General features: G+C 44.4%; 53 protein-coding genes, 1 tRNA gene and 1 pseudogene (1 of these 55 running past the window's edge). 53 read left to right on the forward strand and 2 right to left on the reverse strand.

Features of this window, described 5'->3' with window-relative positions; translation table 11 throughout:
* Positions 1-150 precede the first annotated feature (150 nt).
* From F9K33_09745 to F9K33_09760, 4 genes are all read left to right on the forward strand, one after another.
* Entirely contained in the window at positions 151-732 is a 582-nt protein-coding gene (locus F9K33_09745; GenBank protein KAB2879244.1) for a hypothetical protein, read from the forward strand.
* Between the two features lie 27 nt (positions 733-759).
* Positions 760-1,392, forward strand: a complete 633-nt coding sequence (locus tag F9K33_09750) for a hypothetical protein (GenBank protein KAB2879245.1) — start codon at positions 760-762, stop codon at positions 1,390-1,392.
* Between the two features lie 27 nt (positions 1,393-1,419).
* A complete protein-coding gene (locus tag F9K33_09755) occupies positions 1,420-1,830 on the forward strand; it encodes a hypothetical protein (GenBank protein ID KAB2879246.1) in 411 nt (136 codons plus the stop codon).
* 61 nt (positions 1,831-1,891) lie between these two features.
* The gene (locus F9K33_09760; protein ID KAB2879247.1) at positions 1,892-5,998 is read left to right on the forward strand and encodes a hypothetical protein; all 4,107 of its coding nucleotides are present in this window, start codon (positions 1,892-1,894) and stop codon (positions 5,996-5,998) included.
* Positions 5,999-6,587: 589 nt separating this feature from the next.
* On the opposite strand, the gene F9K33_09765 is transcribed toward F9K33_09760, so the two are convergent.
* Complete coding sequence (locus F9K33_09765) at positions 6,588-7,292, reverse strand: SOS response-associated peptidase (protein KAB2879248.1); 705 nt, start codon at positions 7,290-7,292, stop codon at positions 6,588-6,590.
* Between the two features lie 140 nt (positions 7,293-7,432).
* Between F9K33_09765 and lexA the strand changes: the two genes are divergently transcribed.
* From lexA to F9K33_09790, 5 genes are all read left to right on the forward strand, one after another.
* Entirely contained in the window at positions 7,433-7,999 is a 567-nt protein-coding gene (gene lexA, locus F9K33_09770) for a repressor LexA (GenBank protein ID KAB2879249.1), read from the forward strand.
* Positions 8,000-8,009: 10 nt separating this feature from the next.
* Positions 8,010-8,408, forward strand: coding sequence for a hypothetical protein (locus F9K33_09775; GenBank protein KAB2879250.1), 399 nt, complete (start codon positions 8,010-8,012; stop codon positions 8,406-8,408).
* Positions 8,408-9,562, forward strand: coding sequence for a DNA polymerase IV (gene dinB / locus F9K33_09780; protein ID KAB2879251.1), 1,155 nt, complete (start codon positions 8,408-8,410; stop codon positions 9,560-9,562). Before F9K33_09775 ends, dinB begins: the two co-directional genes overlap by 1 nt.
* 87 nt (positions 9,563-9,649) lie before the next feature.
* Positions 9,650-12,871, forward strand: a complete 3,222-nt coding sequence (locus F9K33_09785) for a DNA polymerase III subunit alpha (GenBank protein ID KAB2879252.1) — start codon at positions 9,650-9,652, stop codon at positions 12,869-12,871.
* 99 nt (positions 12,872-12,970) lie between these two features.
* Positions 12,971-13,195 carry a hypothetical protein gene (locus tag F9K33_09790; GenBank protein ID KAB2879253.1) on the forward strand — a complete coding sequence of 75 codons (225 nt, stop codon included), beginning with the start codon at positions 12,971-12,973 and terminating at the stop codon, positions 13,193-13,195.
* A gap of 174 nt (positions 13,196-13,369) precedes the next feature.
* Here F9K33_09790 and F9K33_09795 read toward each other — a convergent pair whose 3' ends face one another.
* On the reverse strand, positions 13,370-14,179 hold the full coding sequence (locus F9K33_09795) for a dienelactone hydrolase family protein (protein KAB2879254.1): 810 nt from the start codon (positions 14,177-14,179) through the stop codon (positions 13,370-13,372).
* A gap of 278 nt (positions 14,180-14,457) precedes the next feature.
* On the opposite strand from F9K33_09795, the gene F9K33_09800 reads away from it, so the two are divergent.
* The 44 genes and pseudogenes from F9K33_09800 to F9K33_10015 form a co-directional block, all read left to right on the forward strand.
* Positions 14,458-14,916 (forward strand): DoxX family protein, encoded by a 459-nt coding sequence (locus F9K33_09800; GenBank protein KAB2879255.1) that lies wholly within the window; start codon positions 14,458-14,460, stop codon positions 14,914-14,916.
* Positions 14,917-14,963: 47 nt separating this feature from the next.
* Entirely contained in the window at positions 14,964-15,458 is a 495-nt protein-coding gene (locus F9K33_09805; protein ID KAB2879256.1) for a hypothetical protein, read from the forward strand.
* Positions 15,459-16,019: 561 nt separating this feature from the next.
* Complete coding sequence (locus F9K33_09810) at positions 16,020-17,237, forward strand: hypothetical protein (protein ID KAB2879257.1); 1,218 nt, start codon at positions 16,020-16,022, stop codon at positions 17,235-17,237.
* Positions 17,234-18,592, forward strand: a complete 1,359-nt coding sequence (locus tag F9K33_09815) for a saccharopine dehydrogenase (GenBank protein KAB2879258.1) — start codon at positions 17,234-17,236, stop codon at positions 18,590-18,592. Before F9K33_09810 ends, F9K33_09815 begins: the two co-directional genes overlap by 4 nt.
* 45 nt (positions 18,593-18,637) lie before the next feature.
* Positions 18,638-19,051 carry a hypothetical protein gene (locus F9K33_09820; GenBank protein KAB2879259.1) on the forward strand — a complete coding sequence of 138 codons (414 nt, stop codon included), beginning with the start codon at positions 18,638-18,640 and terminating at the stop codon, positions 19,049-19,051.
* 63 nt (positions 19,052-19,114) lie between these two features.
* A complete protein-coding gene (locus tag F9K33_09825; GenBank protein ID KAB2879260.1) occupies positions 19,115-19,705 on the forward strand; it encodes a hypothetical protein in 591 nt (196 codons plus the stop codon).
* Between the two features lie 69 nt (positions 19,706-19,774).
* Complete coding sequence (locus F9K33_09830) at positions 19,775-20,677, forward strand: pirin family protein (GenBank protein ID KAB2879261.1); 903 nt, start codon at positions 19,775-19,777, stop codon at positions 20,675-20,677.
* Positions 20,678-20,924: 247 nt separating this feature from the next.
* Complete coding sequence (locus F9K33_09835) at positions 20,925-22,187, forward strand: glutamyl-tRNA reductase (GenBank protein ID KAB2879262.1); 1,263 nt, start codon at positions 20,925-20,927, stop codon at positions 22,185-22,187.
* Positions 22,188-22,190: 3 nt separating this feature from the next.
* The gene (gene hemC / locus F9K33_09840; protein KAB2879263.1) at positions 22,191-23,153 is read left to right on the forward strand and encodes a hydroxymethylbilane synthase; all 963 of its coding nucleotides are present in this window, start codon (positions 22,191-22,193) and stop codon (positions 23,151-23,153) included.
* Complete coding sequence (locus F9K33_09845; protein KAB2879264.1) at positions 23,131-23,928, forward strand: uroporphyrinogen-III synthase; 798 nt, start codon at positions 23,131-23,133, stop codon at positions 23,926-23,928. The genes hemC and F9K33_09845 overlap by 23 nt, the downstream gene beginning before the upstream one ends.
* Positions 23,915-24,985 (forward strand): uroporphyrinogen decarboxylase, encoded by a 1,071-nt coding sequence (locus F9K33_09850; GenBank protein KAB2879265.1) that lies wholly within the window; start codon positions 23,915-23,917, stop codon positions 24,983-24,985. Before F9K33_09845 ends, F9K33_09850 begins: the two co-directional genes overlap by 14 nt.
* A gap of 41 nt (positions 24,986-25,026) precedes the next feature.
* Positions 25,027-26,415, forward strand: coding sequence for an oxygen-independent coproporphyrinogen III oxidase (gene hemN, locus F9K33_09855; GenBank protein KAB2879266.1), 1,389 nt, complete (start codon positions 25,027-25,029; stop codon positions 26,413-26,415).
* 3 nt (positions 26,416-26,418) lie between these two features.
* A complete protein-coding gene (gene hemH / locus F9K33_09860) occupies positions 26,419-27,411 on the forward strand; it encodes a ferrochelatase (protein ID KAB2879267.1) in 993 nt (330 codons plus the stop codon).
* On the forward strand, positions 27,408-28,796 hold the full coding sequence (hemG, locus tag F9K33_09865) for a protoporphyrinogen oxidase (protein ID KAB2879268.1): 1,389 nt from the start codon (positions 27,408-27,410) through the stop codon (positions 28,794-28,796). Before hemH ends, hemG begins: the two co-directional genes overlap by 4 nt.
* A gap of 12 nt (positions 28,797-28,808) precedes the next feature.
* Entirely contained in the window at positions 28,809-29,786 is a 978-nt protein-coding gene (gene hemB / locus F9K33_09870; GenBank protein KAB2879269.1) for a porphobilinogen synthase, read from the forward strand.
* Between the two features lie 17 nt (positions 29,787-29,803).
* Complete coding sequence (gene hemL, locus F9K33_09875; protein ID KAB2879270.1) at positions 29,804-31,102, forward strand: glutamate-1-semialdehyde 2,1-aminomutase; 1,299 nt, start codon at positions 29,804-29,806, stop codon at positions 31,100-31,102.
* A 23-nt stretch (positions 31,103-31,125) separates the two neighbouring features.
* Positions 31,126-31,201, forward strand: a tRNA-Glu gene (locus F9K33_09880).
* Between the two features lie 169 nt (positions 31,202-31,370).
* On the forward strand, positions 31,371-32,087 hold the full coding sequence (locus F9K33_09885) for a Crp/Fnr family transcriptional regulator (protein KAB2879271.1): 717 nt from the start codon (positions 31,371-31,373) through the stop codon (positions 32,085-32,087).
* Positions 32,088-32,314: 227 nt separating this feature from the next.
* Positions 32,315-33,166 (forward strand): universal stress protein, encoded by an 852-nt coding sequence (locus F9K33_09890; protein KAB2879272.1) that lies wholly within the window; start codon positions 32,315-32,317, stop codon positions 33,164-33,166.
* Between the two features lie 32 nt (positions 33,167-33,198).
* Complete coding sequence (locus tag F9K33_09895) at positions 33,199-35,667, forward strand: HAD-IC family P-type ATPase (GenBank protein KAB2879273.1); 2,469 nt, start codon at positions 33,199-33,201, stop codon at positions 35,665-35,667.
* Positions 35,667-35,843 carry a cbb3-type cytochrome oxidase assembly protein CcoS gene (gene ccoS, locus F9K33_09900; GenBank protein ID KAB2879274.1) on the forward strand — a complete coding sequence of 59 codons (177 nt, stop codon included), beginning with the start codon at positions 35,667-35,669 and terminating at the stop codon, positions 35,841-35,843. Before F9K33_09895 ends, ccoS begins: the two co-directional genes overlap by 1 nt.
* Positions 35,844-35,877: 34 nt before the next feature.
* On the forward strand, positions 35,878-38,028 hold the full coding sequence (gene ccoN / locus F9K33_09905; GenBank protein KAB2879275.1) for a cytochrome-c oxidase, cbb3-type subunit I: 2,151 nt from the start codon (positions 35,878-35,880) through the stop codon (positions 38,026-38,028).
* Positions 38,029-38,041: 13 nt separating this feature from the next.
* A complete protein-coding gene (locus F9K33_09910; GenBank protein KAB2879276.1) occupies positions 38,042-38,239 on the forward strand; it encodes a cytochrome C oxidase Cbb3 in 198 nt (65 codons plus the stop codon).
* Positions 38,217-38,372: pseudogene (locus F9K33_09915) on the forward strand (cytochrome C oxidase subunit III). Before F9K33_09910 ends, F9K33_09915 begins: the two are co-directional and overlap by 23 nt.
* A 559-nt stretch (positions 38,373-38,931) precedes the next feature.
* Positions 38,932-40,368, forward strand: a complete 1,437-nt coding sequence (gene ccoG / locus F9K33_09920; protein ID KAB2879277.1) for a cytochrome c oxidase accessory protein CcoG — start codon at positions 38,932-38,934, stop codon at positions 40,366-40,368.
* Positions 40,365-40,808: a hypothetical protein gene (locus F9K33_09925; protein KAB2879278.1), complete on the forward strand. Its 444-nt coding sequence runs from the start codon at positions 40,365-40,367 to the stop codon at positions 40,806-40,808. Before ccoG ends, F9K33_09925 begins: the two co-directional genes overlap by 4 nt.
* A gap of 8 nt (positions 40,809-40,816) precedes the next feature.
* Positions 40,817-41,524: a sulfite exporter TauE/SafE family protein gene (locus F9K33_09930; protein ID KAB2879279.1), complete on the forward strand. Its 708-nt coding sequence runs from the start codon at positions 40,817-40,819 to the stop codon at positions 41,522-41,524.
* 29 nt (positions 41,525-41,553) lie between these two features.
* The gene (locus tag F9K33_09935; protein KAB2879280.1) at positions 41,554-42,273 is read left to right on the forward strand and encodes a Crp/Fnr family transcriptional regulator; all 720 of its coding nucleotides are present in this window, start codon (positions 41,554-41,556) and stop codon (positions 42,271-42,273) included.
* 16 nt (positions 42,274-42,289) lie between these two features.
* Positions 42,290-43,414: a 2-iminoacetate synthase ThiH gene (thiH, locus tag F9K33_09940; GenBank protein ID KAB2879281.1), complete on the forward strand. Its 1,125-nt coding sequence runs from the start codon at positions 42,290-42,292 to the stop codon at positions 43,412-43,414.
* 259 nt (positions 43,415-43,673) lie between these two features.
* On the forward strand, positions 43,674-44,966 hold the full coding sequence (locus F9K33_09945) for a DUF3421 domain-containing protein (protein ID KAB2879282.1): 1,293 nt from the start codon (positions 43,674-43,676) through the stop codon (positions 44,964-44,966).
* A gap of 218 nt (positions 44,967-45,184) precedes the next feature.
* Entirely contained in the window at positions 45,185-45,682 is a 498-nt protein-coding gene (locus F9K33_09950) for an Rrf2 family transcriptional regulator (protein ID KAB2879283.1), read from the forward strand.
* A gap of 65 nt (positions 45,683-45,747) precedes the next feature.
* The gene (gene ric / locus F9K33_09955) at positions 45,748-46,485 is read left to right on the forward strand and encodes an iron-sulfur cluster repair di-iron protein (protein KAB2879284.1); all 738 of its coding nucleotides are present in this window, start codon (positions 45,748-45,750) and stop codon (positions 46,483-46,485) included.
* Positions 46,486-46,508: 23 nt separating this feature from the next.
* Positions 46,509-47,003 carry a c-type cytochrome gene (locus tag F9K33_09960; protein KAB2879285.1) on the forward strand — a complete coding sequence of 165 codons (495 nt, stop codon included), beginning with the start codon at positions 46,509-46,511 and terminating at the stop codon, positions 47,001-47,003.
* Between the two features lie 73 nt (positions 47,004-47,076).
* On the forward strand, positions 47,077-47,643 hold the full coding sequence (locus tag F9K33_09965; protein ID KAB2879286.1) for a fasciclin domain-containing protein: 567 nt from the start codon (positions 47,077-47,079) through the stop codon (positions 47,641-47,643).
* Positions 47,644-47,741: 98 nt separating this feature from the next.
* Positions 47,742-49,703, forward strand: coding sequence for a Sec-dependent nitrous-oxide reductase (gene nosZ / locus F9K33_09970; GenBank protein KAB2879287.1), 1,962 nt, complete (start codon positions 47,742-47,744; stop codon positions 49,701-49,703).
* Between the two features lie 66 nt (positions 49,704-49,769).
* Complete coding sequence (locus F9K33_09975) at positions 49,770-50,378, forward strand: hypothetical protein (protein ID KAB2879288.1); 609 nt, start codon at positions 49,770-49,772, stop codon at positions 50,376-50,378.
* Positions 50,362-50,808, forward strand: coding sequence for a nitrous oxide reductase (locus F9K33_09980; protein ID KAB2879289.1), 447 nt, complete (start codon positions 50,362-50,364; stop codon positions 50,806-50,808). Before F9K33_09975 ends, F9K33_09980 begins: the two co-directional genes overlap by 17 nt.
* Positions 50,809-50,903: 95 nt before the next feature.
* Positions 50,904-52,001, forward strand: a complete 1,098-nt coding sequence (locus F9K33_09985; protein KAB2879290.1) for a heme A synthase — start codon at positions 50,904-50,906, stop codon at positions 51,999-52,001.
* Complete coding sequence (locus F9K33_09990) at positions 51,988-52,764, forward strand: YwiC-like family protein (GenBank protein ID KAB2879291.1); 777 nt, start codon at positions 51,988-51,990, stop codon at positions 52,762-52,764. Before F9K33_09985 ends, F9K33_09990 begins: the two co-directional genes overlap by 14 nt.
* Positions 52,765-52,809: 45 nt before the next feature.
* Positions 52,810-54,189 (forward strand): tryptophanase, encoded by a 1,380-nt coding sequence (locus F9K33_09995; GenBank protein KAB2879292.1) that lies wholly within the window; start codon positions 52,810-52,812, stop codon positions 54,187-54,189.
* Positions 54,186-55,430 carry a nitrous oxide reductase family maturation protein NosD gene (gene nosD, locus F9K33_10000; GenBank protein ID KAB2879293.1) on the forward strand — a complete coding sequence of 415 codons (1,245 nt, stop codon included), beginning with the start codon at positions 54,186-54,188 and terminating at the stop codon, positions 55,428-55,430. Before F9K33_09995 ends, nosD begins: the two co-directional genes overlap by 4 nt.
* Positions 55,427-56,158, forward strand: a complete 732-nt coding sequence (locus tag F9K33_10005; protein KAB2879294.1) for an ABC transporter ATP-binding protein — start codon at positions 55,427-55,429, stop codon at positions 56,156-56,158. The genes nosD and F9K33_10005 overlap by 4 nt, the downstream gene beginning before the upstream one ends.
* Before the next feature lie 35 nt (positions 56,159-56,193).
* On the forward strand, positions 56,194-56,925 hold the full coding sequence (locus F9K33_10010; protein KAB2879305.1) for an ABC transporter permease subunit: 732 nt from the start codon (positions 56,194-56,196) through the stop codon (positions 56,923-56,925).
* A gap of 492 nt (positions 56,926-57,417) precedes the next feature.
* Positions 57,418-57,671 carry the 5' end (the start) of a FixH family protein gene (locus F9K33_10015; GenBank protein ID KAB2879295.1) on the forward strand. 556 nt of this gene lie beyond the right edge of the window, so the window shows 254 of its 810 coding nt (coding positions 1-254); it begins with the start codon at positions 57,418-57,420; its stop codon lies beyond the right edge, outside the window.

Here is a 57,671-nt window from a genome sequence, read left to right on the forward strand (position 1 = left end):
AATACAAATTAGAGTGGAATCAACCCAATCCTGAGCTTACACCTATGGGGAGTCAGTTTCTAAAATTTATAGAAGAGCCTGTTGAAAATTTGAGTGGCACTGAAAAATAATAGGGCAATAGATTACCATTAGACTGATTCAGAGGTAAATATGAGGCAGATAGATGGTGTTTATTTTTCACCGACGATAAGATTCGGTAGTATAGATTTTGAAGAGAGATCGTCTCTTATTCCTGCGGTTCGAGATAGAATCTATGGATACTATTTAGACCCTGTAAAGGTCTTGATAGAACGGGAAATGGGGTTTGCTGCGGGTGTTTTACTCATAAGTGCGATAGATGGGATAGCTGAAATGATGTTAAACGACTCGAAGAGTGCAGATCGTCTGATACCGTGGCTAAGCAAATATGTCAACGAGTTCAGCCAAGCAGACACTGACAGGCCTGGGAGGAAATATGCCAATACTTTTAACGATTTTTTTCGACATAAGTTGATTCATAATTCTAGGATAGCAGAAGGTGGACAATTTTCGTTACTTATTGATGACATAATGACAATTAAGGACAAAACGATGATCGTGAATCCTTTTCTGTTATTAGCTAAAACTTGCCAGATATTTGATTCCTTTTGTGAGGAGCTACGTAACACTTCAACCAAGAAGTTTGAACTTCTTTCTAAACGCTGTTTGAAGAATTTCAAAAAGGAAATCGAATTGGACATGAGCTGGCAATGACTGTTGGCCGAAAGGAGCAAAGTAAATATGATAGTGCCCGATGAAACGATTTTTGGAGCCAATGATATAGGGGAAGGTATTACTTACGGTCAGGTAAGACGTATACTTGACGATAAGGAACGGATTCATTTTCTAAGATTGCGACTCAATACATTTTTCATTAATCAAACTCAGCCACTTCAAATATCAAAGTCAGCGTTTCCATTGACCCTAATGACCTGTGTGGGAATTGAAACGTTAGGTGAAATATTCATACAGGAGGACAAACACGATACGTCGTTTCAGTTTGTGGAAATAATCAAGAAAGTGCATCAAAAATTTGGGAGACCAATGTCTAAGGACTTTGATAAGAAATTAACTGAAATCTGGAAACAAAAAGACCTATCCAATATAGACTGCTACGGAAAAGTTCTGTATAGATTTTTTCGCAATACTATGATTCATGGCTATCAAGCAAAAGGTGTCTTCTTATCTTACGAGGATTTGAATGAAATCAATATTGACAAATCCAGCGGATTTATCATAATGAATCCCGATTGGTTTTGGAATCAATTTAAAATTGCCTACGACAGTCTCTTTTTAGAAGTTGAAAATGCGCAGCCAAACAACCCGCTGAGGATAAATTGTCTGAAATATATTAGTGAATTTTTGTTGGAGTAAGTCCAGTTCCAAAGAAACCCAAAGACTATTGTAACCCAAAGGACGCCTGAAGAAGGAACGGAGATTAGGTCAACAAAACTTCCGCAGGATATTGCGAAGATTTGCATGGAAAAATGGTTATTTAAAGAAATTGAGTTACTGAATCCGAAAGTGATTATTTCATTCGGAGAAGAATTGTACCAACTTCTCAAGGGTTATGTTGTTGAGCCGCTTCTGGCACCAGACAAACTTTCTGAGACAAAGGATAAGTCAAAGATCGACGCTGAACTTAAATGTGCAGAGGATGGCCCATTCAAGATAAAGTTAGGCTCCAATGTTATGGATTATTATCCATTACGGCATCCCGGCAGTTCAAAGAGTTTGTCGGCTTCTGACCAGAGGCAGAAAGCGTATCAGAAGTCGAGGGCGAGGGTGATTGATGAAATGAGGTACTTTTGATTGACTGCGCATTCGTATGCCGAAAACCAAAATGTTTCCAAAATCTTCTAGGAGTAAAATCGTGAAGCACATTTATCCATGGAAACGACTCTTTTATAGAAGGGAAGATGATTTCAATTTAAGTGATGACGGGTTTCTTGCCGACCATGAATATTTTCAACCTTATGGCACGACCTTCGACGAAATTGCTAAAGGACGGAATTGCCTCGTGGTGTTGGGAGAATCTGGAATTGGAAAAACATATGTGTTTGAAGAGGAGTTCTCAAAGCTGAAAAAGGAATCGAGTCTTCGATTTGATTTGGGGCAATACGGAGACGAGAGTCGATTCGTCAATGAAATATTCAACAATGAAACCATAAGATCTTGGCGAACTAACAAAGAAGACTTGTACTTGTTCTTTGATAGCCTAGATGAAGCTCCAATGGGGGTTGAACGAATATCAAAGCTGTTAGAATCACAACTAAGAATCCTTTCGGCACACTTCAATCGATTGTATGTGAGGATAAGTTGTCGCCCGTCTGTTTGGCCGCACTTTCTGGAAACCAATTTGTCGAATATGTGGATACAATCTCAAACTGTATACAAATTAGCGCCACTGACGAAATCAAATATTAAGACGGCGGCTGATTTGTGCGGCTGTGATGCCGAGTTATTCTTGAAAGAAATTGAAGAGAAAGAACTTGCTCCATTCGCAATCAAGCCTCTTACCCTTAATTTAATGCTAAAACTCTTTCATAGGGATCATTTACTTCCTGCAAAGGCAAGACTATTCTACGAAGGCTGCTTAGAACTTTGTACGGAACGGCAGGATCGATCACAAAGGCCTGTCCTCTCACCAGAACAAAAACTAAGAATTGCCGAAAGAATTGCATGTTTAAGTTTATTCTGTAATAAGGCTATAATTTCAAAAGAGAGATCAATTATTGGAGGCGAGGTGATGGCCATTGCAGATTTGTCTGGAAGTACTGAGACGGTGAAAGAGAATACACTTAATGTTACTGAGGCCGATATTATTGAGACGTTGAGTACAGGCTTATTCTCAACTCGTTCAGAGAATAGTATTTGCTGGGCTCATCGAGCGTATTCAGAATATCTTGCTGCTTCGTATCTGATTGAGTATAAACTGGAGACCAATCAAATTATAGGCTTAGTCTCACACTCGCTTGACCAGTCCATAAGAATTGTCCCGCAACTTTATGAAGTAGTGGCGTGGCTTGCCGGTTACGATAGTGGAGTATTTGATTGGATTCTCACGACAAAGCCCGACTTATTGCTTGATTGTGATTCTGCTGCGATTCCTGAGGAAAAGAAAAAAGAACTTGTTGATCGGATCTTATTATTGCGGGAGTCGCAGAAAAAGTATCAATTCGAAAAAACCAGATACAAAAAGTTGGCTAACAAGTTCCTGACTGAGTCATTATCCAATTTCATAGATAACATTAATTGTAGTGATTCATCCAGATTGACCGCGCTTGACATTGCTGGTGAATGCTACGAACAGGGTATTCAGAAGAACGTATTGCAACTAGCACTAAATAAAGAAGAAGGCCACCATATACGGGTCAGTGCACTGTACTGTCTGGCCAAAATTGCAAATAATGAAACAAGAGCGGCGCTTGCGACTCTGTTGGATGACGAAGACCCAACTGACTCCGATGATCAAATAAAAGGCTGTTTACTAAAGATCTTATGGCCAACTGTCATTTCGACGGAAAAACTATTTAACAAACTGACACCGCCAAAAATTCAATCGTTTCTTGGGTCGTATCAATATTTTATGAACTACGAATTGCCATCAAAGCTAAGCAAAAAGGACATCGAAGTTGCACTAAACTGGTTAGGACGTCAATTACAACAGAAGGAATTGTCAATGGATTTTCATTTTGAACGTCTAATTGATGAAATTGTTAAAGTGGCATGGAATAATTTAACCTCAGATACTGTAGATCCTCTAGTAGATGTTTTGGTTACTGGGTGGCAGAACCATTACAGACTATTTCCTCAAGAACGAGATAGGAAGTTCTTTGCGGGTGATAGGACCAAACGTCAAATGTTCATCAAAGCACTGATAGTCAGACAAGACTTCTCAAACGAGTTGCATATATTTCAAGCGGATATATTTTCATCTTATGAAGATTCAAGCTGGTTGTTACAACAGGCCATTGGAAATGATGATCCAGACATGAAGAAGAAATGGATTAGTGCGCTAGTGGCTTTGGGAGCATGGGATAATGAGGTTTGGCGAAGTGCCGTATTAGACGCATGTGAAGTGATGCCCGAAATGAGAATTTTACATATATGGTATGTTGGTCCAGTAGATGTCAACTCTGAACTGGCGACATGTATGAGAGAATCTGAAAACAGGAGAATGAAAATCACAAATCAGAAGGTACCTTTCCCGATACAAAGGGTCGAACGTGAATTGAAGTTGTTTGAACAAGGAGATATGGACGCGTGGTGGAGGTTAACAAATGAATTGTCAGTCAAGAATAATTTCTACGATCATGCTGCATGGGCTATTACAAAAATGCAAGGTTGGGCTGAAGCAGATAAACATTTGCGGTCAAGGCTTATTCTTGCGGCGAAAAAGTACGTTCTAAATGCTGACCCGCAAACAAACACTTGGATTGGGCAGGGCAAGTTCGTATTTCCAGCGCTAGGCGGTTACCGAGCCTTACAGTTACTGCATGATTATGATACTGAATTTATAGAAAATTTATCACGTGAAACATGGTCTAAATGGGCAGGAACGATACTGACATTTCCTATGTCGAGTGGAACTATAGAAGACGATAATGCGGCTCAGAGCCTTGTGCAAGTTGCCTATAAGAAGGCTCCCGAAGAAATGATAAAGTGCACTCTGCTCATCATCGACTATGAAAACCAGAGACTCGATCATCTCTTTATTCTGAGAAGATTCATGCATTGTTGGGATGAATTTCTAACCAATGAGATGAGTAACAAGTTAAAACAAAATGACCTTGCTCCTAACCCATTGGGTTGCTTGCTTGAGACACTTCTGCAATTCAACAATCAAGATGTGATAGAATATGCAAAAAGCTTGGTTCTAAAATACAAATCAGCCTTAGAAGAAGAAAAGACGAAGGCTATTGTTGCGGCATCGCTACTGGCAATCCATACAGAAAATGGTAGTTGGCAGTTTTTATGGCCCATTATAAATGAAAATAGTGAATTTGGTAAGCAGTGCATTCGGGCGATCGTTAATCGAAATGATCGGAGCGACTTCGGAGAGCGCCTTATTGCACCTGGCATGAGTGAAAGGGAGTTAGCTGACTTATACATTTGGCTAGTGAAGCAGTTTCCATACTCTGAAGATACGAATAGAGAGGGGAGTGGGTTTGTCACAGATCGTGAACGTGTAGAAAGATTCAGAGATTCACTTCCAGAAAGGCTAAGGAAGAAAGGAACAAAAACGTCTATTTCTGAAATTAAACGAATAGTCAATGAGTTTCCAACGATGATTTGGTTAAACCGCATCTTGGTTGATGCAGAAGAACAAACAATACTGAAAAGCTGGAAACCACCAACCCCGGCTGAGGTGTTCGTTTTAGTACGAAATAATCGGAGCCGATTAATTCGCAGTGGCGATGATTTGATTAATGTTGTAATTGAATCGTTAAGCGGATTAGATAGCGACCTACAGGGTGAGCTACCGACTGTACGCTATTTGTGGAATGAGTGCGGTGGGAATATTTACAGACCAAAACCGGAAGCTGATCTATCGACGTTTGTCGCAATACATCTGAAAAGAGATTTGTTGGCACAAGGTGTTATCATCAATCGTGAAGTCGAAATTCGTCAAGGCGAAAAAACGGATATTCACATTGATCTTGTCAGCAAGGACAAACAGCACACGCACTTTCATTTAATTATCGAAGTAAAGGGATGTTGGAACAAAGAAGTTAAAAGCGCAATGAAAACGCAATTGGCAGACAGATATCTTCAGCACAATCAATCTCCATATGGAATATACCTGGTAGGATGGTACGAGTGTCAGAAATGGGATGCTAATGATTATAAGAAAACAGCCACTCCGGATATGAGTCTCAAAGAAGCTCGACAGTATTTCGAAAATCAGGCCAAGGCCGTATCAATAGAGACAGGCCTAACTATCGGTTCTTTTGTACTGAACTGTGGGTTAAAGTAGTGGCAATTGAGTTTCGGGAAATTTGAATAGTCGAATACTTCAATATTCCTAAACATAATGCTGTGCACATGAGAAATGAGCAAGAAATCATACCCGTTATCTGAGCCTTTTCACTTTTCCATGCCCTTTTTTTAGTGCCGGTAATATGGAGCGCAAATTCTGAACGAAATCAGCTTGGTATTGGTAAACAAAGATGTCGGTATGGTTTTGTTTGTTCTAGACACAGGGTCGATTGGTTCTGCGAGTCTTTGTCTATCGAAATTGCTAATTCATAGGGTTTACTTGTCTTTCCACGTTGCAATCAATCCGAAGTGAAACCGATCAAATCGAAGTGATTTCTTATTATCGAAAGAGGAGGTAATATGCTAAGCATTGAATATTGCAAATCAATACTGAATAAGAGCGGAAAAGATTACACTGATGAAGAGACGGAGAGGATTAGACGGGTTCTTTATGTGATGGCAAACTTAGAGTATACGTTAAGGAAGAAGGAACTTTCAATGACGTCAGAAAGAAAACCACAATAGAGGCTGCGTGACTAAATTCTGGCATTATGAGCAGCGTGTATGTTCTTCTGCTCCCATTTCAGCTACAAACCCAATTCCGAATAATCAAATTCCTCGATCAGATGTTCCGCGTTATTCCTGACATTATTGACGGCAGGATTGGCGTAATAATGTATGATCTGCTCTTCCGAAATAGGGTTCAGGAACGGAGTAATATCCTCGTATGTTTTTCGTTCCGGGTCGAGCCAGGGCCGTTCGTTAACGGCCTCAAGCATGACCGGCATGCGGTTGTGATATTTGGCAACAGTCTTATTTGGCTGAGTGGTAAGTATCGTACATGACACAATGGGATTTTGTCCTTCTTTTTTCCACACATCATAAAGTCCCGCGAAAGAGAATACGGATTTATCCTTCATCATAAACCTTACCGGTCGTTTTTCTTTACCTACCTTCTCAAATTCATAAAAACTGTCCGCAACTATGAGGCATCTCCGTTTTGGGATCAGGTTCTTGTAAGACGCTTTCGTGTGTATTTCTTCGCTGCGGGCATTGATCGTACTGAAACCGAATTTTTTCGGATCGGGCGCCCATGATGGAACGAGGCCCCATTTCATCAGCTTCATTTTCAGTTTATCGTTCTCCTGAACGATCACCTGTACCATGTGGGTAGGGGCGACATTGTAGTTGGGCCGGAAATTCTCAATGAGTTCTTTCATCTCTTCATTCGCCAGATCGAATTTTTCCTGGATGAGTCGCAAATTAGTCGTTTGAGTATAACGTCCGCACATGAAACCTCCTTGTTTTTAAATAAGCTAATGTGAGGATGATGAAAAATCAATTCAAATTTTGATAAAAAAACTTGACTACCATACATTTGTATGGTATATTGTATTCGTCAAACCCGTAATCCAAAAGAGAGACGGTAAAAATGGAGTATCTCACGAAAAAACAAGAGGGTATTTACAATTATATCCTCCAATGCCTGAGAACAAACGGATTTCCGCCTACCATAAGGGAGATCGCCGATCATTTTTCAGTATCCATCGGTACTATTCAGGATCATATTTCCGCAATTGAAGGAAAAGGATATTTGAAAATAAAACCGAACACAGCCAGGGGATTTGAGCCAATATCAAGGGGAATACCGGTGTATGGTAAGGTCGCAGCCGGGAAGCCGATCTTTGCGATTGAAAATATCGAAGGTTACGTGCAGGACAGTTATAAAAAGGCCGAGGGTGTCTTTGCTGTGACCGTGACCGGAGACAGCATGATCGAGGCCGGGATCATAGAAGAAGATGTTCTGATCGTGCATAAACAGGAAACTGCCGAAGATAAAGACATCGTGATCGCATTACTGGGCGACGAAGTGACTGTGAAACGATTTAGAAAAAAAAGGGGAAAAGTTCTTCTGGAAGCGGCCAATCCGAAATACGAACCTATCGATAGAGAATTTACCATCATTGGAAAAGTGATCGAATCACGCAGAAAATATTAAAGGAAGTGGAATGGATAAATCGAATTTTACGGTGACCGAGGAAGAGTTGATCTCCGGGAATCTTAACAACATATTATCGGCCTATAATGTGTATCAATTTTTCACGGATCGTATTGGCGTAGAAATATCCTTTCAAAATGGAAAAGTGGTCAATTCGCAATTGAATTTCTACCGGGCCAACTCATCCAGTCTGGGTAATATCAATTGTGTGATGCCGCCGCTGAGTTCGTCAGATAGAGAAAAAATAAAGCAGAACACCTTCGGGATATTAAGAACACTGAATATGCAGACGCCGAATGACATTTTCGGGAACTTAGAAATCGTGTTTGAATTTGAACCGGAAAAAAAAATGAGGATCAAGAATGTATTTATCAAAATTCAAAGTATTTTTAAAAACCAGATGAACTAATGCCTGTCACCAGAATCGTACATATCGACCTTACGGCCTTTTTTGTATCGGTTGAAAGGCTGCTCAATCCAAGTTTGATCGGTAAACCTATCATGGTGGCCGGTCCGGCTGAAAGCCGCGGAGTTGTTACATGCGCATCGTATGAAGTGAGGAAATACGGCGTTCGAGCAGGAATGCCGACAGGTACGGCCGAGCGTAAATGTCCTATTGCGATACGAATTGACGGTCATTTTTCAGCATACCAGGAGTTTTCCAAAAAGGTTCAGTCGTTCGTCAGATACTACGCTCCGCGATTTGAAGCGGCAAGCATCGATGAATTTTACCTGGACTGGACGGGTTGTGAAAGGATATTCGGCGGTGATCTTTATAAATTCGCCTTACGAATGCAGAAGACTATCCTGGCCAAGTTTGGATTGCCCTGTTCCATCGGCATAGCCTCCAATAAAATGACAGCAAAAGTAGCTTGCGATCAAGCCAAACCGGATGGCGTTCTGGAAGTGGTTCCTGGTAAAGAGGCTCAGTTCCTTGAGCCTTTAAGCGTCGGTGTACTGAGCGGCGTCGGAGAGGTCATGCTGGAAAGGCTCAATTCCAGAGGCATACGAACCTGCGGACAATTTGCTAAACTCGATTCTGAATACATCGGTAAGACCTTTGGCAAATCGGGATTGACAGTCCAATCTTATGCAAAAGGTTATGGTGAACAGTATTTGGTATCAGCCAGAGAACAAAAACAGATTTCCAGAGAAGAGACATTCGCAACCGATACACGGGACTCGGCATTTTTATCCAACATGATGCATGACATGTCGCTGGAAATCTCAGAAGAACTACGCTCCCTGGATCTCAGGGCTCAATGCGTGAAGCTCAAGCTTCGCTATTCTGATTGGGTAGATCATTCGAGACAGATCACTGTAGAACCGACCAACGATCCTATCTCGATCTACAAAACAGCTTTGTCCTTATTCCACAAAGCAGATGATCGGCGTGTCACCATACGATTAATAGGCGTCGGTATCACTAAATTCACACAAGACCGATTTACCATTGATCTTTTGAGGCAGAACGAAGAGCGCAGAGAATGGCTTCTCAAAGCCGTAGACATTATTAATCATAAATACGGAAATAGCGCTGTGAGAGTAGGGTCTGTAGCATAAATAATTGATTGAGTCGTTGGGAGCACCAAACTCGATTTCTGCAGAAGGAATTCTGCGGGAATCGAGTTTTTTATTTGAGGAGTATGCTTGTTCACTCATTTACATGTTCATTCCTACTACACCTACGGTAAAGGTAGTTCAAGTATCGAAAGCCTTGTTGTCAGGGCCAAAGAGTGCGGATACGATACGTTGGCCATTACCGATCTTAATACAATGGCCGGAACGGTAGAGTTTTACCATATGTGCAGGGAATATGGTCTATTTTCTATTATCGGCTGTGAGATTGACGATCCCAAAGATTCAGATTTGAAGGCCGTTCTACTTTGCAGAAATGGTACCGGTTACCGTCGCCTTTGTGAATTAGTATCGGCGAGGCAGATTGAAACCGGTTTCGACTTGGCGGAAGCGTTGAGGCAAAATGCCGAAGGATTGTTCGTACTGTCCTATTCCGCAGGTCTATTGCAGGCTCTTAAGGGTTATGTAATCGATCTCTACGGCGAATTGGTATTGCTGCCGTCTTTGAAGAAGCGGAATCGTTTGATATTCGAATGGTGTCAGAAGAACAAGATCCCGCTTGTGATCACCAATGACGTATATTTTGATGAGCCTGCTAAACACGAAACCTATCGCATTCTGGCTTCGATCAAACAACTCACGACGGTTTATGATCTGCAAGACGAAGTTACAGACGAACAATATTTGAAGTCCCCCGAAGAAATGAAAAAGGGTGCCGCATCAATGAAGGAGTCATTGGCCAATGTACAGAAAATAGTGAAAGCGTGTCAGTTTGAATTTGAATTAAAGAAATATCATTGTGCCCGGTACCGGACCATGGACGGTAAGGTCATAGATTCAAGCCCGGAGATGTTGCGCCAATTGGCTCATGACGGCTTGATAAGGCGCTACGCCATTACGGATAAAAGTAAGCCGTTCAACTATGACGTACTGATCCAGCGATTGAATTACGAATTGGAAGTCATATCCAACCTTAATTTCTGCGATTACTTTCTCATCTGCTGGGATATGGTCACGTACGCGCACAGTCAGGGCTACTGGCATGTAGGGAGGGGTTCTGCCGCTAATAGCCTTGTCAGTTACTGTCTTGGGCTTACGGAGGTGGACCCGATCCGTTATAATCTCTATTTTGAGCGATTCCTGAATTATTCACGAGGCAAACCGCCTGACATCGACCTTGATTTCAATTGGCGGTTCAGAGACAGAATGCTGGAATACATTTACCGGCGCTATGGGCAGGAACGCGTAGCCATGATGTCGTCCATTCACACGATGCACGCAAGAGGAGCCTTGCGTGAAGTGGCTAAGGCATACGGTATAAGCGAACGGGAGCTGGATACTTTCAGGAAATACATTCCGCACACATTGGCCAGAAACCTTGAGGTTCTGAGCACAAAATATCCCGAAGCAAAAAATTTGAAACTGAATAGTGATTTGTATCAAAAGATCCTGAAGACCGCAGCGCAGTTAGACGGGTTCCCGCATTACAGCGGGATTCACTCCAGCGGCGTGGTGATCACCGAGAAACCTATCACGCATAACAGCGCCCTTGAACGCAGCGCTAACGGATTTATCAAAACTCAGGTTGATATGTATTCCGGTGAGGACGTCGGCCTCATTAAATTCGATGTTTTGGCCGTTAGGGGGCTGGGCACCATCGAAGATGCTGTGCGGAATATTGAGGCAGAAAAAGGCCAGGCCATAGATATTTTCAACTGGGGGAAGATATTCGCGGATGAGAAGGCCAAAGAACTCATGAGCACCGGCAAAACGATTGGAGTAGTTCATGCCGAAAGCCCGTTCATCCGAAATGCCATGCGTATCACGAAAGCGGAGACATTTGAATTGTTGTATATCATTTTGGGTATGGTGCGAACGGGCTGTGTGGAATCGGGTATGATGTATACGTTCATCGAGCGTTTACTTGATCCGCAAAAGAGAAAGGAAGCGTTACCTGCTTTGATGGAGATCCTGCCGGAAACATTCGGGGTAATGATATTTGAAGAAGATGTGATCAAGGTCTTGCACTTTGTTGGGAGCTTGACTCTGGAGGAATCGGATATGGTGCGCCGTTATATGAGCGGCAAAAGGGTCAGCGCGAAGGTCATACAGGAATTGAAAGCTAAGTTCTTCCGAAATTGCATGAAGAAAATAGACGGTATCAAAGAGATCGAAACGTTGTGGAAACAGATTGAAAGTTTCAGCGGGTTTTCGTTTTGCAAAGCGCACAGCGCAAGTTATGCGCTGATGGCGTTTCAGGGACTGTATCTCAAAATTCATTATCCGGCGCATTACATGGCGGCGGTATTGTCCAACGAAGGCGGGTTCTATTCCGCTTCCGCTTATATTTCCGAATGCAGACGCTTGGGACTAACGATACTGCCGCCCGATATTAATCTCAGCGATAGGGAATACAAAGCAGACGGGAATGCTATACGGGTCGGTCTGCGATTCATAGCAGGTATCGGTTCCGAATCATTGAACCTTCTCATGGAAGCGCGAAGTGAAAGGTCTTACGATTCATTACCGGATTTTGTATTGAGATCGGGCGTTGGCCATGAAGAAATAGTTACTCTGATCAAGATCGGCTGTTTCGATGCATTCAATAAGAAACGCACCTTATTGATCGCTCTGCTCGACGCGATCATTCACATACAGAAAAGCAGGCTGTCGCAAGAGATGTTCAGTCTTGATCTGACCCATTACGAACAGATGCTATCGCATTTGGACGATATGACCGCCCACGAAAAACTCGCTTCTGAAAACGACCTTTTGAGCTATTTTGTAGCGCAGCATCCGCTTGAATTTTTCCCAAAACAGATCAATAGTCCGTCCGTTGTTAAAGCAAAGGACCTGTCGCGTTACAAAAATAGGAAAGTCAAAATGATCGGTTGGCTGGTTTCGGCCAAACGTATACGGACACGAGATAAGAAGGACGAGGAGGGGAATATCCGGGAAGGACAATACATGAAGTTCATGACCCTTGAAGACCTTACAGGTATTTACGATACGGTGCTTTTTCCGAAGGTTTATGCTCAGGTGGCCGAGCAGACGTTGTCTTATGGCCCGTTTTGCGTCGAGGGTATCGTTGACGAACGTTATAACACGGTTAATGTTACTCGTATTGCTCTCGTTCGAAATAAATTACCTCAGATGGATATAGACGCTTCATTGACCATCGAAAAGCAGGAAGTGTATGCAAAGCAGAAATCAGACAGCGATACATATAGCGACGGATATATTGTTCCGATTGAAATGGAAACAATCGAGCTTCAAATCATAAAAGCCTCGTGAAACAACCTATATGCAGGAGTTGAATTATCATTCCGAAAGTATTCGATTAGACGAAAAAGAACATCATTTACTTCTCTATTGCCTTTGGGCATCTAAATTATGAATATTGAACGGGCAAGAGAGATTCTTAGTCAATATGATTGTGAATACAGTGATGAGGAGATCGAAGCTGGTCTAGAGTTTCTGAAAATATTGATTGATCTTCTCCCAAATGTGAATGAAATTCAATCAATCAAAAGCGAGGAAGCAAGGCTCAGCCACACTGCAACGTTCAGTAGGAAAAAGAAATCCGGTGCTTCAAGTACGGGTAAAAAAACTAAATGAGTCTAGATTTCATTCCTAAACAAGTTTGAATAATACTAGTAGTTCTTTTAGTTTTGATAAATTTTCATAAAATTTGGTTGCATTATCATGACCTTGAGTCCACATAAAAAAATAAAAACCCCCGGAAATGACGCCGGGGTTTTTTTTAATTATAGCGTCATAAAATATTTTTGGTTATTTAAGAATCTCCCCAAAGAATACTTTCATATCCGCCCACGACGCGGAATCGGCCGCGGCATTATACGCGATGGCCATATCGAATTTCTTTGCGAGTGAATCAGCCGCCGGATTAGTGAAACCGTGCAACGCGCCTTCGTAGGATTTGAAAGTATATGTTACACCGACGTCATCCATTTCTTTTTTGAATGCGTTGATGTCGGTTTGCGGTACGAATTTGTCCGCGCCGCCGTTACACACAAGCAGTTTTGCTTTCACTTCGCCCTTCTTCGCAGGCGTTCCCGTGCTGAGCCCGCCGTGGAAACTGACGACGGCTTTTAGATCCAGACCTTGACGCGCCATATTTAGAACGGTCGATCCGCCGAAACAATAACCGATAGCAGCAATGTTGCTACCATCAACATGCGGATTTGATTTAAGAATTTCCATGGCTTTCATGAACCGCGCCGTTGCACCGGGCCCGCGTTTCATCACTTCGCCGGCAAACATGCCCGCATCTTTCGGGTGATCGGCCACTTTGCCGTCCCCGTACATATCAACTGCCAACGCGACGTAGCCGAGTTCTGCAAGCATTTCTGCACGATGACGTGCGTAAGGATTATGTCCCCACCATTCGTGTACCACGAGAACACCCGGGCGTTTTCCTTGCTTTGATGCATCCCAAGCGACGTAACCTTTCATATTCACGCTGTCTGCGGAATACGTGACTTCTTCGCTCGCTATTTTTGTTTTGGACGTGTCCGTTTTCTTGGGCTGACATGAAATAAATAAAAAGAAAGACATCACGAGCAAGTGACTTAATCTCATAGATACCTCCTGGTTTTAAATGTTAGGGAATAAGTGTAATCAAACAATTTTGAATGAAAACTGCAAGTATAATTCTTTGATTACTTAACAGCTTGGTAATGACATGTCAAAAAAAAATACCGATTTTTTTACAGTGTGTTATCGGAAAATAAGTGCAACTTAATTCCAAAGCCTGCGTAACTTGTTAAGCTATTCTTTGCGAAGCCCTATTATTAGGGCTTTTACAAGCAACCTATTCGTACCATATCAATTATAATAACCCAAAAGGGTCATGAATCATGAAAAAAATCTTTGCGACAAGAGACGATAGTATGTTAACGCTATTACGCATCGTTTCAGGGTTCATCATTCTGGCGCACGGCGTGCAAAAATTATTCGGCTGGTTCGGCGGGCATGGAATTGGCGAAACGATGGACTCGTTTGAACAATGGTTCGGATTACCGGCTTTTGTAACTTTTCTGGTTATCCTCTCAGATTCTGTCGGGGCCCTTTGCCTCATAGCCGGATTTGCAACGAGATTCATGGCTTCGTCCATCGCGGCGGTTATGATAGGCGCCATCGCGTTGGTTCATGGCAAGTGGGGATTTTATATGAATTGGTACAGCGAGCGGCGCGGCGAAGGGTTTGAATTTCATCTGCTCGTCCTGGCGATCATGATCGTGTTGATCATTCGCGGCGGAGGAAAGGCGTCCATTGATCGATGGATCGCACGACGGTTGGGTCGTACGCAAATATAATTAAAAAACAAAATTAAACAATAATCGAACAAACGAAGGAGGACATAATGAAATGGCTATTGATCGCGTTATCTATACTGGTTTCTAATCTTAACTTGAAAGCGCAAACTGTTATGGATTCATCAACCTTCGACTTTTGGGTCGGCGAATGGAGTGCAACATGGGATAACGGCAACGGGACAGTCGGCAAAGGCGCCAATAAGATCGTGAAGATCCTGGACGAAAAAGTGATCCAGGAGAACTTTGCGGATGAAGCAGGATTCAAAGGCACCAGCATTTCTGTTTTTAATCCCACGCAAAAAAAATGGCACCAGGCGTGGGCGGACAATCAGGGCGGCTATTTTGATCTTGAAGGAGAGGTGATCGGCGATAAGAAAATATTCAAAACCAAGGTCAAGGAAGTTAACGACAAAAAGTATATACAGCGCATGTTGTTTTACGATATCAAACCGCAGTCGTTTACCTGGGACTGGGAAAAATCCGAAGATGGCGGTAACACATGGACGCTGCAGTGGAGGATCGGGTATACGAAAATGAAATAATCTATGTATCCAATCATATTTCACAGAGATGCCTTATGTCGACCCAACATTCCGGTCAATTACTTCGAATTGCACCTTATTTTCCTGTAGCAGATGTTGAATGAGAAGCAAGGCGGAACATGGCGACTCATGTCGGTTCAGCTACTTGGGAATGAATGGGATGAATTGATCATCATATACCTCGTGTTATGTGTTTGCTTTACTTGCTACGTATCTATCCTAGCTATCTAATTACAAAAATCTTGTCACACATTTAATCGGCGTCACTCTAATCGAATATTTTGATAAGCAGAATTTTTTCACTGTGGTATCTTGCCATTCATAAAAACCGTTCGATCTTTTTAATTTATATTTGCGTTAAATTAATTTTTAATACGATGATGTTTTGATTTATAAAACAAAATAGTTATAATTTAATATTGTTTTCACATGATTAAGAAGGAACTGATATGCTGAAATGTATTGGAATACGACGTGAGACCAAAGACAAAACCCAGAGCCGAGCGCCTCTTTCACCGGATCAGGTTCGTCGCCTTGTTTCTGATCACGGAATAAAGGTCGTTGTTGAACCGTGGGAACGCCGGGTATTTTGCCGATGAAGAATACCGCGTCGCAGGCGCCGAAGTGTCCGATCACCAAGAATCATGTAATATAATTTTCGGAGTAAAGGAGATTGCGCCGGAATATCTGGCTCACGGGCAGACGTATTGTTTTTTCTCCCATACGGTTAAAGGCCAGTCTTACAATATGATGATGCTGCAGACGATTATGGATCGAGGGATTACGTTGCTCGATTACGAAATGGTCACCGACGAACAGGGCCGCCGCTTGATTTATTTTGGCGATTATGCAGGATATGCCGGTATGGTAGACGGCCTATGGGCGCTTGGCCGGCGTCTGGATCATGAAGGTATGAACAATCCGTTTTCGCACATTCGTTACGCCACGGAATACACCGGCCTATCTGAGATACGTGAAGCGCTTGGTGTGACCGCTGCTCAAATTCGTCAGGATGGGTTGGATGCACGTCTTGTGCCATTCGTGTGTGGATTCACCGGCTACGGACACGTTTCCAAATCTGCGCAGTCGTTATTTGATATCCTGCCGGTTGAAACGATCGCAGCGTCCGATCTGGAATCGTTTATGCGGCGCGGCAAATTTTCCAATACATGCGTCTATAAGGTTGTATTCAGCAAACCCGATCTATATGAACCTGTGCAGCGCGGGGACACGTTCGATGCGGATCACTTCCTGAAAGAACCTTCGGCATTTTCATGTGTCTTTGAACGTTATGTACCTCATCTGACAATGATCGTCAACGGTATTTACTGGGAACCGCGCTTCCCACGGCTTCTGACCAAGGGTTTCATGCGCCGCTGGTTTCCATCCGCGCAGAATCCTCGGTTGCGCATAATTGCAGATATTACCTGCGATGTGGACGGATCAATCGAACTGACTGTCAAAGAAACCAACGCCGACAACCCAGTTTTTGTATACGAGCCGGCATCAGAAACAATTCGTGACGGCTGGGAAGGCGCCGGACCCGTGATCCTGGCCGTAGATAAGCTGCCGACCGAACTGCCACTTGAAGCGTCGAAGGCATTTGGCGATTTTCTTTTGCCGTGGGTGCCGACTCTCGCAAACATTGACTTCACACAACCGCTGGATCAGTTACACCTTCCGGAATCGTGGGGGCGCGCGCTGATCGTTCACAACGGAATTCTAGCGCCCCGATATGAGCATCTCCAAAAATTTATTGATAAGGAAAATCTAAAATGAAGTCGAAAACAAAAACTATACTTATTCTGGGAGCAGGACAAAGTACTTCGTCATTGATTGCCTACCTGCTCAATCATGCGGAGGAACACGATTGGTTTATTATTGTTGCAGACCGCGATGAATCACTGGTGAAACAAAGACTGAACGGCCATCCTCGCAGTCAGGGTGTGCGGTTGGACGTCAACGACGCCGCGACACGAACGGCTCTCATTGCCAAGTCGGCCGTGGTGATCAATATGCTGACCCGTCCTTTTCAGCAGATGATTGCGGTTGATTGCCTCAGCAACGGAGCGCATATGCTATCCGCATCTTACGAAGATCCCAAAGTGCGGGCTTTGGATACCGAAGCGCATCGCCGTAACTTGGCGATCATTAACGAACTTGGACTGGATCCAGGTATCGATCACATGTCCGGCATGTCGCTGATCAACAGGGTGCATTCCAATGGCGGTATCATAACCAGTTTTAAATCCTACGGTAGCGGACTGCCGGCACAGGAAGTGGATACCAATCCGCTGCGTTATGTGATTACGTGGAATCCGCGCAACGTGCTCATGGCAGGAGAGGATGGCGCGGTGTACAAAGAGAACGGCAAAGTAAAAATGCTGCCGTTTCATCAGCTTTTTCAGCGCACGTGGAGTGTGGACATCGACGGGCTGGGCAGTTTTGAAGCATATCCTAACCGCGATTCGCTATCCTATGAGGCCGCACTAGGCCTGGCAAAAGTAAAGACCATCATCCGCGGCACTCTGCGTTTTCCCGGTTGGAGTGAAACATGGCAGCAGGTTGTGTTCCTCGGACTCGCCAACGAATCGCTGCACATGGCGCGCCTGAACGAGATGACTTATCGCGACATGACGGAAATGTTTGTGCCCGCCGACGTCGGAGGCACGAGCCTGGAGCAACGCGTGGCGAATTATCTTGGAATCAATCCGACGGGACGTATCATGTCCAACCTGAAATGGCTTGGCCTTTTCAGCCGCGATGTGATAGGCATCGATGCAAATACCGTTGCGGATGTGATGATTCATCTGATAAAAAATAAATTACGAATGCCGGCCAAAGGTCGCGATATGGTTATTCTGCGGCACGAACTCGAAGTTGAATACCGCGACCCCAAACTGCGCAAGGAACTTATCACGTCCACCATGGTCAATTACGGTATTCCGGGCGGCGAAACTGCCATAGCAAAAACAGTCGGACTGCCGGTAGCTATAACTACGAAATTATTGCTCACCGGAAAAATTCCTTTGCGCGGCTGTCAGATTCCAACCCATCCTGCGATTTATGAACTCGTGTTGCGGGAATTGCAAATTCAGGGGATCAAATTTGATGAAGTTGTTACCGAGTTATAGACTTACGTTGATGAGAATCGATTTTCGGCATATTAGACGGAAAACATGAGTTCAAAATATTTATTTTTACTGCTTATTTTATCGGCTTGCGTCGCAAAGAAAGAGGCCGCAGTTTCGCGCATCTCTGAAACGGGCAAAATGCCGCTGTCGCTGGAGCTGAGTTCGCTTGCCGGTACACGTGAAGGGTACCATGCACATGCCGTTTTGACTTTTGTTGATACCGTTTCGCGCGATTCGCTGATTATCCGGTTTACACTGGAACCCGGCGTGCCGACGAAGTTCGTTAGCGGAGAATATACCTGGAATAGGCTTAGCGGCGAAGTGACTTGTACTTCCATCGATTTTTTTGGAGGACAAGGCGGCGTACCGAGTATCGGTGGGAATTTTGATTTTTACACATCGGACGGAGAAAAGTATACCGTCTATCTTCCGACGACGGAGATGAAAATCAAGAAGTGAATAAACACTGGTTGCTTTTTAGTTAAAGAGATCGAAGACATGCCAGTTCATTAAGGTAACGTAATGTTCACCGACGAATTTAAAACTATAGAAGCGCGCGCCGAAGCAACGATTACAGATCGTGGATCGCGTTTCATTGCCGTTATTGCTCCTGCTGATACTGCTGAAAAAGCAGAGAATTTTATTTCACGTCTTAAAGAGGAATATCCGGACGTGCTCGATTTTGTCTATGCCATGCGTATCGGACTGGAACCCAACAGGGTTACCGACTCAAAAGGTTCCGGCCATTTCGGCCCGGTCATTCTGGATATTTTGGAATCCCAGGAAATCACTAATTCTGTTCTCGTTGTGATGCGAGAGGCTCAGGACACATCCGGTAAAGGCCCGTCAGATCAGGCTTACCGCGATGCCGGACTCAACGCGCTCCGTCGTTCAAAAGTTGTAACGCGCATTTTATACGACGTTCTTCAATTCCAGATTTCCCACGACGATCTTGAGGTCGTATCGCGTCTCATCGCCGACCATCGCGGCAAAATTATTCAAACCGTGAGCGAACCTCTTCTCATGCTCAGCGTCAAGATCAGAAAAATTCAATCCGAAGCTCTCACAAAAATCCTCGTGGATGCTACGCACGGCAGGACTTCAGTTCTCTGAGATTTTCGCTCGGAATATTGCCCCCTAAAATGGGTTGAAGTATTACAACCAAACAAAAAGTGAGGTATTATGTCAATTCGGCCCGTTAAGCATATTATTCAATCCAGGCCCACGATGGAAGGCGCTGGGGTTAAATTACGTCGCGCATTCGGTTTCGGTGATACGGAGGATTATGATCCGTTTTTATTGTTCGATGATTTTCGCAATGAAAATCCTGAAGATTATATGGCCGGATTTCCATGGCATCCGCACAGAGGAATTGAGACCATCACGTATGTTCTTGCAGGCGAGGTCAGCCACGGCGATAGTTTGGGAAATGTGGGAACATTGGGCGCCGGCGACGTGCAGTGGATGACAGCCGGCAGCGGAATACTTCACCAGGAAATGCCGAAAGGCGATGAACGCGGACGCATGCACGGTTTTCAGCTCTGGGCTAATCTTCCGGCCGCGCATAAAATGACAAAGCCGCGCTATCAGGATGTGATTTCTCGCGACATACCTGAATTGACGGAAGACGACGGTACGGCCGTGCGCGTTATCATCGGAAATTTCTGGGGGAAAACCGGGCCGGTAGACGGTATTGCAGCCGATCCACGGTATCTTGATGTTTCCGTTCCGCCCGGGAAACGCAAAACATTAAAAGTTGAATTGGATCATCATGCCTTTGCGTACGTTTTCGAAGGCTCCGGTAATTTTCGCGATGCATCCGACCCTAGGGCTGTTCCAACCGAAGTGGTGGGCTCCGGACGCGAAGCTGAATTACTCATGGCTGCCAATCGCTCGCTGGTTTTATTTGATCGCGGTGACGAAGTCACAGTGCAGGCGGGGGAGCAGGGAATCCGCTTTCTGCTCGTTTCAGGCAGGCCGCTGCAGGAACCCGTTGCATGGCACGGACCCATTGTGATGAATACTCAGGATGAATTACATCAGGCGGTAACGGAGCTGCGAAATGGGACTTTTATAAAAAAATGATATACCCAGCATAGGGTTTCTCCGCTTATAAGAGTTTAATCAACTCTCCGCAATGCGCAAGCCGAATGCAGACTCAGGCTCCCCTACATCTCGTTCAAAAATCACAAGAAACCATTGAAGCCATAAGAAAAATGTAAATGTAATATTCTTGTAAAATAAGCTAAAACATGGTGTGGTATCATTGACAAGATTTTGATTTTACCCTAGATTGACGGTGAAATTGCGTAATACTTTACCATTAAATATTATGAATTTACTCGTCGTCGGAATCAATCACAAGTCAGCAACGCTGGAATTACGAGAACGCGCTTGCATATCGAAAGAGGAGAGAGAATTCCTCATCCCTGTTTTGCAGGAAAAATATTTCAAGGAATGCCTGATTGTCACCACATGCAATCGTACGGAAATCTACGGAATTACAAAAAAAACCGATACGACCCCCGATGAAATCATTTCAGCGTTACTCCAATTCAAAAACGCTTCTGATATAGACAGGAAATATTTTTTCTATTACCGTAACGAAGAGGCCGTTCGCCACTTATTTTCTGTGGCGTCCGGCGCCGATTCGATGGTAACAGGCGACATACAAATTCTGTGTCAGATTAAGGATGCCTTTCACGCGTCAATGTCTTTGTGCGCCGAAGGCCCATTTCTGAAACGTCTGAAACAGTCCACTTGCCGTATCGGTAAACGATCACGCAGAGAAACATCGATCTCTGAAGGAACCGTTTCCGTCAGCTATGCTGCCGTTGAATTGCTGCAGCGCAGTCTCGGTTCTCTTGAAAATAAAACAGCCTTGCTCATCGGCGCTGGAAAAACAGGACGTTTGACAGCTAAACACCTGACCGCTAAAGGTATCGGCCAATTGTATCTTGCCAACCGGACGGCCTCTAAAGTAGATTCCATCATTGAAGAAACCGGCGGAACGTATGTTCCGTTCGATGAGTTGCCCACCGCCGTAGCAAAATCCGATATAGTAGTGACTGCGGTGGACTGCGTATCGCCGATTATTACGCGATCTATGCTCGAAAAAATAATGATGCAGCGACCGGGTCGCACTTTATATATCGTCGATATCGGGCTGCCGCGAAATATTGCCCCCGACGCGAGCGGCGTCACCAATATCCGGTTATGGGATATGGATGCCTTGTCGGAGATTGTAGAGCACAATCGCCTTCAGCGCCTTGCCGAAGTAAAAAAAGTAGAACGTATCATCGACGAGGAATGGGCAGAATTTGACGCGTGGGAAAATGTTCATCAGATTGGCCCAACTATTTTTGAACTCAACACGCTTTTTGAAGATATTCGCCAGAACGAAGTTACTAAATACCGGCACCGGTTTGATGAGCCGGAAAGAGAATTAGTTGAACTCATCACGCGCCGTATCGTGAACAAACTTCTGCATAAGCCGATGGTTAACCTAAAACACGATGCGGGATCAGAACTTCAGCATCAGCATGAAAATTCACTGCGTAAACTGTTCGAGTTGAACCGGTCGGGCAGGAACTGAACGATGGCGAATAAAAATCATATCCGTATTGGCACTCGCGGCAGTGCCTTGGCTCTATGGCAAACTGATTATATAAGCAGTGAACTCCTGCGTATTAATCCCGGCCTTCGGATCGAAAAAATTATTATCAAGACAACCGGCGACATCATTTTAGACTCACCGCTTTCCACCATTGGCGACAAAGGTCTTTTCACAAAGGAAATCGAAAAAGCAATGCTGGACAACAAAATTGATCTGGCCGTTCACAGCATGAAAGACCTTCCCACCGTGTTAGCCGATGGACTTACTATCGGTCTCGTTACACAGCGGGAAGATGTTCGCGACGTATTTATAAGTCACCCGGGCAAATCGTATAATACTTTGGATGAGGTAAAAAACGGCGGTAGGATTGCGACCGGAAGCCTGCGTCGCAAAAGCCAGTTACTGTATTACCGGCCGGATATTGTTACTGTGGACATTCGCGGGAATCTGAATACCCGGCGAAAAAAATTAGAAGAATCAGATTGGGACGGCATGCTGCTCGCGCGAGCAGGCGTGACCCGGTTGGGCTGGGATGAATTGGTCACAGAAATTCTTGATTTGGAAATAATGTTGCCGGCCGTCGGCCAGGGCGCATTGGCAGTTGAAATTCGGGAGGACGATCATATATTGGCATCGCTCATTCAGCCGCTTGAAGATACGGCAACGCGCCGGGCCATCACTGCGGAACGGTCGTTGTTACGGAAACTCGAAGGGGGTTGTCAGGTTCCGATTGGCGCGTATGCCCGCCAGGACAAAGACATACTCCGCATGGATGCCGTGGTAGGTTCACTCGACGGCCAAAGAATGATTCGTAACCGGATCGAAGGCCCGCCGTCGAATGCGCAGGCTCTTGGAGAAAAACTGGCCGATATGCTTCGGAAGCAGGGAGCCGATGCTATTTTAGCAGAAATCAGGGCAGCCGATGAAAACGATGCCCGTTCATAATAACCATGCAGGATTAGCCGGTAAACGAATACTGGTTACCCGCCCCGCAGACCAGTCGAATGAAATCATTTCCCTTTTACAACATGCAGGCGCTGAAGTTGTCCTCTTTCCGACAATATCAATAAACCCCGCTGAAGATTGGACAGCATGTGATGATGCGTTGGACAATCTTGATTTATGGGATGCTTTAATATTCACCAGCGCCAACGGCGTTCGTTTTTTTGTTGAGCATGTGAAAGAGGTATTTCCCCATCTGATACAAAAACTGCAAAACTGCACGGCCTATGCCGTCGGTGAAAAAACTATGGCCGTCGCAGATTCATTTGGTTTGCCGGCATTGTGTTTTAATCAGGCGCAGAACGCAGAGGTGTTGGCGGAGGAACTCGCGCGGCGAGTGAAAGGAAAAATTCTTTTTCCGTGCGGTAACTTGACGGGAGATACAGTGAAGGTCAGGTTATCAGACGTCGGCGTCGGCGTGACGCAAGTTGTGGTATACCAAACGCTGCCGTATAAACCTGATAATACGGATCAAGTGATAAAGGAGTTGAAAAATAAACATATTAACGCCATCGCTTTTTTTAGTCCTTCCGGCATTAAACATTTTCTCGATCTGATTCCGCAGTCTTATGTAGAAGGATGCGCCATTGCGGCGATTGGAACGACGACGGCAGCGGCAGCGCGCAGCCTTGGATTATTCCCGGATATCGTTGCTGAAACACCCGATTCAAAAAACCTGATTAAAACGATGGAGAATTATTATCGTGACCGATCATAAAAAAAATAATAACGGAACGGACCACCTTTTTTTGAAAGCATGCCGCCGCGAACCGGTGAGCCGCACGCCGGTATGGTTCATGCGCCAGGCGGGGCGGTATTTGCCGGAATACCGTGCTGTACGTTCGAAGGTGGATTTTTTGACATTGTGTAAAACACCGGAACTTGCCGCAGAAGTGACCGTGCAGCCGGTGGATATCATCGGCGTAGACGCTGCAATAATTTTTTCAGATATACTCGTCATTCCTGAAGCAATGGGGATGGAACTTATCGTGGAAGAAAATAAGGGCGGGCCAAAGTTTCCATCTCCGCTCCGTACCCGCGCTGCGATCGAAAGATTACAACAACCCGATCCGTACTCAGACTTAAAGTACGTGTTGGACGCACTGCATGTGACCAGGCGATGCCTGAACGGCCGAGTGCCGCTGATCGGATTTTCCGGCGCACCATGGACACTCGCCACATACATGGTCGAAGGACAGGGTTCAAAAAATTTTCGGTACATCAAAGAGTGGATGTTTACTCAGCCGGCAGATATTCACCGATTGCTTGATAAATTAACCAAGGCGGTCATTGCTTATCTTAAGGCGCAAATAGAATCCGGCGCTCAAGCCGTTCAGATATTCGATACTTGGGGCGGAATATTGTCGCGCGAGGATTTTCGCGAATTTTCTTTGCCGTACATAACGCGCATTGTATCCTCGGTTAGAACCACCGGCGTTCCTGTGATTGTTTTCTGCAAAGATTGCGGGCAAGCGCTGGAGGAAATTATCGGCACCGGCGCGGATGTGATCGGGATCGACTGGACGACCGACATGCGCGTAGCGAGGGAAAGAGTTTCAGGCCGAGCCGCTATCCAGGGAAATCTTGATCCAACTATGTTGTATGCGCCGATACCGCGAATTGAAGACGCCGTATCATCTATTCTGCAGTATTACGGACACGGCGCGGGACATATTTTTAATCTGGGCCATGGTATTCTTCCGGATACGCCGGTGGATAACGTTCGTGCATTTGTGGATGCGGTGAAGCGGCTGAGCCCTGCCTATCATACATAAAAACGGAATCTTTGCTGCCTGAGGCGGCTTTAAGGAAAATCATGAAACAATTTGATCACATTGATCTCAACCTCTTGCGGAAATACAGCCGGCAAGGGCCTAGGTATACCAGCTATCCGCCGGCGCCCGTTTTCTCAACCGCTTTCGGACCGCAGTCGTATCTAGATGAAATTCAAAAAACCAATGCATCAGGCGCCGCCGCAGACCTCTCGCTTTATTTTCATCATCCGTTTTGTGATACGTTATGTTACTTCTGCGGATGCACGATGCTCGTGACGAGGAGCCGATCGCAAATCAGTCAATACAATTCATATCTTGAAAAAGAAATTGATATGATCGCGCCGATGATTGCGGAGAACCGGCGAGTTTCCCAGCTTCACTGGGGCGGAGGAACGCCTTCGTATCTGACACCGGAAGAAATTCGGCATCTTGGTGAATTTACCAGGTCGCGTTTCAATTATTCGGAAGACATCGAAGCGGGAGTGGAACTGGATCCGCGTGAGTTAATGTTCGATCATATGCAGGCGTTTCGTGAAAGCGGATTTAACCGTGCCAGCATGGGTGTGCAGGATTTTGATCCTCAGGTGCAGAAAGCGGTAAACCGCGTACAACCTGAATCGATCACCCGCGATGCCGTTAGCTGGTGCCGTCAACTGGGGTTCAAAAGTATTAATCTTGACCTGATCTACGGACTTCCTTTTCAAACGCTGGCATCGTTCGAAAAGACGGTTGATATCGTACTGGACATAAACCCGGACCGAATTGCCGTATTTAACTACGCTCATGTACCTTGGTTGAAAAAACACCAAAAACTGTTGCTGGAAGAAACCATGCCTTCGCCGGAACTCAAGCTCGAAATATTCAAGATGACCATAGAAAAACTGATCGCCGCAGGTTATTGGAATATCGGCATGGATCATTTTGCCAAATACGACGATGAGATGGCGCAGGCGCAGCGTGAACATACGTTGTACAGAAATTTTCAAGGTTATTCGACCAAAGCAGGCTGTGACCTTTACGGGTTCGGTATGTCTGCCATCGGCCAATTCAACCAATCGTATCAGCAAAATACAAAAGGAATCGCCGAATATTATCAATTAATTGATGCCGGAAAACCGGCAACCCATGCGGGATACCGCATGACGGCGGATGACCATATCCGTAAAGCGGTGATCATGGGATTAATGTGCGATCTTGAACTGGATTCGGCCGCTATCGAAAAACAATTTGATATCACCTTTGAAGATTATTTCTATGATGCTTTGATCAAATTAAAAGAATTTATTGATGACGGCCTCGTGTCCATTGGAGATTCAAAGATATCGGTTCACGGCCTTGGGCGTCTCGTCATACGAAATATTGCAATGTGCTTTGATGCGCATATTGAAAAAATGATGAAAGAAAAACCGGTATTTTCAAAAACGGTATAACCAATGAATTTAGAAAAACCTAAAACTGCTGTTGTGCTGCTTCAATTGGGCGGTCCGGATTCCCTCGAAGCGGTAGAGCCTTTTTTGTATAATCTGTTCTGCGATCCGGATATTATCGACCTGCCCGGCGCGTTTTTGTTTCGCAGACCATTGGCGCGGCTCATCTCGTCACGGCGCGCGCCCAAAGTTCAGGCATTGTACCGACGAATCGGTAACCGCTCTCCCATCTTGCCGCAGACAAAACTTCAGGCGCAGAGTCTGCAAAAGTCTCTGCTAACATCCGGAGTAACGGCAGATGTGCTGATCGCAATGCGATATTGGCATCCTTTTACGGAGGAAGCGGTACGACAAGTTGCTGCCGGCGGATACGATCGTGTCATCCTGTTGCCGCTGTATCCGCATTATTGCAAAGCGACAACCGGTTCCAGTGTGAACGAATGGAATCGATGTGTGCGTCAATTTGGTAAACGTTCAATCCCGACGACGCTAATTCACAGCTATTTCGATCATCCTTTATATATCGAATCTCTTGTAGGGCAAATTCGCCTCAGTCTCGATCGTATTCAGGCCGAAGACCGGAAAAAAGTTCATCTGGTGTTCAGCGCGCACGGCACGCCGATGAAACTGGTCAGGGACGGCGATCCGTATTCCCGCCATATTCGCGCTACGTACGAAGCGGTGGTTAAAAAAGGGGCGTTCGGATTACCGCATCATCTTTGTTTCCAGAGTAAAGTGGGCCCGCAGAAATGGCTGGAGCCATCGCTTTTAGGAGCGATCGCATCGCTGGCGAAAGAACAAGTCTCACATGTGCTTGTCGTTCCGGTTGCATTTGTAACGGATCACATAGAAACGCTTTCTGAGATCAACATTGAAGCAAAAGAAGATGCCCTCAAATTAGGCATACGTTATTTTGATATGACGCCCGCTTTAATTGACAACAATAAATTTATTGGCTGTCTGTCGGATCTGGTTATACAGGAGCTCAAACGGTCATGATCACGATCATCGGAGCAGGCATATCCGGATTAACATTAGCATGGTGGCTGCATAAGGAGGGTTTAGATGTTACCGTCGTTGAAAGCGATTCTTCTGTCGGCGGGACGATGAAGACGCTGCGTGACGGCGACTGGCTTATCGAAACCGGCCCAAACAGCGCGCTGGCGACCACGCCTTTATTTGACACACTATCCAGAGAACTCGGCATTGAATCTGAAATTTGTTTTTCCAAGCCTTCAGCTAAAAAACGATATATTTTGCGCGACGGAAAACTTCATATGTTGCCGATGTCGCCACTTTCATTTCTGAATTCCGGCTTGTGGTCCTGCGGCGCAAAATGGAGATTATTGAAGGAGCCATTTATTTCACGCGCGGATAAAGAGGAAACGTTGGCGCAGTTCGTAGAACGCCGGCTGGGAAGAGAATTTCTTGATTATGCGATCAACCCGTTTGTTGCCGGTGTGTATGCCGGCGATCCGGCGCAGCTCAGCGTTAGAGACGCTTTTCCAAAACTCTACGCGTTGGAAAAAGAACACGGCAGCCTGATACGCGGCGCGATGAAGAAAAAGAAAAGATCGGCGGACGATGGATCGGTTGCAAAAAACCGCGCCGAGATGTTTTCCTACCGAATGGGTATGCAAAGCCTGCCTTTGGCATTACATAAAGCCTTAGGAAATCGCGTCAGAACAGGTATACGCGTCCATGCATTAAGCCGATCTGGAAATGACACGGGAGAGTTCATTATAAAAGCAGAAGAAAATGGCCGCGCAGTCGAATGGATGTCTGATAAAATTGTTTTAGCCGTTCCGGCTTATACGGCCGGAAAATGTGTTGAAGACCTTGCCCCGGAGACAGCTGATATCCTCAAGTCTATTTCATACGCTCCCGCTGCTGAAATTTTCCTGGGATATCCGGCTTCGGCAGTTCGTATGAACTTAGACGGTTTCGGATTTTTAATTCCGGAAAAGGAAAAAAGGTCTATTCTCGGCGCCATATGGACTTCGTCCATTTTTGACGGACGAATGCCCGAGGGGCATGTTGCCTTTACGGTTTTTGTCGGCGGAGCGCGCCAACCGGAATTGGTTGATCAGAATGAATCGGCATTGACAGTTTTGGCAGAAACAGAATTGAATTTAATCATGGGAATACAGGGATCGCCTGTGTATTCAAGAGTTCACAAATGGATCAAAGCTATTCCGCAATACCGAATCGGCCACGGGCAAATGATGAATAAATTAGCGAAAACGGAAAGAAGCATGTCGGGTTTGTATTTTACGGGAAATTACCGAGGGGGTATTTCGGTTGGCGATTGCCTTATGCAATCTGACCAATTGGCCAAACGAATTGTTAAAGATCAAACTTTCAATACACAGAAGAATAACTAACCAGGAAAAAGTATGAGTCAATTTCCTATTATCCGCCAGCGCCGTCTGCGCATGAAAGCTCCGATTCGCGCCATGGTTCGTGAGACAAGCCTGTCAAAGAACGATCTGATCTATCCGCTATTTGTTATTCCCGGCAAAGGACTAAAACGGCCGGTATCTTCGATGCCCGGCGTGTATCAATTATCGGTCGACGAATTGCTCAAAGAATGTAAGGAAGTATTCGCGATCGGAATTCCTGCCGTGATACTTTTTGGCATACCGGAGCATAAGGACGAAGTGGGATCCGGCGCCTATCAAGACGACGGCATCGTTCAGCAGGCCGTTCGATTATTGAAAAAAGAAATTCCGGATTTGATGGTCATTACCGACGTTTGTCTTTGTGAATACACATCGCACGGCCATTGCGGGATCGTTCAAGGCGATGAGATCGTCAACGATGCTTCGATCAAATTACTGGCCCTGGAAGCATTATCGCACGCGCGCGCGGGTGCCGACATGGTCGCGCCATCGGACATGTTTGATGGACGCGTGGCCGCTATTCGGGCGATTCTGGATGAAAATGATTTTATACATCTTCCGATCATGTCTTATGCGGCCAAATTCGCGTCCGGCTTTTACGGTCCGTTTCGTGAAGCCGCGCAGAGTACGCCGCAATTCGGCGACCGCCGTTCCCACCAAATGGATCCGGCGAACGGAGACGAAGCGATCCGGGAAGTTGCTGAAGACCTTGCTGAAGGCGCAGACATCGTGATGGTGAAACCGGCCTTACCTTATCTCGATATAGTTCGCCGTGTGAAAGAAACGTTTCATGTTCCGACCGCCGCTTATAATGTGAGCGGAGAATACGCGATGGTCAAAGCGGCCGCGCAAAACGGCTGGATAGATGAAGAGCGCGTGATGATGGAAACGCTGATCAGTATTAAACGAGCCGGCGCGGATCTTATATTAACTTACTTTGCTAAAGAAGCCGCGAAACTACTCCATTCATAAACAACAGGATTGTGTATATGTTTGAAACGCCAAAATCCGAATCATTATATCAGCGCGCATGTAAAGTAATTCCGGGCGGAGTCAATTCCCCCGTTCGCGCATTCAAATCCGTAGGCCGCTCACCCTTATTTATCACAAAGGCAAACGGTTCCAAACTCTGGGACGAAGACGGCCATTCCTACATTGACTACGTCGGTTCGTGGGGCCCGATGATCTTAGGTCATGCGCACGGGCCAATTATTGACGCAGTGCAGAAGGCTGCGTCTGACGGAACCAGTTACGGCGCGGCAACGGAACTTGAGATCGAGATGGCGGAACAGATCATAAAAATGGTTCCATCGGTAGAAATGGTGCGAATGGTAAATTCCGGAACCGAAGCGACCATGAGCGCGATCCGGTTAGCGCGCGCCTTCACAGGCAGGGAAAAAGTTATTAAGTTTGCAGGTTGTTATCACGGACATGCAGATTCGTTTTTGATCAAGGCCGGATCCGGCGCGCTCACATTAGGCGTTCCCGATAGTCCCGGCGTCACTACGTCCGTCGCGGCAGGAACCCTTACCGCGCAATTTAATAACGCAGAATCGGTAGAGCAATTGATGGCATCTCATCAAGGGCAAATTGCGGCCGTGATCGTCGAACCGGTGGTCGGCAACATGGGCTGTATTCCGCCTAAAGTCGGATTTTTAAACGCGCTTCGGGATCTGTGTACCAAATGCGGTGCGGTTCTCATTTTTGACGAAGTTATGACGGGATTTCGCGTAGCCCCTGGAGGCGCCCAGGAATTGTACGGCATCAAACCCGATTTGACAACTTTTGGAAAAATCATCGGCGGCGGATTGCCCGTGGGAGCATACGGAGGGCGAAAGGATATCATGAGTATGGTTGCGCCGCTTGGCCCGATGTATCAGGCAGGAACCCTTTCAGGAAATCCTCTTGCAATGGCCGCAGGCCTGGTCGCGCTTAAAACACTTCAGGAAAGACCTGAAATATATGAAACGCTTGAACGATTATCCGCACGATTGGAGAACGGATTAAACGAAATCATCCATCGATCTCGGTTGCCATTAATACAGAACCGCGTTGGCTCAATGTTTACTTTGTTTTTTACGGGTGAGTCGGTGGAAGATTATGATTCTGCTGTTAAAGCTGACAAGCAGCGTTTTATTTTGTATTTCAACGCCATGTTGCAGCGCGGGATTTATCTAGCCCCATCGCAATTCGAGGCGGCCTTTATGTCCGCCGCGCATACCGAGGATGATATAGATAGGACTCTGGATTCTGCCGAAAGTTCCCTGCGTTTTGCATTCGATTTGTAAAGAAAAATAAATTTTTCATATACGTCCCTTTCGTCTAGTGGCTTAGGACATTGCCCTTTCACGGCAGAAACAGGGGTTCAAATCCCCTAGGGGACACCAATCATTTCTGATTTTACAGTTACTTCTTGCTTGTCCAAAAAAATACTGAAATAATTTCAATTATTTGGTGTTAAATTCTTCATGCGACGGTTGCTGCTTTTTACAGAAAAATCTTGTAGTATTCGCCTTTTTTTTCAATATTTACGGGATTCTTTGGAAAACATTATTTATGAATATTAATAAAAAAATTGAAGTGCCTACGTGTGAGACGTGCGAAACGAGGGACTGTTCAATTTTCAAAAGTTTGAGCGCAGATGACCTTGACAGTTTATCGCTGAATAAAGCGGGTAATGTGTATAAGAAGGGACAGAATGTTTTTTTTGAAGGTAATCGTCCTTCCGGATTGTACTGTTTGAATAAGGGAAAAGTCAAAGTATATAAGTTAGGTTACGGAGGTAAGGAACAGATCGTACGCATCGGCAAGGAAGGGGATATACTGGGATACCGCTCGCTTTTGAGCGGGGAAAATTACACCGCTTCGGCCACGGCACTTGAAGACGCCTATATTTGTTTTGTTCCAAAGAATATTTTTTTCGCTATCATGAATACCAATGCAGATCTGTCGATGAAAATGGTACATCTTTTATCGCACGATCTGAAATCCGCTGAAAACAAAATCGCTGAAATGGCGCAAAAGAATGTTCGGGAAAGGTTAGCCGAAACATTATTGATGTTGAAAGAAAATTACGGATTTGAAAACGATCACGGCCTTATCACGGTTGCGTTAAGCCGGGAAGACCTGGCAAATCTTGTCGGAACGGCTACGGAAACGATCATTCGACTGTTATCCGAATTTAAAGATGAAAAAATGATTGATCTCACGGGGCGAAAGATCCGCATTATCAACCAACCCGCCCTTGTTAAAACGGCTCACCTCTACGATTAGAAAATAATTCGTCACGTATACATACTCAACCGCTCGGGTTGAGTTTTATTTTTTTGTGAATTGAGAAAATTTTCACTATAAAACCTTTATTTTACAAAAACTTAGGGAGTAAAAAACATGACAAAAGTCATGTAACGCTATGAACAAGGTCATTGGAAAAACATAGCTTATCAGTTACATTATTCTACCGGCGAAAACTGATCTTTCATCTTGTTTTAGTTAAAGTTATGAAAGTCAAAAAAATACTATTCCCAACTGATTTTTCCGATTGCGCTCGTCACGCCGTAGACTATGCGATCATGATAGCAAAAAAATACCAGGCATCGCTGGACATTTTGTATGTAGACGAGGCAAGTTACCTGATGAATCCGGTGAATATTGATCTGCAAGCGGATGTTTCGTTTGTCACCGATGAAATAAGGAAAGTCGTTGAGGAAAAGCTACGCGAGTGGGTAAGGTTATTTCCGAAAGAAATACCGGTTCGCGTGGCAATTGAAATGGGTAAACCGCATCTCGAGATCGTCGAAATTGCCAAGAAACACGGTGCAGACTTGATCCTTATGGGCACCCACGGACGCGGGAGCAATAATTATTTTCTGGGGAGTAATGCCGAACGAGTGGTGCGCCTTTCTCCTTGCCCGGTAATCACAGTCAGACAGACAAGAAAAAAGGAAACAGTCAAAAAAATACTTTTTCCGGTTGATTATTCCGATCTGTGCAAATTGGTTTGTCCGCAGGTGATTGCGTTGGCCCGTGAATTCGGCGCTGAACTTCATTTTCTTCATGTGAGAGTTTCCTCCATATTCGAAACGCCTACGTTCGCAGCCGAGGCGTTTACAAAATTTCTTTCAGACTTGGATTTGTCCGGCATTACGTATTTTACCGATAGTTATGAGGCGTTTGTTGAAAACACAGGCATTAACGAATATGCCCATATTCAGGATATCGATTTGATCGCGATCGGCACGCACGGCCGCACCGGCATTAAACGGCTGATCATGGGCAGCGTTACAGAAGAAGTTGTCAACACTTCTTTCATTCCAGTTCTTACGTTACGATCATTCAAACACACAAATTAATTTATATATTTTGAGGACAACGATCTAAGTTAATGGTATCCGTCTACCCTCCAAATCAAACCGTAAATGTGTCTTACACTTGTTTCCACTGTGGCGATCCCTGCGATGGGAGCATGATAAAAGATGATGAAAAAATATTTTGTTGTCAGGGGTGTCTTTTCGTCTATCAATTACTCAGACAAAAAGAACTAACGGGGTATTATCACTTTGACGAACAAGTTCGCGTTACTCCGAAAAAGATCAATTTGGCCGATTATGCGTATCTCGATATTCCCGGTTTACGAGATAAGATCATCCATTTTTCGCAGGGCGGAATTTCTAAGGTTACTTTGTTCCTGCCTCAGATTCACTGCAATGCCTGTATTTGGCTGTTGGAGAATATCCACAAGCTGGACTCCGGGGTCATCCATTCTAATGTCCACTTTTTGAAAAAAGAAGCGTCGCTGACGTTTGACGAAAAGAAAACGTCTTTGCGTAAGATTGCTGAACTGCTATCGTCGATCGGATATGAACCCAACTTTGCTTATGACAAAAATAAGGGATCTGTATTTTCCGTCGTTGAAAAGTCGCTGTATATCAAGTTAGGTATAGCCGGTTTTTGTTTCGGCAATATCATGTTGCTTTCTATGCCGGGTTACTTGTCTGCGGCGCCGTTGGAATACGGATTTCTTAAGTTTTTTGCTTACCTCAGTTTTCTGTTGACCTTGCCGCTGTTATACAGTCTGAGCGACTATTTCACGTCAGCCTGGGTTAGTTTACGGCAAAGAACTATTAATATGGACGTGCCGATCTCAATCGGTGTTGTGACGCTTTTCACCCGCAGCGTATATGAACTTTTTTATCAAGGCGGTTCTGGATATTTTGACACTCTAGCCGGTCTGGCTTTCTTTCTGATTGTTGGCAAAATATTTCAGAAAAAAACATTTTACCAATTGTCATTTGACCGTGATTTTAGATCTTATTTTCCCATTGCCGCATTACGCAGAGACGCGCAGGGCGAAAAGAGCATTCCCATTGAGGATATCGCCGTTGGAGATTGTCTCATCATCCGCCATCTGGAGCTAGTACCTGCGGATGGTGTGCTTCGGAGCGAGGAGGCGTTGATCGATTACAGTTTTGTGACCGGCGAATCCCAACCGGTGTATGTTGTGCGTGGCGAGCGGGTATTTGCGGGCGGAAAGCAGATGGGCGGCGCTATTGACATCGATGTGACAAAAGAAGTCTCAAGAAGTTATTTAACCGAATTGTGGAACCAGGAAGTTTTTAAGAATAAAGATAAGAGCGGCCTTTCGCAGCTTAGTCAAAAAATCGCCAAATATTTTACGTTCGCAATTCTCGCCATTGCTATGTCTTCTGCATTATTCTGGTTTGTGTATGATGCGAGTATAGCTCTTAATGTTTTTACCTCGGTCCTTATCGTCGCTTGCGGATGCGGATTACCTTTGTCAATTCCGTTTACATTCGGCACGGTTCTGCGGATCTTTGAACGTCATCATTTATTTTTGAAGAACGATCTTGTCGTTGAGAGAATGGCCGGGGTCGACACTATCGTATTTGATAAAACCGGTACGTTAACGATTCCTCGCTCTGGCGCCGTATCGTATGAGGGAATAGCGCTGAGTCCGGAAGAAAAAAGCTGGATTCGCGCATTAGTTCGCCAGTCTACGCATCCGATGAGCCGCTACATTTACGAATCCATTCCAGCCTCGATTTCACCAGAAGTCATGCAATTCGAGGAAGTTCCAGGACGCGGCATCCGCGCCAACATTGGTGCGCAAGAGATCAGCATCGGATCGCACGCATGGGTTACCGGAAACAAATTTAAGAAAGCGCCTGAAAACTCCATGCAGGTTCATTTTTCCCGAGTATACATTGCCATCAATCGCACACTGAAAGGGGTCTTCAAGATTCGATCTGAATATCGGGAAAGCTTGTCAACCGTGTTGAATAATTTGAACGGGAGATATGCATTGAAGGTTTTATCCGGGGATCATGCAGGCGAAAAACCGGCGTTACGGAAAATATTCAGCGCTAAAACGGAAATGCTCTTCAAACAATTACCGATAGATAAGCTTAATTACATCAGATCGCTTCAGGAAAATCTGAAAAAAGTTATGATGATTGGCGACGGACTGAATGACGCCGGGGCACTAAAACAAAGTGACGTCGGAATAGCGATTACGGAAACCACAAGTTCATTTACGCCGAGCTCCGACGCCATCCTGAAAGCAGAGGGCTTTGGCAATTTACCGTTCTTTGTTGCATTGTCGCGGCAAAGCATGAACGTCGTATACATGTGTTTCACTTTGATCTTTTTATATAATGTTGTCGCATTAAGCTTTGCAGTGTATGGGAAACTGACTCCACTGGTTGCCGCAATCATCATGCCGGTAAGCTCCGTCAGCACGGTGTTATTTGCCGTAGTAATGACGACGTATAAGGCAAAGAAATTAGGATTTTCTGTTCGTGGCGATATAGAAAAAAGAAAGATGGGCATCTAATGACTATTTTAATTGTGTTGGTAATTACAAGTTTGACTCTGGCTGTCGGGTTTCTGATCGCGTTTCTATGGGCTGTTAAGTCCGGACAATTTGACGATACTTATACACCGTCAGTGCGCATTCTTCTCGACGGCAAAAGAACTGAAAATAATCGAAATAATAAATCTACAAACTGAGTAATCATTACAACGAATTATGGAGAGGCAGTCTATGGAGCAAGCATCCAAAGTTCAGGATTCAAAAGCGGATCGGAATCTTGAAACGTTTCACTATGATAATACGATTGTCCGTGATTTTACGATAGCAACGCTCGTTTGGGGCGGGGTCGGAATGTTGGTTGGCATTATTATCGCCATTCAGTTGTATCTACCTGCGCTGAATTTAGGCATTCCGTATCTGACGTTCAGCCGCCTTCGTCCTTTGCATACCAACGCCGTTATCTTTGCGTTTGTCGGCAACGGAATATTTTTGGGCGTCTATTATTCCCTCCAACGCCTGTGCAAAGCGCGCATGTTCAGCGATCTGCTGAGTAAAATACATTTCTGGGGATGGCAACTAATTATTGTCCTTGCGGCGATCACGCTACCCCTTGGGATGACAACCAGCAAAGAGTATGCGGAACTGGAGTGGCCGATCGATGTTCTAATAGCCGTAGTTTGGATTCTATTTGGAATTAACCTGCTGGGCACGATCTTAAAACGGCGCGAGCGCCATATGTATGTTGCGATCTGGTTCTATATTGCGACGTGGGTTACCGTTACCGTTTTGCATGTTGTCAATTCAATGGCGATTCCCGTTTCGCTATTCAAAAGCTATTCGATTTATGCAGGCGTGCAGGATGCGCTTGTGCAGTGGTGGTACGGGCACAATGCGGTCGCTTTCTTTCTGACTACGCCATATCTTGGATTAATGTATTACTTCATGCCAAAAGCGGCTGATCGTCCGGTGTATTCCTATCGTTTATCGATCATTCACTTTTGGGCATTGATATTTCTATATATCTGGGCAGGTCCGCATCATTTGCTTTACTCTGCGCTACCTGACTGGGCGCAGTCGCTGGGAACGGTCTTTTCGATCATGCTGATCGCTCCGTCCTGGGGTGGTCTGCTTAACGGTTTGCTCACGCTACGTGGCGCGTGGGACCGCGTGCGTGAAGAGCCCGTTTTAAAATTTATGGTCGTTGCCGTCACCGCGTACGGTATGGCAACATTCGAAGGACCGATGTTGTCGATCAAAAGCGTCAATGCGTTGTCCCACTTTACCGACTGGACTATTGCGCATGTGCATATCGGCGCGCTCGGCTGGAATGGATTTCTCACTTTCGGGATAATTTACTGGCTGATCCCTCGGCTGTATAACACGTCGTTGTATTCAAAAAAAATGGCCAATGCCCACTTCTGGATAAGTTTTTTAGGTATCGTGTTTTATGCGGTTCCGCTTTACTGGGCAGGTATTACGCAGGGACTTATGTGGAAACAGTTCACACCGGACGGTATGCTTCAGTATTTCAATTTTCTGGAAACCGTCACGCAGATTATTCCTATGTATATAATGCGTTCGATCGGCGGCACGCTGTTTCTAGCGGGAACCTGCATCATGTTCTACAATATTTACAAAACAGCAAAACAAGGTAAATTCCTTGCTGATGAAGAAGCTCAGGCCCCGGCGCTTGCCAAGGTTTATCACGCTGCGCAGAAAGGACAGTATCATCGTTGGCTGGAACGTAAACCGGTTCAATTCTACGTTCTGACCTTGGTTGCGATTCTGATAGGCGGCGCCTTCGAAATTATTCCCACTTTTGCTATTGAATCCAATGTTCCGACGATCGCAAGTGTGAAACCGTATACGCCGCTGGAACTGCAAGGACGCGATATTTATGTGCGTGAAGGGTGTTATACCTGCCATTCCCAGTTGATTCGCCCGTTTCGCTCGGAGACGGAACGGTACGGCGAATATTCCAAAGCAGGCGAGTATGTGTATGATCATCCATTCCAATGGGGATCGAAACGAACCGGGCCGGATCTGCACCGGATCGGCGGAAAATATCCGAATTCATGGCATTACAGCCACATGATCGATCCGCGTGTGCTCTCACCCGGTTCGATCATGCCGAGTTATATCTGGTTAGCCGTCAATAGGCTCGATGCCAGTACTACCGCCGCAAAGATCAAGGCCATGATGACGCTCGGCGTTCCGTATCCTGAAGGATATGAAGATCAGGCACTGGCCGATCTACAGGAACAGGCCGAAATAATTGCCAAAGATCTGAATGACGCAGGTTTTGAGACAACGGCCGATAAGGAGCTTATTGCGCTGATCGCGTATTTACAGCGATTGGGAACGGATATCAAAGTTAAATAATTTCGGAGAAAATATGTTTAGAAATATTCTAGAAAACGTCAAAGGTAGCGAGGTTCTTCCAGTGATCGCGTTGATCCTGTTTTTCAGTGCTTTCTTGGCGATCATCTACCATCTTATCCGGATGGACAAACGGCATATCCGGCATATGGAAGAATTACCATTGGAAAAAGATTATACCAATTCAAATAATGGAGGAAAAGTTCATGGCTGAAGTAAGAGATGAACTCTTAGATCACGACTACGACGGTATCCGGGAGTATGATAATCCATTGCCGCCATGGTGGATCAACATGTTTTATATTACCATAGTCTGGGCTGTGTTGTATTTGTTGTACTTTCACATTACGGAATGGGGCGATCGTTCTGTGGACGAATACAAAAAAGAATATGACCAGACGTGGTCAAAACAAAAAGACCCAAATTATTCGGCGCCTAAGTACTTTGAACCGTATTATAAAGTGCCCTATTATCCCACCAAATCGGATATCACGCCGAAAATGATTGCAGAAAAAATGGGCAAACCCGAGGCGCCGAAAGAAGTTGAGATCATAAAGGATTACGTGGCGTTTACAGATGCGGCGAATATTTCAAAAGGGAAAGAAATTTATCTCAAAGTCTGCACGCCTTGTCACGGCATATTGGGTGAAGGCGGCATCGGGCCTAACATGACGGATGATTACTGGATTCACGGCGCCGGCATCAATGACGTGATGCGCACCGTCACGAAAGGTGTTCCTGAAAAAGGTATGCTGGCGTGGGGTAAAACTTTCGGCGAAGAGGATATTCTTAAGATATCCAGTTATGTTTTAACATTACGCGGAACCAATCCGCCGAACCCAAAACCGCCGCAGGGTAATTTGGTTAAATGAGCAAACAGAATGGATTGGAAAATATAAAAACGATATGATTGCTGACGAAAAAAAAATTCAGAAGAACGGTGAAAAAGATCAGGATAGTTTCCGTGACAGCATTTCCATCATCGACAAGTCAGGGAAAAGAGTTTGGGTATATCCAAAAAAGCCAAAAGGAAAATATCATAATTGGCGTATCGTCGTAAGCGCCATTCTTCTAGCATTACTTTTTGGTGTTCCGTTTATAAAAATAGACGGATATCCGTTTCTTCTGCTCAATATTATTGAGCGTAAATTTATTATTTTCGGAATGGCTTTCTGGCCGCAGGATTTTTATATATTTGCACTTGTGTTCCTGAGTCTGGTCGTTTTCATTTTTCTTTTTACGGCAGTGTTTGGCCGAATCTGGTGCGGCTGGGCCTGTCCGCAGACCATTTTTATGGAAATGGTGTTCCGTAAAATCGAATACTGGATTGAAGGCGACGGCGCCGAACAATATAAATTGGATCGCGCAGAAATGTCACCGGACAAATTTTTGAAGAAGACATCGAAGCACGTGATCTTTTTTGTGATCTCGTTTGTAATCGGCAATACATTCCTGGCATATATTATCGGCGTTGACGGATTATTTAAGATTATCACAGAACCTGTGCTGGAACACATCGTCGGTTTTTCATTTATGATCGGGTTCAGTCTACTTTTCTATTTTATTTTTGCTAGTTTCCGCGAGCAGGCCTGCGTTTATGTTTGCCCATACGGACGTCTGCAATCGGTGATGCTGGACAAAAACTCGATCGTCGTCGCGTACGATTTTAAACGCGGTGAGCCGCGCGGTAAATTAAAGCATGCTGCAGAAAATCAATCCGGTGACTGCATTGACTGCGGCCTGTGCGTGCAGGTATGTCCGACGGGAATTGATATTCGAAACGGAACCCAATTGGAGTGTGTGAATTGCACGGCATGTATGGACGCGTGCGACAGTGTTATGGAGAAGATCGGGCGTTCAAAAAAACTGATCCGATATGCTTCTTTTGACCTGATAACAAAAGGAATCAAGTTTACCGTGACGCCGAGGATCGTTGGCTATTCAGCGGTACTCGTGCTGCTGATGGCGGTTACATCGGCGTTTATTGTGACCCGCAAAGATATGGAGACTACGATTCTTCGAGCAAAAGGATCTATGTACCAGGTGCTGGAAGACGGCCGGATACGGAATATGTACACGGCAAAAATTTTGAATAAGACGTTCGACTCTATGAAGGTGCATTTTGAACTCGAAAACGTGCCGGGCACCATTACGGTTGCAGGTGCGGATCAATTATTGCTTAAACCGGACGCGCTGGTTGAGTCTACTTTTCTTGTTGACATTCCACCGGAAGCAGTCAAACAAAATTATATTAAGATCAGCATCGGCGTGTATCGGGAAAATACTTTGGTTTCTTCGGAGGAAACATCGTTTATTGCGCCGGCGAAAGGAGTTAGGAAATGAAAATTTACGGTAATTGGGCATTGGGGGTAACAGCTCTGTACAGCAGTTTTGCCTTGTTTATAATCGGTTTTTTTGTTGTTTCTACATTTAATAAAGTTGATTTGGTAGAGGAAAACTATTACGACAAAGAAATTGCATATCAACAGCATATTGACAAGGTAAAACGTACCAAAGCTTTAGTAAGTCCGCTCGGGTGGAAACTTCAGGCAGATCAACTGGTATTGCAATTTCCTAAAGACCGGAAAGAAATCAAAGGGTCGATTAATCTGTACCGTCCTTCTGATTCCAAAAACGACAGGACCATATCGATTCATCCGGACGATAAAAATGTACAGCATGTCTCCTTGAGTAACATGGAAAAAGGGCTCTGGCGCGTACAGTTCAATTGGCAGGCTGATAGCACCGGATATTATAATGAAGACATTCTGTTTATAGAATAAGGGAAGTTATGGAGATTTTTACGGGGTTTATTCTAGGAATAATAGGGAGCTTTCACTGCGTCGGAATGTGCGGGCCGCTGGCCCTGGCTTTGCCTCATGCAGGTTCATCAAAATTTGAAATACTGACCGGATCGCTCCTGTATAATTTTGGACGGGCCGCCACATACGCCCTGATGGGCGCAGTGATGGGTGTCCTTGGCGCGACGGTGAAATTTGCCGGCTACCAACAGGCGCTTTCGGTTGGAACAGGTTTGATCCTGCTCATTTCCGTACTCCTTCCAATAAGCATCAAGAACAAAATATTTTTTTCTTCTCCATTGAACTTAGGTTTTTCAGCGATTAAAGTTTTTTTTAGAAAATTTTTACTTAAACATTCTTATACGTCATTATTCAGCATCGGATTGGTCAACGGGCTTTTGCCCTGCGGGTTGGTATATATTGCTTTGGCGGGCGCCATTGTAACGTCGGATATTTTTTACGGGGCCGTATATATGGGTTTATTTGGATTGGGGACATTGCCGATGATGTTGTTCATTTCTCTTGCCGGCCGTCTGATGAAATTGAATTTTAGGCAGAAACTGGTTCGTATCATGCCGGTTGGCATAGCTGTCGTATCGTTTTTATTGATTCTCCGTGGACTGTCGCTCGGAATACCGTACGTAAGTCCGAAATTAGACAATAATCAAGGGACCCAGCACATTGAGTGTTGCCATTAGAATAGCATAAGGGTAGAAAGTCGGTAATCATGAAAAAATCAGTTAAATCCATTAGCAACAAAGTTCCTGTTTGTTCTGTCTGCACGGTTTTTCCGAAGACTATATTTCAGAATGGCAGCGCAACAGAACTACAAAAAAGTTTCAAGTGTAAAGAATTTATCCGGTTCCGTAAAAATGAAGTTTTGTTCAGTGAAAATGAAGCTGCAGACGGCGTCTATTGTATATATTCAGGCATGCTGAAAGTAGTGAAAAAAGACCATCGGCTTATGGAACATATTATCCGCCTTGGGAAGCCGGGCGACGTATTGGGAATCGATTCCGTGGTGACTCATAATAAATATTCCCATTCCGTCGTTGCAGTGGATGCAGTGGAAGCATGTTTTGTCCCGAAAGATTGTTTTGTGAAGTTCATACAAAGTCATCCGACATTTTTTGTTGAGACGATGAAGCTGTTGTGCACACAACTCGACGGAATGGAAAACAAAATGACCGACTTGATGGGTAAATCGATGAAAGAGCGGATGGCAGACATGCTTCTCAAACTCAAAGCCGATTACGGAGTGAAAAGTGACGATACGCTGAATATGGCATTGTCTATGGACGAGTTGGCCAGTTTTTTGGGAACTACAAAAAGTTCGGTCTACAGTCTGCTGAGCGATTTCAAGCGATCGCATCTGATTGAAATTCAAGATAACCGGATACAGGTATTGTCTGAAAAAGAGTTGGAGAATATCGCGCATCCGGTCTAAACGGGAAAGTGAAAGAATGTCCTTTCGACAAATTTACGACACGTTTAATTGGTATGATATTCATACCCGCATTTATGAACAAACGGAAGAGGATGTTAAGCGCGTTTTGAATAAAAGAGGAGAACGCGACCGTTTTGATTTTCTTGCATTGATATCTCCTGCAGCTGAAAAATTTCTCCCGGAGATGATGGAACAAAGCCGTGCTCTTACGCTAAAAAGATTCGGCAAAAAAGTCCGGATATATGCTCCGCTTTATCTTTCCAATTTTTGCTACAATAACTGCCTCTACTGCGGTTTCCGCTACGAAAATGCGCTGGAACGCGTCCGCCTGAGCGATCTGGAAATTATGAATGAAATTACTGTGCTAAATTCCATGGGATTGGATCATATCTTGCTGGTTACGGGTGAATCGAATAAAATGGCCGGTGTGGACTATTTGATGCATGCTATGAATTTACTCAAGCCGTATTTTGCGGACGTGTCGATGGAAGTTCAGCCCTTACGTGAAGAAGAATATCGAACGCTGGCTGGTGCAGGGTTGAATAGAATATATGTATATCAGGAAACGTATCACCGCGATCATTACCGGGACTATCATCCGCAGGGGATGAAAACGCATTTCTATTACCGCCTCGAAACGCCGGACCGCATTGCCCGCGCAGGAATCGGAAAGATCGGGCTCGGAATTCTGATCGGTCTTGAAGACTGGCGCACGGATGCCTGTTTTACGGCCATGCACGCCAAATATCTGACCGAAACGTACGGCACGCAATGCTCAATCTCTTTTCCCAGATTACGCCCGGCCGTCGGTATCATGCCGCCGCGGGTCACGATCAGCGATGACCAGTTAATGCAGATGATCTGCGCTTACCGGTTGTTTTCGGAGGAAATGGAACTCTCGCTTTCAACGAGGGAAAGCGCCTCCTTCAGGGATCAGGCTCTGCAATTCGGTATCACAGGCATGAGTGCCGGATCGAAAACGAATCCCGGCGGATATGCCACCTATCGCCAGGACGGCCTTGAACAATTCGAAATAGCTGATCACCGAAGCGTCGATGAGTTCTGCGCGATGCTTCATGAGAACGGGTACGAACCGGTTTGGTGTGATGATGTTTCAGCATTGAGAGAAATAAATAGCTGACATCCCGTGTAGATGCTTGTTAAACATTCTTCTGAACAAGTCGTTTAGGTTTTTGAGATTTTGCTTGACTGATGTTTATCTTTACCTTATTATTATCCTCATTTTTTCCTATCATCACCTCGAATATCAGGCGCACTTTTTAAAGTGACTGCCAAATGGATATCTTGATTTCTCGAACCAGCATCCAGATTAGTATTTTTTGAATAATTAAGTCACAATCATTAATAGTTCCCTTAACGTTCACCAAAACGGAGTAAACATGAATTTGAATCAAATTCGTGCGGCAGCGGTATGTATGTTTCTTTTGATTGCTGGCACCAATATCAGTGCACAGCAGAGCGACATCCAGTGGGTTCCTTATAACGGATCGATTCCAACCAATGCGGTTGTTGGCGGATCTGAAAATGGGCAGCCTATGTATGTTGGGCGGGTGTCATTTGAAGGAGGAATGCATCCAGGCAAAGTAATATCCGGCGGTTTCTGCAACATTGGCTGGGGCGGCAAGGAATATTCATTCAATCAGGGATTTGAAATTCTAACCGCGCCTGCAAATTCCGTTACATGGGTGGAATACCGCGGAACCCTTCCGTCGAACGCAATTCCTGGTGGTTACAATGATCCAGGCCAGGTCGAGCCGTTGTATATCGCTAAACATGCATACAAAGGCGGTGAACATTGCGGTAAACTCTGGGCGAATGCATGCAATATTGGATGGGGCGGTGCGGAAATTGTTCTCAATCAGAAAATCTTTGTTTTAGCTACAGTGACTCCACCAAAAACAAAAGTGCAGTGGGTTTCATACAGCGGATCAATTCCTGCCAACGCGGTTGTTGGTGGATCTGAAAATGGACAATCCATGTTCGTCGGACGCGTGTCATTTCAGGGCGGAATGCATCCAGGCAAAATATTGCCCGGTGGAGGAGGTATATGCAATATCGGCTGGGGCGGCAAAGAGCATTCCTTCAATAGCGGATTTGAAGTTTTGACGGCGCCGGCAAATACCGTTGCCTGGGTTGAATATAAGGGATCCGTACCGGCGAATGCGATTTTGGGCGGATACAATGATGCAGGCAAACGCGAGCCGCTATACATTGCAAAACATGCATACAAAGGCGGCGAGCACAGCGGTAAACTTTGGGCGAATGCATGTAATATCGGTTGGGGCGGTGCAGAAGTTGTTCTCAAGGAAAAAATCTACATTTTAGTTGCGCAAACATCATCAAGCGTAGCTCAGCCTGCCGTAATTAATACGGTCAAGGCCACCGGCGCTACGGTTCGAACGACTTCTAAATCATACTTCGTGGGCCAGACTATTACCGTTGAATACAGCGGATTTCCCGGCAGCAGTTCCGCATGGATTACTATTGTTACTAAAGGAAAAGCCGACAGCGAGTGGGGAGAAAGTCAGTACGCGCGAGAAAAATCGGGTAAATTGGAATATGATATCCCCTTCATTAGTCCAGGAGAATATGAAGTTCGTGGCTACTTCGATTCCTTTGATTATAAGGTTCAAGCGCGTTATTCCTTTAAAATCGAAAGTGGCGGTCAATAAAACCCAGCAAGAATATTAGTCTTCAGTAAGCCCCGGTTGCACCATGCAGCCGGGGTTTTATTGTTTTAATTTAATTTACAAGTAATAATATCTGCCAACTTACCTTTACATTAGCAGAATTTTACAATTGTGTGAATAAAAGTACTTGACAAATAAAGCAATTTCTCTTATTTTAAGATAAAAGAGTCCGAAATGCTTTAATAGCGGAATTGAGAATCATGTTACTATCAAAAAGTTGTTTATACGGAGTTCGCGCAGCGATGTATATGGCCACATTGGAACAGTCAGAGTACGTCACCATTCAGCAGATATCCGAAAAACTCAATATCTCATTTCATTTTCTAACGAAAATACTTCAGACCTTAACTGAAAATAACATTATGGTTTCGTATCGCGGCCCCAAAGGCGGAGTTGCTTTAGCCCGGCCGTCTAAGGATATCAAGCTGATAGAAATTGTGGATGCAATAGATGGAACGCATATTTTTTCTGAATGTATTTTTGGATTACCCGGTTGCGGTAATATGACGCCATGCCCGTTACACGGGGAATGGGAGCGGGAAAGGGAGAAGATTCGACGTATGTTTAGCGATACTACATTGGCCATACTCGCCGATAAAATTAACGTGTTTAATTTGCGCATTTCCGATACCGACGGTGCTCCGATTAACCCAAAGTTATTTAAGTCTTTGACGATGACCCATCGTAAAAGGAAATAAAATTTTTTTGAATCTAATTAAGATAAAAGTGTCTTAAATCCTAAATAACTATTAAGGAATATTACATGGAAAGTATCGATAATCTTACGCTTTCAGAGATTGTAATCAAATATCCGTTCTCGGCAAACATATTTGAAAAACACCGATTAGATTTTTGCTGCGGAGGGAAAAAAACATTATCAGCCGCATGCGCGGAAAACGGGATTGATGTTGCGGGAATCTGCGGCGAACTGGCACAAGCAAATAATCAAGCTTCATACCGCTCAGATAAGATCGAATTCAATGATATGAACCTAAGTTTGCTAATCGACTATATCGAAAGCAATCATCACGCGTATGTTCGAAACGCTATACCTGTTATACAAGCTCATCTGCAAAAAGTAGTGAACGCGCACGGAAAAAATCACCCTGAGATGAAAAAAATAAACGAACATTTTGATGATGTGGCCGACGAAATGGCCATGCATATGAAAAAAGAGGAACAAATGCTGTTTCCTTATATTCGCCAAATGGCCGAATCGCATAATAAGCGGCATATTGTTGAACCACCTGCATTTAAAACCGTACGTAATCCGATCAGCGTGATGGAATTTGAGCACGAGCGCGCAGGACAAGCCATGGCGAAAATACGAACCATCAGTCATAACTACGAACCTCCGGCCGATGCGTGCACTACGTTTCGATTATGCCTGACCGAGCTGGATGAATTCGAGCGCGATCTGCACAAACATGTTCATCTTGAAAATAATATTTTGTTTCCAAAAGCTGTCACCATTGAAAATGCATTAATTAAAGTAGTCTAATAACCAAATAATGGAGAAAGAAAATGAAACTTCTAAAAGCATCTCTTATTCTATTTGCCCTTAGCGCCATGTTGTGGGCTTGCGGCGATAGCGGTGAGAAAGTTAAAGCAACGCCAACTAAACCGGCAAAAGCTGCGAATCCGAACGGATTGACCGATTTTGAAATGGAACACGGCATTGGCCCTATTAAGGAAGTGCTTAAACTAAGTGAGACAATTGATGTTGCGCTTGCAAAAAAAGGCGAGAAAACATTTGAATTAAAGTGTTTCCAGTGCCACCGTGTGGATTCGAAATTGGTAGGCCCTCAGCTACATGACGTGACAAAGCGCAGAAAACCGGAGTACATAGTGAACATGATGTTGAATCCTGAGGGCATGATCCAAAAACATCCGGAAGCAAAAAAACTTTTCGCGCAATTTCTGACTCCCATGGCTAATCAGAATCTTACTAAAGACGAGGCCATGTCCATACTGGAATACTTAAGAAAAGAAGCTAAGGAAGTTAAAAAGGGTTCTTAATCAATTTTTGCCGGCGAACTGAAAGTTCGTCAATTTTCACACGTGTAACAACTAACCTAGTGGAGGAAAGAGAATGAAAAAAACAGCCATTGCATGGGCAAGTTTATTTCTGACCTGCGGCATGCTTATGATCGCATGCCAGTCAAAAGACAAACAAAAAACCGATTCGACCGGAATCACGGCCGCTCCCGCCGGCATGTCGGGGATCAAGGATGATGTTTCCCAAAAGACTGTAGTTCAGGTCGCCGTCGGTTCGCAGGATCATACCACTCTAGTAACCGCATTGCAAGCGGCAGGGTTGGTGGACGTATTGGCTAATCCGGGGCCATTCACCGTGTTCGCTCCAACGAATGCCGCCTTTGACAAACTGCCAAAAGGCACGGTGGACGAACTGCTGAAGCCCGAGAAAAAAAGAGATTTGAAAAACATTCTCCAACATCATGTTACTGTCAGCATGTTTAAAACCGAATCATTCAAAGACGGACAGGTTTTAGAAATGGCAGGCGGTTCGAAGATTACTTTATCCGTGAAGGACGGCCAAGTAAAAATTGGCGATGCCGCTATTATTGGAACTGTCCAGGGCTCCAATGGAATTGTTCATGTTATTGACGGGGTTTTATTACCTCCGGCAAAAAAATGACTTTGAGAAATTAGAATGAAGAAGTGGGTCTTTAATTGGAATTACGTTAGTAGATAAATAGATTGCCAGTAACTCATTCACTTAATAAGGAGATTAAGATGTGGAGCAAAATTAAACTCAGTAAGCTGACTTACGTTGCCCTTGCATTGCTAATCGGAGGATTAATGTTCATTGTATGTTCTCCGAAGAAAGATACTATGGGAACGGATGATGCCGCTTCAAAAGTGTTCGTCCCGCCCGGTAGTTATGATGAATTCTACGCCTTTTTGTCCGGCGGATTTAGCGGACAAGTTTCCGTGTACGGACTACCAAGCGGACGACTGTTAAAAGTTATTCCCGTATTCTCAGTTAACCCTGAGAACGGATGGGGCTACACCGAAGAAACAAAACCGATGTTATCCAGCATACACGGATTTATTCCATGGGATGACAGCCATCACCCTGAATTATCCATGACGGAAGGCGTGCCCGACGGCCGCTGGCTGTTCATTAATGCGAATAATACTCCGCGCATTGCCCGCATTAATCTTGGCACTTTCAGAACGGATGAGATTCTTGAAATTCCGAACAGCGGCGGAAGTCACGCTTCGCCGTTCACGACCATTAATACGGAATATGTCGTTTCGGCAACGCGTTTCAGCGTTCCTATCCCGGATAAAGATGTGCCCATTGCAAGCTATAAAGAGAATTTTAGAGGCACGATCACGTTTGTCAAAGTGGATCCCAAAGAAGGCGATATGAATATTGCCTTTCAAATCCTCGTGCCGGGTTATAATTTTGATCTGAGCCATGCAGGCAAAGGCCCCTCCCATGGATGGTTCTTTTTCTCGTGCTACAATACAGAGCAGGCGCACACGCTACTGGAAGTCAATGCAAGCCAGAACGATAAAGATTTTATTATGGCTGTGAATTGGAAAAAAGCAGAGGAATATATTGCTCAGGGTAAATTTAAGGAATGGATAAGCGAATATCAGCGCAACCGATGGGACGAGAAAACTCAGACCACCGTCGTAGAGAAATTAAGCAAAGTTAAAATGCTTGACCCGAAAGAATGCCCCGACATGTTATACCTGATGCCGTGTCCTAAATCTCCGCACGGCGCGGATGTAGATCCTACGGGTGAGTACATTGCAGCCGGCGGAAAGCTGGCCGGCATAGTTCCGGTCTTTTCATTTTCAAAGATGATTAAAGCGATCGAAGATAAGGCGTTTGACGGCGACCGCGAAGGAATACCAGTACTAAAATATGATGCCGTATTAGCCGGTGAAGTTCAGGAGTCCGGACTCGGGCCACTGCATACCGAGTTTGACGATAAAGGATTTGGTTATACTTCACATTTTATTACTTCGGAAGTGGTAAAATGGAAAATCGGTACATGGGAAGTAGTGGATCGTATTCCGACCTATTACTCCATCGGGCATCTAATGATTCCCGGCGGCGATAGCAAGAAACCGTGGGGCAAGTATCTATTGGCGATGAACAAGATCACCAAAGATCGTTACCTGCCTACGGGTCCGGAACTCACGCAATCCGCTCAATTATTTGATATCAGCGGCGAAAAAATGAAAATGCTGTCAGATTTTCCAACGATCGGCGAACCTCATTACGCACAGGGTATTGCAGCGGATCTTGTAAGAAAACGTGAAGTGAAATTCTTTGACATAAATAAAAACGAGCACAAATATGTGACCAAAGGCCCGAGAGAGGCGAAAGTTGTTCGAACAGGTAAAGAGGTTCACGTTTGGATGACTGCATCCCGTTCGCACTTTACGCCGGATAATATCGAAGGATTTAAAGTTGGCGATGTGGTTTATTTCCACGTAACTAACATCGAACAGGATTGGGACGTTCCGCACGGATTTGCTATCAAAGGAACGCAAAATTCCGAATTGCTCATTATGCCGGGTGAAACATGTACGATGAAGTGGGAACCGAAGAAAGCGGGTATTTATCCGTTCTATTGCACAGACTTCTGCTCCGCGCTTCATCAGGAAATGCAGGGCTATGCCCGCGTATCCGACGTGAATTCAAATGTGCCTATTACGTTTAATAAGGACTGATTTTCAGGTGGAACCGAATGAGGGAGACGCAAGTCTCCCTCTTTTTTTAAGTCTTAGGAGTTGAGTATGTCAAAAAATTCGAAAATTATCATTGCCGCAGCGTCGCTGCTCTTGGTTGTCCTGTATTTTTTCCCAATGTGGATTATTGACCTCGATGCGCCGCAATATCCCGAGGGCATTGGATTACACATCTGGATCAACAAAATCAGCGGTCAAAAGCCCAATGATCTTAATACGATCAACGGTCTCAATCATTATATCGGAATGAAAATAATAACGCCGGAGGATATTCCGGAATTAAAACTCATGCCTTATATTGTGGCCTTTCTGATTTTCACGGGATTAATGGTATCACTTGCCGGGAAAAGGTTTTTGCTTAATGTCTGGGTTATTATATTCTTTTTAGTACTGGCTGCAGGGCTCTTTGACTTCTATATGTGGGAATACGACTACGGGCATAACTTGGATCCGCATGCCGCGATCAAAGTTCCAGGCATGACGTATCAGCCTCCGTTGATTGGAACAAAACAGTTATTGAATATGAAGACGACGTCTTTGCCGCATATCGGCGCAATCGTTGCGGGAATTTCGTTCATGTTGGGAGTATTTATCATGACCGTAGAGGCCCGTCATTCCAGAAAAAATAAGGAACCGGAACATGTTGAACAAGAATAGAAACTTATTGGTTTTCGTAATTCTCATTACGTCAATCGTATCATGTCAAAATAACCCGGAAGCGATCGATTACGGTCATGACGATTGCGCGCATTGCCGGATGGTGATCAGCGACAAGAAATTTGGCGCTGAATTGATCACACAAAAAGGAAAAATATTTAAATTTGACTCGATAGAATGTATGGCGTCTTATTACCGTCATACTGAATTTACTGATGTGCAATCTTTGTGGACCATTGATTTTTCAAATCCAGTAATGTGGGTCAAAGCAGAAGGCGCTTATTATTTGCAAAGTAAAAACCTTCCAAGTCCGATGGGTATGTTTCTGTCATCGTTTGCCAACCGCGAGACAGCAGAAGCGATGAGATCACAGATGGAAGGGAATCTACTGGACTGGCAGGAAGTGATGAGTTTGGTCGCGAAGAAATGATTTTACTGAATGGTATTTTATCGTATATTCTCAGTTGTGAATACAGACTGATCCTCGATAATGAAATTAAATGAGCCGGAAATAGAAATTATTGCATGGAAAACAAGCTTGAATATAAAACGCATTCCGATCAACGGGTCAGGCGCCAAATAGGAACATGGCTTTTGGTTGGTTATAGTATGGTGTTCATTATGTTAATTCTTGGCGGCACGACGCGGCTTACGCAGTCCGGTTTATCCATCGTCGAATGGAATGTCATAATGGGTATTGTTCCTCCTTTAAACGACAACGATTGGAACAGCGCATTTGAAAAATACAAACAATTTCCTGAATATAATATTCTGAATAAGACGATGACCGTGGAAGATTTTAAAGGAATTTTCTGGTGGGAGTATATTCATCGGGTATGGGGGCGCTTGATCGGGCTCGTTTTTATTATTCCGTTCACGATTTTTATTTTTCAAAATAAATTAAATGTTCCTTGGATCAGGCGGTTGACCGGTGTTTTCCTGATCGGCGCTTTCCAGGGTTTTGTAGGGTGGTATATGGTAAAAAGCGGATTGATTGATAATCCGCACGTCAGCCATTATCGACTAACTTTACATTTATTTCTCGCATTCTCTATTTGCGGACTTCTTCTATGGTATGCAACAGAATGGTTGACTAAAAACGAGTTTGAAAAAAACATTTTTGTAAATAATTTTTTTGTACGGAAATTTTCGACGGCTGTTGTAATACTCATTCTTCTTCAAACAATGCTGGGCGGTTTGGTTGCGGGACTTAAAGCAGGGTACATGTTCAACACCTATCCGAAAATGGGAGTTGATTGGCTGCCGGAAGCCGCATGGATGATGGAGCCGCTTTGGATTAATTTTCTGGAAAATGGCGTTATGATTCAATTTATCCACAGAACGATGGCTTTAGTCGTATTGGCATCTATTTTTGTGTTTTGGATTAAGACACGGGCACTGGAATTATCGTCACGTTTGAGAATGGATATCCGGCTTTTGGTTATCATGGTGATTGTTCAACTCACGTTAGGCATTGTAACCATTTTATTTTCCGTGCCTGTCTTTTGGGGCGTGGCGCATCAGGCAGGCGCCCTGGTATTATTTAGCATTGCAGTGAGGGTGCGTTTTCAATTAGGACGACAAGATGAATTTGACCCATTAGAAAACAATGAATCAATTTAATATAGAAGATGATAAAATAAGGTTCTCCAGCCTTCTGATTCCTACCTGGTCCCGCCAACACGGCGCATATATTTCGTTGATCACGAGTTGGCTGATCGGCACGTTGTTAAGTGAATCTTTGAGCCGAACTCACGCAGTCGTGATCGTCTTTTTGCTGGCCGGCTTAAACCTCGGAGAATTAGTTCAAGAATATCTGAAAAAAAAGTTTGCCGTAACCATTCGAAAAAAAATGTGGATCGTCTTGTACGGATTCCTCGCTGCGGCATCAGGGTATAATTTATTGAAAGGTGCTGTAACGTTTAGTTTTATTTTTCCGGTTTTGGCGGCGGTTAGCGTAGTGTATATTTATTTGAGCCTGAAAAGAGAACACAAACATGTTCTGTCCGAACTATTGGCCTTTGCTTCGATAGCTATGGCCGGGCTTATTGCATTCAACCCTGATCAAGCACCCGGATTAGAGTTTCTAAAATTATGGGTTTTATTGTTTTGCTATTTCGGCTCGAGCGTTTTTTTGGTTAAGGCACGATTTGACAAAGTATCATTCAAAGAGATACTGTCTTATTTAGTATTTTGCCTACTGCTGACTGTTTTTTTGATTGATATTTCAATTGCCGTGATAAGCGTCTTATTACTTATAATTACAAAATTGTTGGTCGTGGTTTTGGCGATCGATTGGTACAAAAGGTTGCCGATAGCCAAGATTGGATTTATGGAATTCGGGTACTGTTTTGTTTTAGTTACCGTGCTGCTGATAGCGCATTAAATGGGTTGTTGCGGCGGCACGGCTTTAAAATAAGGAAATACATTCATGCATCACAAAGTTATTATTGAACCGTTTAAGATCAAGACGGTTGAGCCTATTTACATGACGACGGAAGAAGAGAGGACAGGGTTCTTACAAAAGGCTCATTATAATCCATTTCTTCTCCATTCCGATCAGGTGTTGATTGATCTGCTGACCGACAGCGGAACTTCTGCGATGAGTTCGCGGCAGTGGTCGGCGATGATGTCAGGCGATGAATCGTATGCCGGCGCCAAAAGTTGGCTGAAATTTGAAAAGGTGGTCAAAGATCTCACCGGATATCCTCATATTTTACCTACGCATCAGGGGCGTGCGGCTGAACGAATTTTATACGGTTACCTGGGCGGAAAGGGCAAAGTGTTTTTCAGTAATACTCATTTCGATACCACGCGCGCAAATATTGAATTCAGCGGCGCGACGGCGATTGACTGTCCGGTTGAAGAAGCGCTTAACCCTTCATTGGATTATCCGTTCAAGGGTAATTTGGATGTTGTTAAATTGGAAGCATTGATCAAACAGAACGGTACAAAGAATGTAGCCGCTGTTATTCTCACCGTTACGAATAATTCCGGTGGCGGACAGCCGGTCAGTATGGAAAACGCAAAAGCGATCAGTAAGATTTGCAAAAAACATGGAGTGCTTTTTATCATCGACGCCTGTCGTGTGGCTGAAAACGCCTATTTCATTCGGCATCGTGAAAAAGCATATGAGAATAAATCTTACCGGGAAATAGCGCAGGAAATGTTTTCTCTCGCCGACGGATGCGTAATGAGCGCAAAAAAAGACGGTCTCGTTAATATCGGCGGTTTCTTGGCTCTGCGGGATAATGAAATTTCCGATGCTTGTACTAATTTGTTGATCATTACCGAAGGGTTTACAACCTACGGGGGCCTCGCAGGGCGGGACATGGAAGCTATTGCGGTCGGGTTAGAAGAAGTATTCGAAGAAGATTATTTGAAATATCGCATCCGCAGTACTCAATACTTAGGTGAAAAGATAAGTAAGATGGGCATTCCGATCATGTTGCCCGTTGGAGGGCATGCAGTGTACGTAGATTCTAAGGCATTGTATCCGCACATTCCGGTGGATCAGTATCCCGGGCAGGCTCTTGTGTGCGAACTCTATCTTAAAGGTGGTATTCGCTGCGTTGAAATCGGATCGGTCATGTTCGGTAAATACGATGATAACGGAAAATTAGTCCCCGCATCGATGGAACTCGTGCGCCTCGCCATTCCGCGGCGAGTCTATACGCAGAGCCATGTTGATTATGTTGTGGAAGTGTTTCAGGAGATCATCGACACGAAAAAATCTGTACGCGGCATTCGAATCACACATGAACCGAAATTTCTGCGCCATTTTACCGCTCATTTTGAGAGAATGCAATGAAAAATTGTTCTACATTCTTAACCTTTTTTCTGTTCATTTGTGCTCTAGGATCGAAAGTTCACACCAAAGATCTGATTGTCAAGCCTGACGGTGATATTCGTTCGATTAAGCAGGCATTGATATTATCGCAAAATGGAGACAGGATTATTGTTCATGCGGGACGTTACGCTGAGGGAACTATTACAGTGGACAAATCCGTTACTATCCTGGGTATAGGAAAACCTGTTATTGACGGAGAAGGTAAAGGCGAAATATTTACGATTACAGCGCATGGCGTCATTATCGAAGGGTTGATAATCCAAAACGCAGGGATTAGTTATGTGCAGGAAAATGCAGGTATACGATTGAAAGACGTTCAACGCTGTATTATTCGAAATAATGAGCTCAAGATGAACTTCTTTGCAATTTATCTTGCTAAATCGTCGGATTGCTTGATTGAGAATAATCATATCCGGTCTGCGGGTACGACGGAATCATCTTCCGGCAACGGCATTCATTTATGGTCATGCAGGAAAATCACAATTAAAAACAATACGATCACCGGCCATCGGGACGGAATCTATTTTGAATTTGTCAAAGAAGGCAGAATCATTGGAAATGTCAGCGAGCAAAACCTCCGTTACGGCCTGCATTTCATGTTCTCAGACAGTTGTATGTATACTAAAAACACTTTTCGTGATAATAGCGCCGGTGTGGCCGTGATGTATACTAAGAGCGTGACCATGGTAGAGAATACGTTTGAGTACAACTGGGGTCCGTCTTCTTATGGTATCTTATTAAAAGATATTTCCGACAGCGATATTGAAAAAAATTTGTTTATTGGAAACAGTACCGGATTGTATATTGAAGGTTCGATTCGACTGAATATCCGAAAAAATGATTTTATTCGAAACGGGTGGGCAGTTAAATTGATGGCCAATTCGTATGGGAATCTTTTTTCAGAGAATAATTTTATCGGTAATTCATTTGACGTCGCGACAAACAGCCGGAGCAATTTCAGCACCTTTGAGGGTAATTACTGGAGCGCGTATTCCGGGTATGATCTGGACCGTAACGGAGTTGGGGATATTCCGTTTCGACCGGTTTCGCTGTTTTCTTTCATTACTCAGCAGCAACCGGCATCGCTAATCCTCCTCCGGAGTTTTTTTGTGTCTATTCTGGATGTGGCGGAAAAAATGATCCCTGTTTTAACGCCGGAAACTTTGATGGATACAAAACCAATGATGCGGAGGATATTGTGATAAGAATCGTTGGTTTAGAAAAGAGCTTTAAGAAATTGGAAGTCCTCAAGGGCGTACATTTCGAAATACGTCCCGGCACGGTCACTGCGATCATCGGCCCTAATGGTTCTGGGAAATCAACGATTATCAAAACGATCCTTGGATTAGTCAAGCCGGACAAAGGTGAACTATTCGTGAAAGAAGAAAAATTGAATGGCGGTTCGTCTTACAAAAAAAATATTGGGTACATGCCTCAATCGGCGAGGTTTCCCGAGAATTTGAAATTAGACGAACTGATCGGTATGATAAAAGATTTGCGCCATAATCCGGCAGATTGTGACGAGGAACTGTTTACCCTTTTCGAACTTGAAAAAGAATATCAAAAGCCTGTTAGAACATTGTCCGGGGGCACGAGGCAGAAAGTGAATGCTTACATCGCATTCATGTTTAATCCGGACATTCTTATCCTGGATGAACCTACCGCGGGTCTGGATCCCATCTCAAGTAGTTTTTTGAAGGATAAGATAATGAAAGAGAAGGAAAACGGTAAAACAATCATTCTGACTTCGCATATTATGAGTGAGTTGGAGGAGCTTTCAGAAAAAATCGTATTTCTTCTTGATGGAAAGATCTGTTTTGAGGGCAGCGCAGAGGAACTCCGGATAAATACGGGTGAAGATAAATTGGAAAGATCGATCGCACAAATCATGAAAGGGCACGTATCGTGGACGGTACCGCAAAAATATTAAAATTTGAACTGCAGGATGTCCTGCGAAGCAAATGGATGATATTATATGCCGTATTTTTTTTACTACTGACAGAAGGTCTGTTCCGGTTCGGTGGTACACAGGCTAAAGTGATTCTGAGCCTGATGAATATCGTGCTGATCATTATCCCGTTGGTTAGTATTGTTTTCGGAACGATGTACCTGTACCATTCCAGAGAATTTATAGAGCTTTTGCTCTCGCAGCCGATTGAGCGGGGTAAAATATTTTGGGGCGTATACAGCGGGTTAGCCATTCCGTTGTCGGCCGGATTCGCTCTTGGAGTAATTATTCCAAGCTTGATGTATGGCATTCATACATCGCAGGAAGCTGGGATGATGGGAATGCTGATATTGTCTGGAGTTTTTCTTACTTTTATATTTGTCGCATTATCTTTTTCCATTTCCATTCGTTACGAGGACCGCTTAAAAGGATTGGGACTTTCCATTCTGCTGTGGTTCTTTTTTGCAATAATGTACGACGGGATCGTTTTGATTCTGATCTATACCTTCGGTGATTACCCGTTAGAAAAAGCAATGATCGGCGTCAGTCTTCTGAATCCGATTGACATCGCAAGAACATTGATGTTGTTACAGTTTGATATTTCTGCTTTAATGGGATATACGGGCGCGGTCTTTCACAAATTTTTTGCAGGGTGGACCGGCATGATCATCTCGGTATCTTTTTTAATGATGTGGATTGGCATCCCGCTTTTTTCGGGGCAGCGGATATTTAATAGAAAAGATTTTTAATCTGTGAAAACATCATCTTTATATTCTTGCGTTTCATGGCTGCTGCTGGCAGTGATGATTTGGGAATTCGTTCCTTCTTCAGCGTTTCAAGAGGATGAGTTATGCCGAAGGCATGTGAACTGCAGTTGTAAGGCCTTAGAATGTACCTGTAAGGATGAAGAGATACATCGGTATGACATCGATCAATGCGTGTTAAGTTCTGATGATTGCGTACCTAATGAAAAGAATCAGCCGATAGTCCTTCGATTTGAAGGCCTCGTAAGCGTGTTTCGTTATTTGTTTTCAATAAAGGTAACTCCTCTGTTATATCAACAGACTGCAACTAAAACCGATTCACCCTATGTTTTTGAGATTTTCCACCCGCCGAATGTCTGACCATTTCCTCGTTTATACCTAAAAATCAAACAAAAATTACATCTCACCGCTCAAGGTGGGGATATGCCTCCCCAATAAGAGCGGTGCGCTTAATACATTCAAAGACAGGAGTTTTCCATGTTTACGAAGTTCGGATTACCGTTCTTTTTTGTTTCCATTTTGGTTTGTCTCATGTTCTTAACCGGTTGTTCTGATGATAAACAAGCCACTAAATTGCAATTGCTTAAAATTGCGGATGTGACCGTTGATTCTGCAGAAACGATCGTCAGCTTGTATGCCGAAGATTCGCTTCAGGTTGGCTACAACAGAGTCTACTTCAGCATGAAGACCACTGATGATGGGCACGAAGTTGATGATGCCCATATTATGCT

The sequence above is a fragment of the bacterium genome (genome assembly GCA_008933615.1).
Taxonomy (GTDB): domain Bacteria; phylum CLD3; class CLD3; order SB21; family SB21; genus SB21.

Excerpts from the sequence above, each read along its gene's own strand:
- lexA (KAB2879249.1), top strand. The coding sequence starts at position 7,433 with ATGGAGTATCTCACGAAAAAACAAGAGGGTATTTACAATTATATCCTC.
- F9K33_09890 (KAB2879272.1), top strand. The coding sequence starts at position 32,315 with ATGAAAGTCAAAAAAATACTATTCCCAACTGATTTTTCCGATTGCGCT.
- F9K33_09995 (KAB2879292.1), top strand. The coding sequence starts at position 52,810 with ATGCATCACAAAGTTATTATTGAACCGTTTAAGATCAAGACGGTTGAG.
- F9K33_09975 (KAB2879288.1), top strand. The coding sequence starts at position 49,770 with ATGTCAAAAAATTCGAAAATTATCATTGCCGCAGCGTCGCTGCTCTTG.
- F9K33_09745 (KAB2879244.1), top strand. The coding sequence starts at position 151 with ATGAGGCAGATAGATGGTGTTTATTTTTCACCGACGATAAGATTCGGT.
- F9K33_09820 (KAB2879259.1), top strand. The coding sequence starts at position 18,638 with ATGAGTTCAAAATATTTATTTTTACTGCTTATTTTATCGGCTTGCGTC.
- F9K33_09960 (KAB2879285.1), top strand. The coding sequence starts at position 46,509 with ATGAAACTTCTAAAAGCATCTCTTATTCTATTTGCCCTTAGCGCCATG.
- hemH (KAB2879267.1), top strand. The coding sequence starts at position 26,419 with ATGAATTTAGAAAAACCTAAAACTGCTGTTGTGCTGCTTCAATTGGGC.
- F9K33_09835 (KAB2879262.1), top strand. The coding sequence starts at position 20,925 with ATGAATTTACTCGTCGTCGGAATCAATCACAAGTCAGCAACGCTGGAA.
- F9K33_09830 (KAB2879261.1), top strand. The coding sequence starts at position 19,775 with ATGTCAATTCGGCCCGTTAAGCATATTATTCAATCCAGGCCCACGATG.
- nosD (KAB2879293.1), top strand. The coding sequence starts at position 54,186 with ATGAAAAATTGTTCTACATTCTTAACCTTTTTTCTGTTCATTTGTGCT.
- F9K33_09795 (KAB2879254.1), bottom strand. The coding sequence starts at position 14,179 with ATGAGATTAAGTCACTTGCTCGTGATGTCTTTCTTTTTATTTATTTCA.
- hemC (KAB2879263.1), top strand. The coding sequence starts at position 22,191 with ATGGCGAATAAAAATCATATCCGTATTGGCACTCGCGGCAGTGCCTTG.
- F9K33_09815 (KAB2879258.1), top strand. The coding sequence starts at position 17,234 with ATGAAGTCGAAAACAAAAACTATACTTATTCTGGGAGCAGGACAAAGT.
- F9K33_09765 (KAB2879248.1), bottom strand. The coding sequence starts at position 7,292 with ATGTGCGGACGTTATACTCAAACGACTAATTTGCGACTCATCCAGGAA.
- F9K33_09985 (KAB2879290.1), top strand. The coding sequence starts at position 50,904 with ATGGAAAACAAGCTTGAATATAAAACGCATTCCGATCAACGGGTCAGG.
- ccoN (KAB2879275.1), top strand. The coding sequence starts at position 35,878 with ATGGAGCAAGCATCCAAAGTTCAGGATTCAAAAGCGGATCGGAATCTT.
- F9K33_09950 (KAB2879283.1), top strand. The coding sequence starts at position 45,185 with ATGTTACTATCAAAAAGTTGTTTATACGGAGTTCGCGCAGCGATGTAT.
- nosZ (KAB2879287.1), top strand. The coding sequence starts at position 47,742 with ATGTGGAGCAAAATTAAACTCAGTAAGCTGACTTACGTTGCCCTTGCA.
- dinB (KAB2879251.1), top strand. The coding sequence starts at position 8,408 with ATGCCTGTCACCAGAATCGTACATATCGACCTTACGGCCTTTTTTGTA.
- F9K33_09990 (KAB2879291.1), top strand. The coding sequence starts at position 51,988 with ATGAATCAATTTAATATAGAAGATGATAAAATAAGGTTCTCCAGCCTT.
- F9K33_09885 (KAB2879271.1), top strand. The coding sequence starts at position 31,371 with ATGAATATTAATAAAAAAATTGAAGTGCCTACGTGTGAGACGTGCGAA.
- F9K33_09935 (KAB2879280.1), top strand. The coding sequence starts at position 41,554 with ATGAAAAAATCAGTTAAATCCATTAGCAACAAAGTTCCTGTTTGTTCT.
- F9K33_09805 (KAB2879256.1), top strand. The coding sequence starts at position 14,964 with ATGAAATGGCTATTGATCGCGTTATCTATACTGGTTTCTAATCTTAAC.
- hemB (KAB2879269.1), top strand. The coding sequence starts at position 28,809 with ATGAGTCAATTTCCTATTATCCGCCAGCGCCGTCTGCGCATGAAAGCT.
- ccoG (KAB2879277.1), top strand. The coding sequence starts at position 38,932 with ATGATTGCTGACGAAAAAAAAATTCAGAAGAACGGTGAAAAAGATCAG.
- F9K33_09800 (KAB2879255.1), top strand. The coding sequence starts at position 14,458 with ATGAAAAAAATCTTTGCGACAAGAGACGATAGTATGTTAACGCTATTA.
- hemN (KAB2879266.1), top strand. The coding sequence starts at position 25,027 with ATGAAACAATTTGATCACATTGATCTCAACCTCTTGCGGAAATACAGC.
- F9K33_09945 (KAB2879282.1), top strand. The coding sequence starts at position 43,674 with ATGAATTTGAATCAAATTCGTGCGGCAGCGGTATGTATGTTTCTTTTG.
- hemG (KAB2879268.1), top strand. The coding sequence starts at position 27,408 with ATGATCACGATCATCGGAGCAGGCATATCCGGATTAACATTAGCATGG.
- ccoS (KAB2879274.1), top strand. The coding sequence starts at position 35,667 with ATGACTATTTTAATTGTGTTGGTAATTACAAGTTTGACTCTGGCTGTC.
- F9K33_09750 (KAB2879245.1), top strand. The coding sequence starts at position 760 with ATGATAGTGCCCGATGAAACGATTTTTGGAGCCAATGATATAGGGGAA.
- ric (KAB2879284.1), top strand. The coding sequence starts at position 45,748 with ATGGAAAGTATCGATAATCTTACGCTTTCAGAGATTGTAATCAAATAT.
- F9K33_09930 (KAB2879279.1), top strand. The coding sequence starts at position 40,817 with ATGGAGATTTTTACGGGGTTTATTCTAGGAATAATAGGGAGCTTTCAC.
- F9K33_09895 (KAB2879273.1), top strand. The coding sequence starts at position 33,199 with ATGGTATCCGTCTACCCTCCAAATCAAACCGTAAATGTGTCTTACACT.
- F9K33_09925 (KAB2879278.1), top strand. The coding sequence starts at position 40,365 with ATGAAAATTTACGGTAATTGGGCATTGGGGGTAACAGCTCTGTACAGC.
- F9K33_09845 (KAB2879264.1), top strand. The coding sequence starts at position 23,131 with ATGAAAACGATGCCCGTTCATAATAACCATGCAGGATTAGCCGGTAAA.
- F9K33_09980 (KAB2879289.1), top strand. The coding sequence starts at position 50,362 with ATGTTGAACAAGAATAGAAACTTATTGGTTTTCGTAATTCTCATTACG.
- F9K33_09790 (KAB2879253.1), top strand. The coding sequence starts at position 12,971 with ATGAATATTGAACGGGCAAGAGAGATTCTTAGTCAATATGATTGTGAA.
- F9K33_09825 (KAB2879260.1), top strand. The coding sequence starts at position 19,115 with ATGTTCACCGACGAATTTAAAACTATAGAAGCGCGCGCCGAAGCAACG.
- F9K33_10010 (KAB2879305.1), top strand. The coding sequence starts at position 56,194 with ATGATATTATATGCCGTATTTTTTTTACTACTGACAGAAGGTCTGTTC.
- F9K33_09965 (KAB2879286.1), top strand. The coding sequence starts at position 47,077 with ATGAAAAAAACAGCCATTGCATGGGCAAGTTTATTTCTGACCTGCGGC.
- F9K33_09775 (KAB2879250.1), top strand. The coding sequence starts at position 8,010 with ATGGATAAATCGAATTTTACGGTGACCGAGGAAGAGTTGATCTCCGGG.
- hemL (KAB2879270.1), top strand. The coding sequence starts at position 29,804 with ATGTTTGAAACGCCAAAATCCGAATCATTATATCAGCGCGCATGTAAA.
- F9K33_09910 (KAB2879276.1), top strand. The coding sequence starts at position 38,042 with ATGTTTAGAAATATTCTAGAAAACGTCAAAGGTAGCGAGGTTCTTCCA.
- thiH (KAB2879281.1), top strand. The coding sequence starts at position 42,290 with ATGTCCTTTCGACAAATTTACGACACGTTTAATTGGTATGATATTCAT.